General features: G+C 62.4%; 44 protein-coding genes (1 of these 44 running past the window's edge). 16 read left to right on the top strand and 28 right to left on the bottom strand.

All coding sequences use genetic code 11. From position 1 onward, the window contains the following. Positions 1–288, bottom strand: the start of a protein-coding gene (locus NKI19_RS29615) for a peroxiredoxin-like family protein (protein WP_352566902.1). 393 nt of this gene lie to the left of the window's left edge; the window shows 288 of its 681 coding nt (coding positions 1–288); its start codon is at positions 286–288; its stop codon lies off the left edge, out of view. A 19-nt stretch (positions 289–307) separates the two neighbouring features. After that, the gene (locus tag NKI19_RS29610; RefSeq protein WP_352491711.1) at positions 308–3,607 is read right to left on the bottom strand and encodes an ATP-binding protein; all 3,300 of its coding nucleotides are present in this window, start codon (positions 3,605–3,607) and stop codon (positions 308–310) included. A 278-nt stretch (positions 3,608–3,885) separates the two neighbouring features. Here NKI19_RS29610 and NKI19_RS29605 point away from each other — a divergent pair, with 278 nt between their 5' ends. Next, complete coding sequence (locus NKI19_RS29605; protein WP_352566864.1) at positions 3,886–4,980, top strand: branched-chain amino acid ABC transporter substrate-binding protein; 1,095 nt, start codon at positions 3,886–3,888, stop codon at positions 4,978–4,980. An 81-nt stretch (positions 4,981–5,061) separates the two neighbouring features. Next, on the top strand, positions 5,062–7,530 hold the full coding sequence (locus NKI19_RS29600) for an adenylate/guanylate cyclase domain-containing protein (RefSeq protein WP_352491743.1): 2,469 nt from the start codon (positions 5,062–5,064) through the stop codon (positions 7,528–7,530). A 545-nt stretch (positions 7,531–8,075) separates the two neighbouring features. Here NKI19_RS29600 and NKI19_RS29595 read toward each other — a convergent pair. The 3 genes from NKI19_RS29595 to NKI19_RS29585 all read right to left on the bottom strand — a co-directional run bounded on the left by NKI19_RS29595 (position 8,076) and on the right by NKI19_RS29585 (position 11,092). Next, a complete protein-coding gene (locus tag NKI19_RS29595) occupies positions 8,076–9,461 on the bottom strand; it encodes a hypothetical protein (protein WP_352491713.1) in 1,386 nt (461 codons plus the stop codon). A 208-nt stretch (positions 9,462–9,669) separates the two neighbouring features. Continuing rightward, positions 9,670–10,194 carry a GNAT family N-acetyltransferase gene (locus tag NKI19_RS29590; RefSeq protein ID WP_352491714.1) on the bottom strand — a complete coding sequence of 175 codons (525 nt, stop codon included), beginning with the start codon at positions 10,192–10,194 and terminating at the stop codon, positions 9,670–9,672. Between the two features lie 73 nt (positions 10,195–10,267). Next, complete coding sequence (locus tag NKI19_RS29585; RefSeq protein ID WP_352566866.1) at positions 10,268–11,092, bottom strand: hypothetical protein; 825 nt, start codon at positions 11,090–11,092, stop codon at positions 10,268–10,270. A gap of 204 nt (positions 11,093–11,296) precedes the next feature. Here NKI19_RS29585 and NKI19_RS29580 point away from each other — a divergent pair, with 204 nt between their 5' ends. Next, positions 11,297–12,712, top strand: a complete 1,416-nt coding sequence (locus NKI19_RS29580) for an adenylate/guanylate cyclase domain-containing protein (protein ID WP_352491716.1) — start codon at positions 11,297–11,299, stop codon at positions 12,710–12,712. A 37-nt stretch (positions 12,713–12,749) separates the two neighbouring features. Here the strand turns inward: NKI19_RS29580 and NKI19_RS29575 are convergent, their stop codons facing one another. The 8 genes from NKI19_RS29575 to NKI19_RS29540 form a co-directional block, all read right to left on the bottom strand. Then, positions 12,750–13,229: a class I SAM-dependent methyltransferase gene (locus NKI19_RS29575; protein WP_352491717.1), complete on the bottom strand. Its 480-nt coding sequence runs from the start codon at positions 13,227–13,229 to the stop codon at positions 12,750–12,752. A 208-nt stretch (positions 13,230–13,437) separates the two neighbouring features. Beyond that, positions 13,438–14,619: an ABC transporter permease gene (locus tag NKI19_RS29570; protein WP_352491718.1), complete on the bottom strand. Its 1,182-nt coding sequence runs from the start codon at positions 14,617–14,619 to the stop codon at positions 13,438–13,440. After that, positions 14,616–15,614: an ABC transporter permease gene (locus NKI19_RS29565; protein ID WP_352491719.1), complete on the bottom strand. Its 999-nt coding sequence runs from the start codon at positions 15,612–15,614 to the stop codon at positions 14,616–14,618. The genes NKI19_RS29570 and NKI19_RS29565 overlap by 4 nt, the downstream gene beginning before the upstream one ends. Before the next feature lie 2 nt (positions 15,615–15,616). After that, positions 15,617–17,515, bottom strand: coding sequence for an ABC transporter substrate-binding protein (locus tag NKI19_RS29560; protein WP_352491720.1), 1,899 nt, complete (start codon positions 17,513–17,515; stop codon positions 15,617–15,619). Further along, positions 17,512–19,407, bottom strand: a complete 1,896-nt coding sequence (locus NKI19_RS29555) for an ABC transporter ATP-binding protein (RefSeq protein ID WP_352491721.1) — start codon at positions 19,405–19,407, stop codon at positions 17,512–17,514. Before NKI19_RS29555 ends, NKI19_RS29560 begins: the two co-directional genes overlap by 4 nt. A gap of 149 nt (positions 19,408–19,556) precedes the next feature. Further along, positions 19,557–20,897: an adenylate/guanylate cyclase domain-containing protein gene (locus NKI19_RS29550; RefSeq protein WP_352491722.1), complete on the bottom strand. Its 1,341-nt coding sequence runs from the start codon at positions 20,895–20,897 to the stop codon at positions 19,557–19,559. A 51-nt stretch (positions 20,898–20,948) separates the two neighbouring features. Beyond that, the gene (locus NKI19_RS29545; protein ID WP_352491723.1) at positions 20,949–22,292 is read right to left on the bottom strand and encodes a nucleotide sugar dehydrogenase; all 1,344 of its coding nucleotides are present in this window, start codon (positions 22,290–22,292) and stop codon (positions 20,949–20,951) included. 105 nt (positions 22,293–22,397) lie between these two features. Further along, positions 22,398–23,576, bottom strand: coding sequence for a DUF3095 domain-containing protein (locus NKI19_RS29540; RefSeq protein ID WP_352491724.1), 1,179 nt, complete (start codon positions 23,574–23,576; stop codon positions 22,398–22,400). A 74-nt stretch (positions 23,577–23,650) separates the two neighbouring features. Between NKI19_RS29540 and NKI19_RS29535 the strand changes: the two genes are divergently transcribed. Together NKI19_RS29535 and NKI19_RS29530 are read left to right on the top strand one after the other, a co-directional pair. After that, on the top strand, positions 23,651–24,739 hold the full coding sequence (locus NKI19_RS29535) for a glycosyltransferase family 4 protein (RefSeq protein WP_352491725.1): 1,089 nt from the start codon (positions 23,651–23,653) through the stop codon (positions 24,737–24,739). Next, positions 24,736–25,512 (top strand): polysaccharide deacetylase family protein, encoded by a 777-nt coding sequence (locus NKI19_RS29530; protein ID WP_352566868.1) that lies wholly within the window; start codon positions 24,736–24,738, stop codon positions 25,510–25,512. The genes NKI19_RS29535 and NKI19_RS29530 overlap by 4 nt, the downstream gene beginning before the upstream one ends. A 70-nt stretch (positions 25,513–25,582) precedes the next feature. Here the strand turns inward: NKI19_RS29530 and NKI19_RS29525 are convergent, their stop codons facing one another. From NKI19_RS29525 to NKI19_RS29510, 4 genes are all read right to left on the bottom strand, one after another. Continuing rightward, the gene (locus tag NKI19_RS29525) at positions 25,583–26,437 is read right to left on the bottom strand and encodes an MBL fold metallo-hydrolase (protein WP_352566870.1); all 855 of its coding nucleotides are present in this window, start codon (positions 26,435–26,437) and stop codon (positions 25,583–25,585) included. Positions 26,438–26,542: 105 nt separating this feature from the next. After that, a complete protein-coding gene (locus tag NKI19_RS29520) occupies positions 26,543–26,992 on the bottom strand; it encodes a cyclic nucleotide-binding domain-containing protein (protein WP_023675957.1) in 450 nt (149 codons plus the stop codon). 157 nt (positions 26,993–27,149) lie between these two features. Beyond that, complete coding sequence (locus NKI19_RS29515; RefSeq protein WP_352566872.1) at positions 27,150–29,864, bottom strand: ABC transporter transmembrane domain-containing protein; 2,715 nt, start codon at positions 29,862–29,864, stop codon at positions 27,150–27,152. Positions 29,865–29,881: 17 nt separating this feature from the next. After that, positions 29,882–30,202 (bottom strand): hypothetical protein, encoded by a 321-nt coding sequence (locus tag NKI19_RS29510; RefSeq protein ID WP_352566874.1) that lies wholly within the window; start codon positions 30,200–30,202, stop codon positions 29,882–29,884. A gap of 130 nt (positions 30,203–30,332) precedes the next feature. On the opposite strand from NKI19_RS29510, the gene NKI19_RS29505 reads away from it, so the two are divergent. Next, positions 30,333–31,001 carry a class I SAM-dependent methyltransferase gene (locus NKI19_RS29505; RefSeq protein WP_352566904.1) on the top strand — a complete coding sequence of 223 codons (669 nt, stop codon included), beginning with the start codon at positions 30,333–30,335 and terminating at the stop codon, positions 30,999–31,001. 226 nt (positions 31,002–31,227) lie between these two features. On the opposite strand, the gene NKI19_RS29500 is transcribed toward NKI19_RS29505, so the two are convergent. From NKI19_RS29500 to NKI19_RS29490, 3 genes are read right to left on the bottom strand one after another with little or no spacing between them, the layout of a single operon-like run. Further along, on the bottom strand, positions 31,228–32,424 hold the full coding sequence (locus NKI19_RS29500) for a glycosyltransferase family protein (protein ID WP_352566876.1): 1,197 nt from the start codon (positions 32,422–32,424) through the stop codon (positions 31,228–31,230). Then, the gene (locus NKI19_RS29495) at positions 32,421–33,665 is read right to left on the bottom strand and encodes a glycosyltransferase (RefSeq protein ID WP_352566877.1); all 1,245 of its coding nucleotides are present in this window, start codon (positions 33,663–33,665) and stop codon (positions 32,421–32,423) included. Before NKI19_RS29495 ends, NKI19_RS29500 begins: the two co-directional genes overlap by 4 nt. A 1-nt stretch (position 33,666) precedes the next feature. Then, positions 33,667–34,881 (bottom strand): glycosyltransferase family protein, encoded by a 1,215-nt coding sequence (locus NKI19_RS29490; protein ID WP_292654357.1) that lies wholly within the window; start codon positions 34,879–34,881, stop codon positions 33,667–33,669. A gap of 939 nt (positions 34,882–35,820) precedes the next feature. Here NKI19_RS29490 and NKI19_RS29485 point away from each other — a divergent pair. After that, positions 35,821–36,159: a hypothetical protein gene (locus NKI19_RS29485; protein WP_352566879.1), complete on the top strand. Its 339-nt coding sequence runs from the start codon at positions 35,821–35,823 to the stop codon at positions 36,157–36,159. 214 nt (positions 36,160–36,373) lie between these two features. Continuing rightward, positions 36,374–37,612: a M24 family metallopeptidase gene (locus NKI19_RS29480; RefSeq protein WP_352566881.1), complete on the top strand. Its 1,239-nt coding sequence runs from the start codon at positions 36,374–36,376 to the stop codon at positions 37,610–37,612. Positions 37,613–37,615: 3 nt separating this feature from the next. Here the strand turns inward: NKI19_RS29480 and NKI19_RS29475 are convergent, their stop codons facing one another. Continuing rightward, a complete protein-coding gene (locus tag NKI19_RS29475; protein ID WP_352566883.1) occupies positions 37,616–38,488 on the bottom strand; it encodes a helix-turn-helix domain-containing protein in 873 nt (290 codons plus the stop codon). A gap of 106 nt (positions 38,489–38,594) precedes the next feature. Between NKI19_RS29475 and NKI19_RS29470 the strand changes: the two genes are divergently transcribed. The 6 genes from NKI19_RS29470 to NKI19_RS29445 all read left to right on the top strand — a co-directional run bounded on the left by NKI19_RS29470 (position 38,595) and on the right by NKI19_RS29445 (position 46,915). Beyond that, positions 38,595–39,866: an extracellular solute-binding protein gene (locus NKI19_RS29470; protein ID WP_023675947.1), complete on the top strand. Its 1,272-nt coding sequence runs from the start codon at positions 38,595–38,597 to the stop codon at positions 39,864–39,866. 206 nt (positions 39,867–40,072) lie between these two features. After that, the gene (locus NKI19_RS29465; protein WP_023720572.1) at positions 40,073–40,933 is read left to right on the top strand and encodes a carbohydrate ABC transporter permease; all 861 of its coding nucleotides are present in this window, start codon (positions 40,073–40,075) and stop codon (positions 40,931–40,933) included. Beyond that, a complete protein-coding gene (locus tag NKI19_RS29460) occupies positions 40,930–41,796 on the top strand; it encodes a carbohydrate ABC transporter permease (protein WP_352566885.1) in 867 nt (288 codons plus the stop codon). The genes NKI19_RS29465 and NKI19_RS29460 overlap by 4 nt, the downstream gene beginning before the upstream one ends. A gap of 8 nt (positions 41,797–41,804) precedes the next feature. Further along, complete coding sequence (locus NKI19_RS29455) at positions 41,805–42,902, top strand: ABC transporter ATP-binding protein (RefSeq protein ID WP_352566886.1); 1,098 nt, start codon at positions 41,805–41,807, stop codon at positions 42,900–42,902. Between the two features lie 56 nt (positions 42,903–42,958). Next, positions 42,959–44,992, top strand: a complete 2,034-nt coding sequence (locus NKI19_RS29450) for an aldo/keto reductase (RefSeq protein WP_352566888.1) — start codon at positions 42,959–42,961, stop codon at positions 44,990–44,992. A 141-nt stretch (positions 44,993–45,133) separates the two neighbouring features. Then, the gene (locus tag NKI19_RS29445) at positions 45,134–46,915 is read left to right on the top strand and encodes an NAD(P)-binding domain-containing protein (RefSeq protein ID WP_352566889.1); all 1,782 of its coding nucleotides are present in this window, start codon (positions 45,134–45,136) and stop codon (positions 46,913–46,915) included. Between the two features lie 171 nt (positions 46,916–47,086). Here the strand turns inward: NKI19_RS29445 and NKI19_RS29440 are convergent, their stop codons facing one another. The 3 genes from NKI19_RS29440 to NKI19_RS29430 form a co-directional block, all read right to left on the bottom strand. Further along, positions 47,087–48,322: an amidohydrolase/deacetylase family metallohydrolase gene (locus tag NKI19_RS29440; protein ID WP_352566891.1), complete on the bottom strand. Its 1,236-nt coding sequence runs from the start codon at positions 48,320–48,322 to the stop codon at positions 47,087–47,089. Positions 48,323–48,344: 22 nt separating this feature from the next. Beyond that, positions 48,345–48,710 carry a RidA family protein gene (locus NKI19_RS29435; protein WP_352466543.1) on the bottom strand — a complete coding sequence of 122 codons (366 nt, stop codon included), beginning with the start codon at positions 48,708–48,710 and terminating at the stop codon, positions 48,345–48,347. Positions 48,711–48,903: 193 nt separating this feature from the next. Continuing rightward, on the bottom strand, positions 48,904–49,332 hold the full coding sequence (locus NKI19_RS29430) for an Lrp/AsnC family transcriptional regulator (RefSeq protein ID WP_352566893.1): 429 nt from the start codon (positions 49,330–49,332) through the stop codon (positions 48,904–48,906). A 123-nt stretch (positions 49,333–49,455) separates the two neighbouring features. On the opposite strand from NKI19_RS29430, the gene NKI19_RS29425 reads away from it, so the two are divergent. Further along, positions 49,456–50,559, top strand: a complete 1,104-nt coding sequence (locus NKI19_RS29425; protein WP_352491261.1) for a saccharopine dehydrogenase family protein — start codon at positions 49,456–49,458, stop codon at positions 50,557–50,559. 179 nt (positions 50,560–50,738) lie between these two features. Here the strand turns inward: NKI19_RS29425 and lpdA are convergent, their stop codons facing one another. The 4 genes from lpdA to NKI19_RS29405 all read right to left on the bottom strand — a co-directional run bounded on the left by lpdA (position 50,739) and on the right by NKI19_RS29405 (position 56,039). After that, entirely contained in the window at positions 50,739–52,133 is a 1,395-nt protein-coding gene (gene lpdA / locus NKI19_RS29420; protein ID WP_352491260.1) for a dihydrolipoyl dehydrogenase, read from the bottom strand. Positions 52,134–52,388: 255 nt separating this feature from the next. Then, on the bottom strand, positions 52,389–53,780 hold the full coding sequence (locus tag NKI19_RS29415; protein WP_352566895.1) for a dihydrolipoamide acetyltransferase family protein: 1,392 nt from the start codon (positions 53,778–53,780) through the stop codon (positions 52,389–52,391). 10 nt (positions 53,781–53,790) lie between these two features. Further along, positions 53,791–54,804 (bottom strand): alpha-ketoacid dehydrogenase subunit beta, encoded by a 1,014-nt coding sequence (locus tag NKI19_RS29410; RefSeq protein ID WP_352566896.1) that lies wholly within the window; start codon positions 54,802–54,804, stop codon positions 53,791–53,793. 2 nt (positions 54,805–54,806) lie between these two features. Continuing rightward, positions 54,807–56,039: a 3-methyl-2-oxobutanoate dehydrogenase (2-methylpropanoyl-transferring) subunit alpha gene (locus tag NKI19_RS29405; RefSeq protein ID WP_352566898.1), complete on the bottom strand. Its 1,233-nt coding sequence runs from the start codon at positions 56,037–56,039 to the stop codon at positions 54,807–54,809. A gap of 473 nt (positions 56,040–56,512) precedes the next feature. Between NKI19_RS29405 and holA the strand changes: the two genes are divergently transcribed. Further along, positions 56,513–57,559 (top strand): DNA polymerase III subunit delta, encoded by a 1,047-nt coding sequence (holA, locus tag NKI19_RS29400; protein ID WP_352566900.1) that lies wholly within the window; start codon positions 56,513–56,515, stop codon positions 57,557–57,559. Positions 57,560–57,671: the final 112 nt, after the last annotated feature.

Genomic DNA, 57,671 nt, shown 5'->3' with positions numbered 1-57,671 from the left:
CGGCATCGGGTGGTAGCGGAAATAGAGACGCGCCCGGTCGATCGGCGTGTTGACCACCGTCAGGCTCTCCACGCCCTTTTCGCGCAGCTCAGGATCAAGCCGCGCCTGGGCGGCGATATGGCGCCGGCAAAACGCACAATGCAGACCTCGAAACAGGCCGACCAGCACCGGTTTTTGGCCGCGAAAGTCGTCAAGCGCGATCTTGCCTTCCTGGGTAATGGCGTCGAGTACCACGTTTGGCGCACGGTCGCCCGGTTGAAGCGGCAGCAAGTCACTACGCGCGGACATTTCCAACCTCCAACCCCGGCTAGTCGAGAAAAGGCAGCACCACAAGCGCTTCCGGGTCGAGCCCGTGCTGGGCGCATACACCCTGCGCCAGGGAAAAGTAGCGTTCGGCCTCGGCCAGATTGTCGAGGTCGAGATTAAGCGTTGCAAGGCCATCATAGCACGGAAACAGCAGTTGGGGTTCGCTCGTTTCGCGGGCTACGTCCAGTGCTTCGTGGAACAACCCGACCGCCAGGTCCGGACGGCCGTTGCACTGGTGGATCTGCCCAAGCACGATCAACGGCACCGGCAGGTGCTCGCGCTGGTCGAGCGCCCGGTCGATCTCGATGGCCTTCTCGGCAGCAGGTACGCCCTCCGTTGGACAGCGATCCGTGAAAGTACAACAAGCGACCGCCAGATTGGCGAGGAGGCGCGCCTGGAAACCCAAATCGCCAATACGGCGCGCCACTTCAAGACCGCGCCGACAGACCTCCATCGCCTGTGCCGGATCGATGGTCGTGTAAAGCACGCCGAGATTGGTGTAGCCGCGGCAGGCCGCGCCCAGCAGACCGGCGGCTTCGGCCAATTCAATGCTGCGCTCAACCTGACGCACGGCCTCACGGTTTCGCCCAAGGCGAGCCAGCGCGACAGCCTTGGTATTGAGTGCCTCGGCGGTCACAAGAGTGGCATCACGCCCTACCTCGGAGACATGCTCCGTCGTTAGAGTGCGTACGCAATCCAGCGCCGCGTCTGCCCATTTTGCCGCGAGAGCGTGATCTCCGCTGCGGAACGCCTGTCGGCCACGTTCTTGCCACAGATGCGCCTGCTCGATCGGGGCATCCGCTCCATCGAGGAGCGCTGCCGCCTCAGCATAGCGGGGTTCTGCCTTGTCCCGCTTGCCGACGTCCCAGAGCAGCCGACCGATCTTACGCAAAACTCGCGCCGAGGCGACGCGATTGGCCGACTCGCGGTATGCCTGCAACACCGTCTCGTAGTGGTGGTGCGCGATCTCGCGGCGGCCTGCCGGGCCGCTCAAATCGGCAATGCGCTCTGCAATTGCCAGTTTGAGCGGTGTTTGCCCGATCGCATCCAATGCAGTCAATGCTCGCTCGTAGAAACGAAGGGCGTCGTCGTTGGCGTATATCATGCGAGCGCGATCGCCTGCCGCCTGCAGGTAATGCGCGCCCTTCTCCCGCTCGGCGCTCTGTGCGAAATGATGACCAAGTACGGTCAAATCCTCGAGCCGTTCCGGCTTGTCGCCGCACAGTTGCTCCAAGGCAGCACCGATCCGTCCGTGGATTTCGGTCCGGCGTTGCAGGAGCAGATTCTGGTAGATCACGTCCTGCAGCAATGTTTGCGTAAAGCGGTAGCTTTGCGACGAGACCGAGCCTGATCCGGCAACTTCCTCGATGATTTCCGCATCGCAAAGCAGCTCGCAGCCGGCTTCAAGCCGGTCGGGGTCGGCTGTCACGGTTTTCAAAAGTGTGGCATCGAAGCGCGGGCCGATTACCGCGGCCTCCTGGGCCAACCGGCGCACCTCTTGGGGCAGCCGGTCGACGCGAGCAAGCAACATTGCCTGGATAGTGGCGGGGATGCCGGTTGCGACTTCGCCTGCCACAGTCCGCCATCGCTGGCCGTCGCGCATCAGTACACCGCGATCGATAAGGCCGCGAACGATCTCCTCTACAAAAAGGGGGTTGCCGCCCGCGCGCTCGAGGATCTGGTCGAGAAGCCCTCCTGCGGAGTTTACCCAGCTCTCGCCGAAAAGCGCCGCCAGCAGGCTGCGTCCGTCATCATTGTTGAGCGGCGGAAGCCTGAGCGCTGTGTGACTGACCCGACTTGAGTCGAGCTGGTCGTTGTCCGGCGCCGGACGATGCGTGACCAGCAACATCAACCGCGTGCGTTCCAACCTGTCCATCACGAAACGCAGTGCCTCGAGCGACACGGCGTCGGCCCAGTGCAGGTCTTCGACGACAATCAACAGCGGCGACAACGCAAGCCGCCGTTCGATGATTGTGCGGACTGCGTAGAGAATTTGCCGCCGCAGCTGCTCAGGCTCGACGTGCTGCAAGGTGGCATCGGGGTCGCCAAGGCCGAGCACATGGTAGAGCAAGGGCATCAGCCGCTTCGCCTCCTCGCCCTGCAGACCGAGATCGGCAAGCAAGCCTGCGAGCTTCCCCCGCATCTCGTCCCCATTGTCGTTTTGCATCATCCCGGCAGCGCTGCGCACCACTGCGCCCAAGGCGCCAAATGATTGTTCGCCCAGCGGTGAGCACGTGGCCTGTCGCACGGCGACGTCGCGAAAACGCTCCTCGTCGCCGACGCGGGCGACGAACTCCTTCACCAGCCGCGATTTCCCGATACCGGCTTCTCCGACCAGGCGGACAAGTTGGGCCGAGCCGCTGCACGCCTGGTCAAGGCTTGCCAGCATTCTATTGAGCTCCGCACCACGACCTATCAGCGGCGCACTGAGGCCGAGCGCCTCGAGCCCGCGCGCTGCACGCGGCGTCGCAAGCGGTGCGTCCAGTCGATGGACGAGCACGCTGCCAGCCTTGCCGCGAAACACGACATCGCCCAGCGACTCGTAAGAGAAGGCATGCCGGGTCAGCTTGTGAGTGAGCTCGCCTACCAGCACCTCACCCGGTGCGGCCAGCGATTGCAGGCGTTGCGCCGTATTCACTGTGTCGCCGGTCACCGAATAGGATCTGGCGGTGCCGATGCCCAATCCGCCAGTAACGACCGGACCGGTGTTTATGCCGATGTGGAGTAACAGAGGCGAGCCGGAGTGGGGAGTGCTTTCGCCGAGCCGCGCCGTCCGGGCGATCATGTCGAGAGCGGCGCGAAGCGCACGTTCCGGATCGTCCTCATGCGCGACCGGCGCACCGAACAAAGCCAGCAGTGCATCGCCGATGAATTTGTCGACGAAACCACCAAAGTTTCGCACGGCCGACGTCAATTCCTTGAACAGTTTGTTCTGCAGCGCTTGCATGACCTCGGGGTCGAGCTGCTCGCTGAGTGTCGTGAAGCCGCAAAGGTCGGCGAACAGCACCGTTACCGTCCGGCGATCGGCGTCAGAGACGGGATGCAGCCCTTCTTCGCTTTCGATGTTCGGAAGCAGCGACGGAGTTCGAGAAGGCGGCACAATGGTCCGGCTTGGTGTCGGAGCAGGCCGTTCGACGGCCTTTGCGGACGCACCGACGCTTGCCCCACATTTCGGACAGAACTCGAAATCAGGTGCGCAGGGGTAGCCGCAACTGGCGCATGGCACGGGCTGGCGCCTGCCACACCTCGGACAGAAGGCGTAACCGCCCTCAATCTCGAAACCGCAGCCCGAGCAGTCCATCGAACAAGACCTCACTACTGGCCGTGACGGCATGATCTCGCCCGCACTTCACGGCCAGGCTATTCATAAGGATGCACCGATAGCCGTCGACCAGCAAGTGGCAGCGCAACTGGGCATCGAACGATCCGTGCGGATCCTGTGGCAGAGCGCTGCGGGCAGGCATTGTTGAAGGCGCAATAGTTGTCGGATCCGCGAACGACGCCGAGATAGTCGCGCTTGCCGAAGGGGCTGTCGGCTCTGGCGGGATTGGCGTAAGCTACAGTTAAGGGGGTGCGCACATGCACCGCATCATCGCCATAGCGATCTTAGTTCTCGCGGCCGCGTTCAACTCCGCGCGGGCGGAGGTGCTGATCGGCGTCTCGGCTGCGATGACGGGACGGCTCGCCTGGATCGGCGAGCAGGGACAGCGCGGCGCGGAGATGGCGGTGGCCGACGTCAACACGGCGGGCGGCGTGCTCGGCCAGAAGGTGAGGCTCATCTCGGTCGACGACTTCTGTGATCCCGAGCAAGCTGTGGCGGCCGCCAAGAAGCTGGTGGCTGACGGAGTCGTGCTCGTCGTCGGGCATTATTGCTCCGGGGCCTCGATCCCCGCATCAAAAGTGTACGAGGAGGCGGGCGTCGTTGAGATATCCCCAGGCTCGACCAATCCGCAGCTGACCGGACAGGGCCGTGCCAATGTCTTTCGCACCATTGGCCGCGACGACGCGCAAGGTTTCGTCGCCGGCAACTACCTTGCCGATCGCTGGGGCAACAAGAAGATTGCGATCCTCCACGACAACTCGACCTATGGGAAGGGTCTCGCCGACGAGACCCGGAAGCAGCTGAACAAGCGGGGCGTGATTGAGGCCGTTTACGACGCATACATTCCCGGGAAGGACGACTATTCGGCTGAGGTCGCTGCATTGCAGACCGCCGGCGTCTCCGCCTTATATGTGGGTGGGTATCATGCCGAAGTTGCGCTGATTGCTCGCGCTGCACACGACAGTGGCTACACGATTCAGCTCATATCCGGAGATGCTTTGGCGACCGAGGAATTTGCCCTGATCGCCGGCCCCGCGGCGGAGGGGACCCTCTTCACGTTCCCGGCGGACCCCAGGCGAGGCCCCGAAGCGGCTGCGGTCGTTGAGCAGTTCCGTGCGGAGAACTTCGAACCCGCGGGCTACACGCTGTTGAGCTACTGCGCGGTCCAGGTCTGGGCCCAGGCAGTCTCGAAGGCAGGTTCGCTGGAGCCGAAGGCCGTCATTGCGGCACTGCACGAACAGGAATTCGACACCGTCATCGGCCGGGTCGATTTCGACGACAAGGGCGACCTCACGAAGCAGAGCTGGGTTTGGTACGTCTGGCGCGGCGGAGAATACGTGCCGGTTGAATAGGGTTCGTTGATGGCCGGCGTGCCGGCTGGGACGTCTAGTCTGATGCAGACCAGTGTGGCCCGACTGTTCCGACCCGCCGAGATGCTTGAACGCCTCGGCATACGCGGCCGGCTGTTGCTCGCCTTTTTCGGGATCAGCGCCCTTGCGGTGCTGGCAACCGCTGCGGCGCTTTATGCCTTCCTCCAGGTCGGCGACGTCGTCGACCGAATTACCACGGATCGAGTGCCCTCGGCGCTCGCCTCCCTCCAGCTGTCGCGCCAGGCCGAACGGGTCGCTGCTGCCGCGCCATCCGTGCTGGCAGCGACAAGCAGGGCTCAGCACAGCGAGGTCTCGGCTGCCGTCGCGCTCGAGATGTCCCGCCTCGAGGCCCTGCGCACGGACCTCCGGGATACCACGTTGGGCACAGTGCCTTTGGCCGAGATCGAGGAAGCCGCGATTGTTCTGAGGCGCAACCTGAAGGAGCTCGACTCTCTTGTTGTCGCCCGGCTCGACGTGGTCACCCGCAAGGAGGCGCTCCTGAACCGCCTCGCCGCGACGACGACCGGAAGCCAGCGCCTTATCGCCACCGGCATCCTAGTGATGGATTCCAGGCTCCCGCAATGGCGGGCGGTCGCGGCCGACACGTCGCTGTCGCCCGATCGACGCGCAGCGGCGATGGCCGACCTGGTCCAGGCGATTGCGGCCTACATCCCCCAGCAGAAGGCGCAGCTGGAGATCTCGGCGGTCAACGACGCGCTGGTGAAGGTCGCGAACGCGCCGACGCCGGGCGACCTGGCGTTGATCCTTTTTCCGCTACGCCGTTCGCTCACTGCTCTTGAAAAGGTTTCCACGGAGATCGACGAAAAGCTGCGGACCCGCTTCCGGCAGCGTGTCGACGAATTCAAGGGTTTGACCGACGGCGAGGACAGCATCCCCAAGGCGCGGGAGGACGAGTTTGCTGTCCTGGCACAGGGTGAAAGGCTTCTGGCCGAGAACAATCGACTGTCGCGCAATCTCACCGCTGGCGTCGATCGCCTGGTCGCCACGGCAGACCAGGAGATCGCTGCGTCGGGCCGCGAAGCCGCGCTCGTCCAGCGCTACGGCACCGCGGTTGTGCTCGGCTCCGCCTTCCTCAGCCTCCTGAGTTCGGTTCTGGTTGTCTGGCTCTATGTCGGCCGCAGCCTCCTCGCCCGACTGGGGGCCGTGAGCCAGGGCATGCTCGCAATTGCGGGGGGCAACCTTCGTGCGCCGCTGCCAGCGGCGGGCCGCGACGAAATCGGGCGCATGGCCGAAGCGCTGAGACTCTTCCGGGATACTGCTGTCGAGGTCGAGGAAAAGAACCTGCGCGACGTTGCGGAAGCTCGTCAGCGGCTCATCGATGCCATCGAAAGCATCTCCGAAGGATTCGCTCTGTACGACGGGGACGACCGGCTCGTCCTCAGCAACAGCCGCTACCGCGAATTGCTCTACACCGGTCTGGAGACCGAACTGACGCCCGGCACGACATTCGAGCAAATCATTCGCCGATCCGCTGAGCGCGGCTACATCAGGGACGCCGAGGGGCGGGTCGAGGAGTGGGTCGCCGAGCGCCTCGCGCGGCACCGCAAGCCTGGCGAACCTTGGGTGCAGCGGCGAGGCGACGGGCGGTGGGTCATGATCAGCGAGCGGCGGATCAGCGCCGGCGGCACGGTCGCCGTCTATTCGGACATCACTGAGTTGAAGCAAAGGGAGGAGAACCTCGCCGAGAAATCCGTGGTTCTGGAGGCGCTTTCCAGCAAGCTGGCGAAGTATCTGGCGCCCCAAGTGTATCGCTCGATATTCACCGGCCGCCAGGAGGTCAGGATCGCCAGCCAGCGGAAGAAACTGACAATATGCTTCTCCGATATCGCCGGCTTTACCGAGACCACTGACAAAATGGAATCCGAGGATCTCACCCAACTCCTCAATCACTATCTGACGGAAATGTCGAAAATTGCTTCGGATCACGGCGCGACGATCGACAAATATGTCGGCGACGCGATCCTGATGTTTTTCGGCGATCCCGAGACTCGCGGCGTCAAGGAGGACGCGCTGGCTTGCGCGCAGATGGCACTTGCAATGCAAAAGCGGATTAGCGAGCTTGCCGAAGTCTGGCGGGACATGGGGATCGAAACACCGCTGCGCTGTCGCATCGGCATCCATACCGACTACTGCACCGTCGGTAACTTCGGCAGCGAGGACAGGATGGACTACACGATAATCGGCGGCGCCGTGAATCTCGCCTCGCGTCTGGAGCAGGAGGCGCCGCCGGGGGCCATCCTCATTTCCTACGAGACGTTTGCGCAAGTGAAGGATTCAATCGACTGTGAGGAGCTGGGGCACGTCCAGGTCAAGGGGATCGCCTATCCCGTCGCCACCTACCGCGTCATTGATCTGAAGGCCAATCTGGCGGCCGCTCGTCGTGCCGTTCGAACCGAGCTGCCGCACTTCAGGCTGGAACTTGAACCGGAGCTGATGTCCCCTGGCGAGCGTGGCGATGCCGCCACTGCACTTCGAGACGCGCTGGATCGGCTTTGTCGCAAGCCCGGGTAGTAGGGCTTGGTCCACAACGACCCCTCCCAATGGATGCAAGGAGTGGGATGCGGACGTCGCTCATTGGCGCTATCGATGCGGAGGCCGTAGAACGGTCGCGGTCAGTCTTCGAACTCGGACGGAACGTCCGCATCGGAGCCGAGACTTAACATTCACGGCATCACTGAAGGTCCGGATATGGCGCGAGTTGCCCGTTCCGGGCGCCGCCTTAAACGGCAAAGTTTGACCCAGAGCGGGCGCGCGGCGTGACAGTGTCGTACGTCCGAAAGCGTGATAGAGCTGTCGTTGCCGATTTCGAACTCGTGGTGGACGGGTTCCGCAAGGCCGGTGTCGTGCAATGACAGGTGAGGCCAAGTCAAGTCAGGTCAGGCCTTGAACTGCAGACAGCTCCCAGGCAAGCCAGATTGTCGAGGCGGAAGCCGTCGTCGAAATCCCAAAACGCATCAGCGTCAAGGAAGCGGCCCGACCAGACGCCAGAGGCTCGCCGATAGTCGCTTGCGGTTGCGCACCAGAAAATCAACCTGAAATAAGGCTTGAAGTGAGGCTCAGGTCGGCTTGATCTCTGCCCGGCCGATCTTGCGCCATCTGGCGTTTTCGCGAACCAGTTTCAGGTCGTCGGTCGTCTCGGCAAATGTCCGCAAACGGTATTGCCGGAGCAGGTCCGGGAAGAGCGCCCCTTCCGGCAGGCCGGCAAGCTGCTCGCGGACCGAGATCTTTTCATCGATGACCCGCATGCCCCAGGCATTTTCCCGAACCTGCAGCTCCGCGGCCAGATCGCGCTCTTCCGGCGCGTTTTCGTCCAGCACGGCCAGAAGGATTGAGTGGAAAAGCGCTACATAGCCAATCTGTCTCAGGCCGCCCACGACCCGCACGCGCGGCAATATGGCAAGGACGAGGAATGTCAGGAACAAGTTCGGCAGCAGCACGCCGTCCAGCAGCGCCTGCCTGAGATACGGCCGCTCGAAGGGGATGGAAAGACCTTGCGGCCTGCCAGGCTCGATCAGGTGCCCGTTCTCGAGAACGAGCTTGCGCACGCGCTCCTCGCGGATGCCCCAGAAATAGTCCGTGGCATTGGGCAGGAATCTGCCAAATGGGCTCGATGCGGCCTCTTGCAAGGCATGTTCGAGACGCTGGCGTCTTGCGGGCTCAGTGAGCAGCCTGGAAAGAAGGCTGCCGTCATATTCTAGATGCCGCGCCATGGCAGCCGCGGCGAGCCGATCATCGATGAAAACCGGCAGGGCCATGCCGGCACGATCCCAATTGGTGACCAGATCCTCGTTGAGGGCTGTCAGCGCATCGGCGGCGGTTCCAAACACCTTGTCCTGGCTGGCAAGCAGTGTGCCCAGCCAGCGGCTGGCATCCGTTTCGTCGCCCACCGCTTCGAGCGCGCGCTTGTTGAGGGAGACGGGACCGGCCACGCAGGCGCTTTTGCGGCACAGTTTGTGGCGCCCCATGCCAAACAGGTTGACCTTGTCGTCGCCGACATCGAGCCATCCGGGCCCCTCCCGGCCAACTGTCTCCATGGTCATTGTCGTTCCCATGAAGCCGACGAAGGCCGACAGCCCGTTTTCGACCGCGCCGAGCCAGGCAAGCAGGAGGGCATCGAAGGTGACCCGGTCCATCAGAAGCAGGCAGTGCAGGCCGGACTGAATCACCGGTCTGTGCTCGAACTCGTCGAGGGCTTTGCCGATCTCCTCAGGCTGCATAATCCTACCGAGGCGCTGATGCAGGACCTCGCGCAGGATCGAGCGGGCAGCGATCGCCGGGCCCGATGCAGGCCTTGCCACCGGCCGCCACAGATGGCGGGCGTAGTCGGAAACCGGTGCATTCCAGTTCTGCTCGATGTCGCGCACGACCTCCGGGCAGAGCAGCGACAGCACAGCCAGAATTTCCGCCGGAGGCGTAGGGCTTGGGTCAAAGACGGCGGTCATTGGTCCCGTCTAGCCGCTTGCGGTGCAAACGCCAAGGGAGAGACCAGACTTGCTGGATGCGGCCGGCCCACACACAGATTGTCAATTCGATCAAGATGGTGTGAGACGAAATGACCATGCCCTACGCAGTTCTCCATGAGCAATCACCTGTTCGCTGACCCGGCACGAATTGTCAGATTGGCTGAACAGCTAAGGCAAACAGCGGATCTTAGAACCGCAGCCGGGCCATGCTCAGGAGGTCGTGGTACTGCCCCTCGGTAAAGCCGGCCTTCACATGCCGGCCTTCGACCTCAAAGCCGTGGCTCTTGTAGAGACGGAGGGCCGCTTCGTTGTCGGCATAGACGGTCAATTCGACCCGCTTCAGGGCGCGCCAGTTGTCGGCTACGTCAAGCAGCGCGCCAAGTATGGCAGAGCCGATACCTTTGCCGACAAAGGCATCGTCAAGGCCAATATTGATCTCGCCGATGTGCGAACGGCGCGGCGAACCCTGCACGACCAGGCTGCCATGGCCGACGACCTTGCCGTCCAGCTCGGCAACGATCCAGGTGGTTTCCGGGCCGGACTTGGCGATGCGCCGCGCCACCTGCTCTACCATCTCGAAAGGCATCCTGAGCGTGCCCCAGCGGAAGCCCGGCATGTTGAAGATAGCGCAAAGCGCCTCCGCATCGCTTGGCCGGACGGACCGGAGCAGCGGCTGGATTTTCTCGGAGGGTGGCGAGGTCGTGCTGGTCATGGCGTTCCCGGCGAAGGCAATCGGCCCGGTACGATGCACCGGACGTCACCTGAAAATCCAGCCGTCTGTGCACCTATGATGCCGATTGCGAGCTAAAATACCGGGAGGCGGCGTAGAGTTTGGAGACGCCGCTGATGCCGATCCAGCCGAAAAGCGCGAGCCAGCACAATGTCGCGGTCGCCATCCAGTCGATCCGGTGCAGTGCAGCGTCGGGGATGACGATGCCGAGGATGGCAAGCAGGCCAACCAGAAACTGCGCCAACCCGAGCACCAGCAGTTCCTCGCGCGGCGCGCTTCTCCAGACGAGATATGTACCGCCCGCACCGGCGAGGAAAATGGCGCTGTAGACCTGAGCGTGGAAGGCATCGATCGGCCATGGCCAGATGCCGCTGAATGTCACGGGAAACAGCAAGAGGCCGACGCCATAGAGCCCAAGAATCGCGGATTCCGCCGGCATGTAGCCGCGCCATGCGGGACTTAAGGTCACGCCCTTTGCAGAAGGACGGGCCCGGGCCCGCCACAAGAACAGACCGGATACCGCGACCGAAGCAAGATAGACCAAAAACCACAGCCAGGGCGCTTTGCGCTCGAAGTCGAAGTAGCCGAGATTGATGAACGAAGCCACTGACACGACGACGGTGAAGATGAAGGCCATGACGAGCACGAGCCTGCCGGGCGACCAGCGATTCCAGACCAGCAGTGCCGCCATCACGACCATTTCGGCGGTGTAGAAGCCACCGAGGAAGCGCGCATTGAACGGCGTGACGGCCCAAGGCCAACCCGGTTTGACCAGAACAGGCACGAAAAACAGGCCGGCGCCTGCGATCAGGACGATGATGACCACCGCAGAGAAAAGGCGCAGGGCCGCGGGAAATGGCGGATTGTCGGATGTCGGCATGGGAGAAAATCCCAAAGATGAAGGCTCCATGGACCATCATAGTGCTGCTTGCAGCCGGTTAAAATCCGCCGAATGGAAATTGAACGGTCATCGGGCTTATCCATTCGAATGGCCGTACGGTCCGTTTCGCAGTAAGATAGAGCACTCGGACCAAAGACCGGTCCGGTCAAAACCCCTCGGGGTGCATTTTCCGGAGCCTGCACGATGAACGAAGCTCAGGATCTGTTCTCACTTCTGCGACAATCGGCCGATGTCGATCCGCAGGCGATCGACGCGATCAAGCAAACCATCGCAGAAGGTGAGGACCGCGAACTTTGCCGCATCAATGCGCCAGCCTTCGCCAGCAAGCATGGCCTCGACGAGGAGCGCGCAATAAGCGCCTTTCTCCATGCGGCGCGGGTGGGCATCTTCGACATTTCCTGGAATGTTCTGTGCCCCGGCTGTGGCGGCGTGCTCGACACCAACGCCACGCTGAAAACCCTCCAAAAGGACGAATACACCTGCGCGCTGTGCTCCGAGGGCTATTCGCCGACCCTCGACGAGATGGTCGAGGTGACATTCACCGTAAGTCCCCGCGTGCGCAGGATTGCCGCCCACAATCCGCACGAACTGCCGGTGGCGGAATATTTCCGCCAGATCTACTGGGCGTCCGGCGTCGATCTGCCGGAAGAGGATTTCGCGAAAAAGCTGGAAGCGTTCTCGCTGGAGGATATCGAGCTTGCGCCCGGTGAAAAGGCGGTTCTGCTCATACAGCTTCCGTCCGAATTCATCATCGTCTTCGAGCCGGTCACCCACTCAGCGCAGTTCATCGACGGGAAAGGTGAACCAACAAAGGAGCGCCGGAGCCTCTCTTTGATCTTCGACCGCGACCATATCCAGAGTCAGACGCTGGAGATGCAACCCGGCCCGTTGCGCATTTCGCTGGAAAACCGGACCGATACCCGCGTGCTGCCGACGGTCTTCATAGCCGGCCAGGCATTGCATGATTTCCTGGGTAAACGCCGGCCCTTCCTGACCGCCAAGCGCCTGCTCACCAACCAGACGTTCCGCGATCTCTATCGCACGGATACACTCGACATCAACCAGCGCCTGAAGATCACCAGCCTCACGTTCCTGTTCACCGACCTGCGCGGATCGACCGAACTTTACGAGCGGGTGGGCGACCTTTCAGCCTTCGATCTCGTGCGCGAGCATTTCCAGGTTCTGCACGAGATCGTCACGGCGGAGGCAGGCGCGGTGGTGAAGACGATCGGTGATGCAGTGATGGCGACCTTCGCGACGCCTGATCGTGCGATTGCTGCGGCCCTCAGGATGCGCGATGCCATGCGTACGCTCAACGACAAGAGCGGGCGCGAGGATCTGCTGCTCAAGATCGGAGTCCATGCCGGCCCCTGCATCGCCGTGTCTATGAATGAGCGACAGGACTATTTCGGCCAGACGGTCAACATTGCTTCGCGGGTCCAGAACCTTGCCAACGCACAGGCGATCTTCGCCACTCGAGCGGTGGTCGATGACAATCTCACCGCCGATCTGTTGCACAGGAACGCGCTGACGCCCGTGCCCCACGAGGTCTCGCTGCGCGGCATTGAGCGGGAGATAGCAGTATATACGATCCCCTGAAGACTTGGCCCCTGACGACTCAGGTCGTCCCGGCCCCTCACACGCGCCTATAGATAAAATAGCGATCGGCGGGCACCGAGGGCGGCGGCGGGAGGCGTTGCAACTGCGGGTGATCGAGCGGCGTGCCGCTGACCGCGATGCCGCCGACGCGAAGCAGGCGCGCGGTCAGATCGGGAAGCCAGGTAGACGTCACTGCATCGCGATCTTCATAGCCGGTGCCGATGTCGGCATGAACAAGAGCGGCGTCGATGCCAATGAACCTGCTCGCCGTCTCGCGTATTTCGCCGAGCACGAGGTTTTCAGCTTCGGGAATTGAGCTGGCGTGTGCGGCAAGTGCGCGGTCGAACGCTACGATCCGGCGTCCGGGCAGGCGCTCGCGCAGATGGTGGAACGTCCGGCCATTGCCGAGGCCGAGCTCGAGCACGGGCCCCTCCATCTTCGCCACCTCGGCGCAGACATGATCGAGTATGTCGCGCTGTGCGGTCATCCTCCGGATGAAACTGTCGAGGCGACTCATGTGCGATTGTATGTCCTGAACCAGTCCACGAAATCAACTGCCCCGACCAGAGCGTTTCGCGGCTGAAACCCGAGGCCGACATCTTAAACCCCGATCGAGTCTTGCCGCGTGTAGAGGCGAACGATGAACGCTGCAACAAGCGAACAGGCCGCCGACAAGGACCATACCGGGTGGAGTCGGTGGCACGGCGCGCGGCGGCATAGCGATGTCACTTGTAGGGGTCCGCGGCGTCCCGCAACCCATCGCCGAGGAAGTTGAACGCCAAGATGACGAGAACGACGGGGAGCATCGGCAAAAGCAGCCATGGATAGAACGCGATCACGCTGACGCTGCGCGCCTCGGTGAGCAGGATGCCCCAGCTGGTTATCGGTGCCCTCAGGCCGAGGCCGAGGAAGCTCAGTGCCGTCTCGCCCAGGATCATGCCGGGTATGGAGATCGTCGCCGTCGCGATCAGATGCGACATGAAGCCGGGAATGAGATGCCGCCGGATAATGCGGCTGCTTCTGGCGCCCATCAATTGCGCGGCCAGGACGTAATCCTCCTCGCGCAAGGCTAGAAGCTTCGAACGCACGGCCCGCGCCAGTCCGGTCCAGTCGAGCAGCCCGAGGATGACGGTGATGCCGAAATAGATCAGGATCGGACTCCAGGTTATCGGCATGATCGCCGCCAGAGCCAGCCATAGCGGAATGCTGGGGATCGATTGCAGAACTTCGATTATCCGTTGGACGATCAGGTCGAAGATACCGCCGTGATAGCCGGCCAGTCCGCCGATGACAATGCCGAGCAGGAAGCTGAAACTGATGCCGACGAGGCCGATTGTCAGTGAAATGCGTGCGCCATAGATGATGCGCGAGAGCACATCGCGCCCCAGCCTGTCAGTGCCGGCCAGAAAGAGCTGGCCGTTTTCGGCGGGGCAGACAAAATGCCTGTCACCTTCGATCAGGCCCCAGAACCGATACTTGTCGCCCTTGCAGAAGAAACGGATGCGCTGAACATCATCCTGTTTCTCGATGTAGTTCCGCTTGAGCGTGTCCATGTCCAGTGTCATCTGGCGGCCATAGACGAACGGCCCGACGAACTGGCCGTCGTGGAACAGGTGCACCCGCTGCGGCGGCGAATAGATGTAGTCCATGTTGCGTGTGTGCAGATCGTAGGGCGCCAGGAACTCGCAGATCAGTATCCCGAAATAAAGCGCTGCCAGGAATATGCCGGATATAAGGGCAAGCCGGTGCCGACGGAATTTCCACCACATCAGCCGCAACTGCGACGCCTGAAAGACCTTCTCCTGCTCCGGCGTCATCGCCTCGACGGACTGCAGGTCAAAGGGCTCGATGGAAACGTAGTGTTGCAGTGGGGCACCCGGAGCGGGCAGCGGCGATGGCGTGTTCATTTGGTGCTGCCGCCTTGCAAACGAATTCGCGGATCAAGTAACGCCAGCGCCAGGTCGGAAATCAGGACGCCGATGACCGTCAGGAAGGCGAGGAACATCAGGAACGACCCCGCCAGATACATGTCCTGGCTTTGCAGCGCCTTGATCAGCATCGGCCCGGTCGTTTCCAAAGACAGCACGATCGCCGTGATTTCGGCGCCGGAGATGATGGCCGGCAGGATAGAGCCGATATCCGAAATGAAGAAATTGAGCGCCATGCGCAGCGGATATTTGACCAGCGCCTTGAAGGGATGAAGGCCTTTGGCGCGCGCGGTCACGACATATTGCTTATGTAGCTCATCGAGCAGATTGGCGCGCAGCCGTCGGATCATGCTTGCCGTGCCCCCGGTGCCGATGATCAAGACCGGGATCCAGAGATGGGCGAGGATCGACTTCGCCTTGGCCCAGCTCATCGGCTCGCCGAGATATTGCTGATCCATGAGATGGCCGATGGACGTGCCGAACCAGATGTTGGCGAAATACATCAGGATCAGCGCCAGCATGAAGTTCGGAATGGCAAGGCCGAGAAGGCCGAAGAAAGTCAGGCCGTAGTCGCCCCAGCTGTATTGATGCGTGGCTGAGTACATGCCGATCGGAAAGGCGATGAGCCAGGTGAAGATGATCGTGACGAAGGAAACCAGCACCGTCAGCCACATTCGGTCCCCGACGACATCGCGAACCGGCAGCTCATATTCGAAGGAATAGCCGAAATCGCCGTGCAGCATCCCGCCGACCCAGTAGAAGTAGCGAATGACCGGTGGCTTGTCGAAACCATATTCCTTGCGCATCATCTCGATGCGATCGGAATCCACCGCTTCGCCCTGGGCCCGAAGCTCGGCAACATAGCTGTCGAAATAGTCGCCTGGGGGAAGTTCGATGATCGTGAACACCAGTGCCGATATGACCAGCAGCGTTGGAACCATCACGGCGATGCGCCAGACAAAATATCGAAGCACGCTCAGGACTCTCCAAGCCAGAATGTATCCGGCATATAGACACCGAAATAGGCGGTCGGGTCGTAGCCGTAGAGCGCCTTGTCAGGCAAATTGCGCAGCCGTGAGGACGCCAGAATCGGCTGATGCGTTCCGTTCACCGTGCCGATCGAAAACACCTGATCGGTATAGATCGACAGCATTGAATTCCAGATCTCGGCGCGCTCCGTGGCTTCGGTCGATGCGTTCCAGCGCTTGAGTAAAGCCATCAATTCGACCACGGGCGGAAGATCGGGCGCTTCGCCGACCTTGCCACGAGACAAGTAGTGAGCACCCCAGAGCGGCCATTGCAGCTGGTCGTCGACGGTGGGGGCCAATTGGTACGGGTTCATGTCGGCGGTCGGTACGCCATTGTCGATGCCCGACCACATCGACATCATGATCTGGCCGCCAAGCGCGCGGCTGCGGAAGATGTCACGCTGCGAAGTCCGGATGAACAGGGCGATGCCGATCTTGCGCCAGTGATCGGTGATGAGTTCGAGCGCGTCGGTTTCCAGCGTGCTTTCGCCGGCCGTTTCCACTACGAGCTGCGCCGAGCGTCCGTCGGGAAGTATCCGCAGGCCGTCATCGTCGCGCGCCTGAAGCCCGACCTCGTCGAGCAGGGCATTGGCCTGGTCGGGATCATGGACGACCCAGGCTCTGGCGAATTCCGGCCGGTAGAGTGGGCTCTCCGGCAGGACCGTATCGGCACTTTCCTGCGCCAATCCGTAGAACACAGCCAAATTGATCTCGCGCCTGTCCACAGCGAGCGAAAGTGCGCGGCGCACGCGCACGTCACGAAAAAGGCCACGCCACACCTGGTCGGCACAATTCAGATTGGGCAGCAGCGCCAGCCGCGAACCCTGCGTGCGTTTCCAGAGATGCATCTTCACCGGGTAGCGCTTCTCCGCATCCTTCAGGAAGGAGTAATCGCTGAAGTCAATTCCCATGCCTTGCAGGTCGCTCTCGCCCGCACCGGTCTTGGCGGAAATGATCGCCGACGAGCTGACATTCATGACAATCCGGTCGACATAGGGCAGTTGCCGGCCATTCTCGTCTATTCGATGAAAGAACGGGTTCCGCTCGAAGACGAACTGCTCAGCCGGCGGCTTGGTCCGGTTCTGCCAGGGATCGAGCGTCGGCAGTTCCGGGTTCTCCGGGCGATACTGCCGCGACATGCGGATGTGCAAGAGCGTCCATTTCTGGGCCCGGTTCTCCTTCATTAGGCCGGCGAGCCGGAATGGATCCTGGTATTTCTTGTGGAACTGCTTGAGATAGGCGGCCGGCAGAACAAGCGATAGGGGCGAAGCAGCGGCGAGCTTGGGCAGGAAGTCGGGATTGGGCGCATCCCAACTATAGCGGACCGTCAACGGATCGACGATCTCGAAGCGTGGCGGCTTGCCGTCCGCCATCAGGGCCGGGGCGAGCCCGCCTTGCGAAAGCTCATCGTTCAGCCAGACATCTTCCCAGCAATAGCGAAAATCCTCCGACGTCAGCAGGCTGCCGTCAGACCATTTATGTCCTTCTCGTATCTTGAAAGTGAAGACACGATCATCCGCCACATCGAAACTTTCGAGAATGTCGGCTTGCAAGTTAAGCTTTTCGTCGTAGCCGACCAGGCGAGCGTACCCGTAGATCGTCATCATCCGGATATCTTTCTGGCTGCCGATGATCGTGCGCAGCGTGCCGCCATACTGGCCGGGCTGTCGGCCCATCGCAGCGAGATTCAACGCGCGCGGGCGCTTGGGCAGGCGTTCGGCGAGCGCCGGCAGCGCCCTGGCCGTCAGCTGCGGCTGAAGAAATTCCGGCTCCAGATCGCCGGCGCGCAACGTGCCCGGCAGAAATGCCGAAGCCATGAGTCCAAGGACGGTGCGCCGGCTGATCAATGGCGTAGCTCGCTGACATCGGCCGAACGTCGGGCCAGCACGAGGTGGCCGCCGCCAAGATCGAGCGGCGACAGCATATCCTCGTCGCCCTCGTCGCGGAATTGCGGTCCCCATGCGCTGGTGTCGGAAGCGCCGCTGAGCTTCAGCGTCTTGAAATCCATCGGCCTGTCGAGATCGGGGAAAGGTACTGCGGCGACCAGTGAGCGCGTGTAGGGGTGGATAGGTTTCCTAAGCAGAATTTCGCGCGGCGCGAGCTCGACGATACGCCCGCCGCACATCACCGCGATGCGGTCTGCCATGTAGTCCACCACCGCCAGATTGTGGGAAATGAACAGGTAGGTCAGGCCCAGTTCCTTCTGCAGGTCCTTAAGAAGATTCAGGATCTGCGCCTGGACAGAGACGTCGAGTGCCGAAACCGGCTCGTCGCAGATCAGGAGTTCAGGCCCCAGCGCCAACGCGCGCGCGATGCCGATACGCTGACGCTGCCCGCCGGAGAAACTGTGCGGATAACGCTTTATGAAGCGCGGGTCGAGCCCGATTGCCTCCATCAGGCTCTTGACCGTGGCGAGTCGGGACGCGGCATTGCCACGTCGATGGATTTCCAGCGGCTCGCTCAAAATGTTCTCCACCGTCATGCGAGGTGAAAGCGACGAAACCGGATCCTGGAAGACCATCTGGATTTTCGCGCGCAGCATGCGCAGGGCGTCTCCCTCGGCTTCCAAGACGTCGATCGCACCATCGCGGCCGTTGAAGATCACGGACCCGCCGCTAGGGGTGACAGCCCGCATGAGGATCTTGCTGACGGTGGTTTTGCCGGATCCGCTTTCGCCGACAAGACCCAGGCACTCACCCCGCCTGATATCGAAGCTCACGCCGTCCACGGCGCGAACAGAGGTTTGATGATCTCCGCCAAACCATCCGGACTTGCGGATCGTGAAGGTCTTTGTCAGATCGCTGACCGATAGCAGGAGGTCGTTCGGCCCCTTCGATGCCGGCGCCGTCTGCTTGCCGAGCAGGTTCCCGACATTCACCGGCACCTCGCGGAGCGCCTTTAGCCTTTCGCCGGGCTTCAGGTCGAAATGCGGAACGGCTGCCATCAGGCCCTTCAGGTAAGGGTGGCCCGGCCGGCGGAATATCGCCTCCACAGGTCCCGCTTCCATGATCTCGCCATGGTACATGACCACCACCTCGTCGGCGACATTGGCGACTACGCCAAGGTCGTGCGTGATCAGCAGCATCGCCATGTTCAGCTTCGTCTGAAGCTCGCGCAGCAATTGCAGGATTTGCGCCTGGATGGTGACGTCCAACGCCGTCGTCGGCTCGTCGGCGATCAACAGGGCGGGCCGGCAGATAAGTGCCATGGCGATCATGGCGCGTTGACGCAATCCTCCCGAAAGTTCAAAGGGATACATGTCATAAGCGCGCTTGGGGTTGGGAAAGCCGACAAGTCCGAGCATTTCCTCGGTGCGCGCCTTGCACTCCACCCGAGCCATGGGCGTATGAATCTGCAGGGATTCGCTGACCTGATTGCCGATCGTATGCAGCGGCGACAGTGATGTCATCGGCTCCTGAAATATCTTGCCGATGCGGCTGCCTCTCAACGCCCGGATTTCGGATCCGTCACGCGGCATCTGCAGGATATCCTGCGTCGTGCCGGGCTTTTCAGGATCGGAAAACAGGATACGACCGCGAACATGGGCTGTGTTCGGCAAAATGCCCATCACCGCCTGGCTGAGAACCGATTTTCCGGAACCGGACTCGCCCACAAGCGCGGTAACCTTGCCGGGCAGGACGCGAAGATTTGCACGCCTGACGGCATGCAACGGTCCCCCTATAACGGCAAAAGAGATGCCAACATCCTCGATCCGCAGCAGATCAACGCCCAAATTCATTCTCACACCAGCCCCCACTCTGGCACGTCCAGAAGGCGAGACTAACGCATTGCCAGCCTAGAGCAACTTGGATTCGAACAGTCGCCAGTTCCCTGACGGAACCGGCGACCGGACTGCATACCAAACGCGTTCGGATCAGATCGTGGCGGTTACTGGAGCTTCCTCGGGTCGCCCGCGGACGGCCGCGCGGCATTGCGATGAAGCAGCATGACCTGCTCGGCGTCGGATATTCGGTCGTAAATCGGCTCCAGCGCACCGTCTTCGTCGAGTGCGAGAGCACCCGACAAATCGGGTGAAAGCACCGTTAGCTTCTGCCTGATGCCCGCCAGTTCCTCCATGCCGAGCGCCAGCCAGTTGTTGGCGCCGCAATAGCTGGCGAAGTCTTTGCTGGCAAGAACGCTGTGCGGATATTTCTTGGTCAGGGTCTGGAGGCGCTGGACCTCATTTACAGCCGAGCCGAAGACAGAGAATGTGAGCCGGTCGGTAAGCCCGACATTGCCGAACATCACATTGCCGACATGCAGGCCGATACCATAGTTTATGTCGCTCAATCCCTGCTGCTTTCTGCGCAGATTGAGATCCATCATGCGCGCGGTGGCCTTGTGCGCTGCTGCAAGAGCAGCCTGGCAGGCGATCTCGGACTGCGAACGGTGCCTTGCGCAAGGGTAGACGGCAATGAAGCCATCACCTATGAAACTCATGATCTGCCCGCCCTTGCGATTGAAAGGTGCAGCAGCGGCGTCGAAAAACTGGTTCAGCGTATCGATATAGACTTCGCGGCCGGCGGTTTCGGCAAGTCTTGACGACCCGCGCATATCACCCATCACCAGTGCCGCCCGGATTGTATCACCCTCGCCGCGCTTGATCTGGCCGTCGAGCACGCGCCTGCCGGCGTCGCCGCCGAGATAAGTGGTCATCATATTGTCGGCAAGCTTGGTGAGCACCGCCATCTTGGTTGCGATAGCGAGATGGTTCTGGAGGCGCAGCAGCGCCGAAATCATGCTGTCGCTGAAGCCTGCAGCACTGTCGGTGGACCAAGACCCGATCATGCCCTGACTGGTGTTGCCGCTGAAGGGATGGACGAAAGCCATGTAATCGGTGACGCCCATACGCTTGAGGTCGTCGAAAATAGGAAATTCCGACGGCACCGACGGGTCGAGCCGGCGCCGCAGATGGTCGAGCTTGTGGCTGAGCAGATGGTAGTATGGGCTGGTCAGGAATCTGTCAGAATGAACGCCGTTCTCCTTGCGGAAACCTTCCACTTCCAGGCCCTGGCCGCGGAGCCAGGTGAAGCCGAGCGCGTCATAAAGCGGATGAAGCATCGAAAAGCTCAAATGCACCCGCTTCAACGGCAGGCCGGCAGCAGCCAGCCGTTCACAAAAGCCCCTTACCAATGTTTCCAGGTCGTCGCCCGCCAACGCCGATTGGGTCAGCCAATCGGCAACCTTATCCATGAGAATGGCAGAAATTTCTGCTTGCGCTGTGCTCATGCTCTCTCGAAATCTCCTTGATCCGCCACAAATTCGCCGGCTCGAACGCCGTCAGGCCTTCACCACCGTCTCTCGGGCTAGCCCGAGGCGGCCAAAAACATTGCGCGTGTCGACGATCAGTCGAGCGTGATCCGCGATCGCCTGATAGTTGATCGCGTCGTGGTCGGTTGCAACGACGACAGCGTCGAAATCCTTCAAGGCCACCTCGGTCAATTCGACCGAGCGACGCCCCTTGATCGCCATATGCTCTCGTGTGGCCGGGATTTCGGTAACATGCGGATCGTGGAATTCTGCCTTGCCGCCCCATTCCTCGATGAGTTCAATGAGCCGCAATGAGGGGCTTTCGCGGATGTCGGGCACATTCTTCTTATAGGCGAGCCCGATGATGAGAATGCGCGAGCGGCTGAGCGCCTTGCCGCAGCGCCGGTCCAGCGCCTTCGCCAGTTCATCGACCACATGACGCGGCATAGCCGTGTTGATCTCTGCCGCCAGCTCGATGAAGCGGGTCGGCAGTTCGTATTCGCGCGCCTTCCACGTGAGGTAGAAGGGATCGATCGGAACGCAGTGCCCGCCAAGTCCAGGGCCAGGATAGAAAGGCATGTAGCCGAAGGGCTTGGTCTTTGCCGCCTCGATCACCTCCCAGATGTCGATTCCCATCGCACCGAGCACGACCTTCAACTCGTTGACGAGGGCTATGTTGACCGAGCGGAAGATGTTTTCCGTCAGCTTGACCGCCTCGGCGGTCGCCGTGGTGGAAACCGGAACGACGGTCTTGACCACGCCGTGGTAGAAAGCCTGCACGAGCGTCGCCGCTTCAATGCCGTCACCGGCCACGACCTTGGGGATCGTCGCGACTTCAAAGCTGCGGTTGCCGGGATCCTCGCGTTCGGGCGAGAAGCCGAGGAAGAAGTCTATCCTCGACTGCAAGCCGGTTTTTTCCAGGATGGGCTTGATCACGTCGTCGGTGGTGCCGGGATAGGTGGTCGATTCCAGCACGATCAGCTGACCGAGACGCAGATGCTTCGCGATGGTGCCTGCCGTGTTCCTGACAAAGGAGAGATCCGGCTCGCGGTGTTTCGTCAGTGGTGTCGGAACGCATATGATGATGACATCGCAGACGGCCAGTTCGGCAAAATCCGCAGTGGCTCGGAACCGTCCGCTTGCCACCTGGCCGGCAAGGGCTGTCGACGTCACCGCCTCGATGTAGGATTGGCCGTTGTTCAGGCTCTCGACCTTCTGGCCTTCGATATCGAAACCGGAAACGGGGAAGCCGGCGCGTGCGATCGCAACCGCCAGCGGCAGCCCGACATAGCCCAGTCCGATCACGCCGACTTGCGCGGTACGCGTCGAAATCCGGTTCAGAAGACGGTCATATGTCGATCGTGAGGCGTCCAACAATCTGCTTCCCGTCAATTCGGACAGGCCGTCCGCTTCCATGGTGAGGCTCACCGGCCCCAAGAGCCCCGAGGCATATTGCGGAAAATCGATGTCCGCAAGCCGTCAGACCGGCACCTTCGCCTTCAGGCTTGCAGCAGCCATCGCATAGCCGCCGGCGGCGCCATCGATGAAATGAACGTGATCGCGCTGCAGCGGCGATGCGACGAGGCATGTCATCAAGGCCGATTTCTGGCGGTGCAGGCCATAGTTGCAGATGCCCGCCTCTTCCGCCTGTTTCAGCCGGTTCTCGATCCGTTGCAACACATCCGCGTCAACGTCGATGGTCATCTTCAAGCCATCGTCGAACTTCCGGAAATCCGAATTGCTGGCCACTTCGCGTTTGTAGATCTTCGGATCGAATCTGCCGATCGTCCAGCCAAATCTATCCGCAACAGCCGTAAGCGTCATCAGGAACACTATCCACAGCTTCGACAGCCACCGCCGTCCTGCCGGCGCCGTGGCCCGCGCCTCGATATCGAGGCCGGCGGGCAGCAAACTGTAGTCCGGCCCGTTCACCGGCACCGGGTGGCCATCGCGTTCCTGCCTGCCGGCAAGGGCGATGATGTCGGAAACCAGAGACTGAAAACCGCGCAAATCGCGCGACGCCCCCGGTATGGCTATGATCGAGACGATTTCGCCGTGCCGGGCTTCGATCGGGTTCCAGCGGCACGAGAGGCCGGTCAGGTCCGGCCGCGCGCCGGCCGGCGCAGGATCGATGCGGTAGCGCCCCGCTTTCATCTCGGCTTCCGCCCAACTGCCACCACCTCCGGCGAACATGGCGTAGAAGACCGCATCGGAGGCCTGGAACCTCGCCACGCGAACGTCGAGGCCTTGCGCTCTTATATCCTTTATCGGCACGATTGCGGCACGCAAGGTCAGATCCAGTTCGTCCGCCACCCATCTCTGGACAGCCGCCAACGCGTTGCGGGTGATCTCCAGCGCCGAGCCGGGAAACGCCACGAGCGCGCCGTCGCCGCCGAAGACAAAGGGAAGATCTTGCCTACCCAGCGCATTGAGCAACGCCGAAATGACGCTGGCGCCGGCCATATTGACGGTTTTATAGCGCCCCGCCTCGATCGCCCTGGTCGAGCCGACGATGTCGGCGGTGGCCAGCGCCCAGCTATCGGGGAGAGGCTGATAGTTATCGATATCGGCAACGCTTTCGAACTTTGCGAAGACCGGCAAAGAAGCGACAAACGGGTCGGACGCGGCAGCTGTTTCCATGAGCATCAGATAGCACATTCCAGTGCGTGAAGGTGAAGTCGATCATGCTTCGAAATTGACTTGCGCAGGCTTTCCGATGATAGGGTCCGGCGATGCGAATTGCTTTCTACGCGCCGCTGAAGTCGCCCAATCATCCCGTTGCCTCGGGCGACCGCCAGATGGCACGGATGCTGGTCAAGGCGCTGGAGCATGGAGGGCATAGCGTCGAACTGGCATCCGAATTGCGCTTCTATCTACGTGAACCGGATTCGAAAAGTTTCAATGTGCTCAAGATCGAGGCCCGGGAGGAAGCCGCGCGGCTGGCAAGGCTTTGGGATCGTCACGGCAAGCCCGATCTGTGGTTCACCTATCATCCCTATTACAAGGCGCCCGACCTGATCGGGCCTGAGCTGGCGTTGGCCTTTGCTATCCCCTATGTGACAGCGGAAGCCTCCTATTCGAAGCGGCGCAACACCGGTTTGTGGGCCGATACGCAAGCGTTGGTGGCGCGAGCCGTCGAACAGGCAGCGCTGAACATCTGCTTCACGCAAAGGGATCATCAGGGACTGGCAGATGCGATACCCGACGCCGCTTTCGGCATGCTTTCGCCTTTCATCGACACATCGGTATTCCGGGAAACGCCGACACGGGGTTGTCCGACGCGCCTCGTTACCGTCGCCATGATGCGCCCGGGCGACAAAGTCGAAAGCTATCGCATGCTGGCGCAAGCGCTCGGTTCGATCGCTCACCTGCCCTGGACCATGTCGGTCGTCGGGGACGGACCTGCCCGCGAAGAGGTCAGAGCGCAATTCGCCGGCTTGCCCGCCGACCGTATCGAATGGCTTGGCGCGATTGAGCCAGCCGCCGTGCCGGATGTCCTTTACAGTGGGGGAATTTACGTCTGGCCGGGTTTCGGCGAGGCCTATGGCGTTGCCTATCTTGAAGCACAGGCCGCCGGCCTTCCGGTTGTGGCTCAGGACATCGCCGGCGTGCCGGAGGTCGTGCGGGATGGCCAGGCCGGGTTTCTCACCCCGCCGGGCGATGTGGCGGCGTTCGCTTCTGCCATTGAAAGGCTTCTGGCCCGCAACGACGAAAGATCCACCATGGCCGCAGAAGCCAGACGTTTCATTCTCGAAGAACGTTCTCTCGGTGCTGCGGCGGCGCGTTTGGCCGAATTCCTTGCGAAGATTCCGGTCTCATGACATTCGGTCAGATCTGGCAACCCTTGGTGGAGGAACTGGCGAGCCGGCAACGGGCGGACCGTAAGGCAGAGTTCTGGCTGCGCGACGACGACGCCGTGGATCCGACGCCTGCGCTTGATCGGCTGCTCGACCTCACCGGTGAATTCGCGGTTCCGGTGACCCTGGCCGTCATTCCCGCCCTGACCGACGAGAGGCTTGTCGTTCGGCTCGACGAGGCGCCGCATGCCACGGTCGCCATCCATGGCTGGGCGCACCGAAATCATGCGCCCGAGGGCCAGAAAAAGCAGGAGCTCGGTGCGCATCGCCCACGCGAGGCGGTGCTCGATGATCTGGCTCGCGGGCTGTCGCGCGTAACCGGCCTGCACGGCGCACGTGCCGTTCCGATGCTGGTGCCACCCTGGAACAGGATCGACGCCGGCTTGGTATCCGACCTTGGATCGATAGGATTTTCGGCATTGTCGGTCTATGGGCCGCCAAGGCCGGCTTCACTTGCGGTCATCAACAGCAATGTCGACATCATGGATTGGCATGGCACGCGCGGCTGCTGCGATCATGGCCTATTGGTTCAGGCTATCATCGCGCAATTGCAGCATGCATTCGATGGCGGCGAACCGGTCGGCCTGCTCACCCACCATCTCGTACATGATGAATCGGCATGGCTTTTCCTCGAACGGCTGTTCACCGTCACCGCACAGACTGAAGCCTGCGCATGGCTTCCGATCAGGACATTGATCGGGCGCAGCGCGGGTAGAGCAATTCCAGGAAAAGTGTGAACGGTTTTCCCGGGAAAAGCGCGTAGCGCTTTCCCTTGGGAATTGCGTCAGAGAGATAGAGGAAAATAGCTCAGCGCTTTTTGCGCAATGAGACTGGAAGTTTGAGCGTCTGGCCATCCCGCGCGGCAAAAGCGCCGGCAAACCTGTCCTTGGCCAGTTTCTGGATCTTGTCCAGTTCCTTGTCGGTGCGTGTCGGATCGTGGTGAAACAGGGCAAGCCCGCGCGCACCCGCCGCCTCACAGAGCTTGACGCCCTGTTGCCATGTCGAGTGCCCGTAACCGCGGCGGCGTTCCATTTCCTCTTCGGTGTAGGTGCAATCGTAAATGACGAGGTCGGCATCTTCGATCAGGCCGAGCACCGCCTGATCGAGTTTGTCCGGCTCGTGCTCAGTGTCTGTGATCACCGCCACGACGCGGCCGCCCCATTCGACCCGGTAGCCTATGCAGCCGCCCGGATGGATGAGACTGCCGGTTCGGACCACCACCCCTTCGCGCGGCCGAAGCACGTCTCCGGTTACGAAATCGCGATAGTCAAGGCTTGCCTTGCAGGCCTCCAGTTTCACCGGAAACCACGGCGGCCGCATGAACTCATCGACCATCTGCCGGGTCGTCATGTGTCCTGCAAGATGCCCGGACCAAAGCGTAACCTTGGCGCCCCGGTCATAGATCGGCGCAAAAGACGGCAGCCCGATGATGTGATCGTAATGGCAATGGGTGAAAAGCAGGTCGAAATCGGTCACGCCCAACGCCTGAAGCGCCGCGCCGGCAGGCCGTAGGCCAGAGCCTGCGTCGAACAGAAGCGTATGCTTACCGCATCGCATCTCGACGCAGATTGAGTTGCCGCCATAGCGAGAGAATTCTGGCCCTGATACCGAAATGCTGCCGCGGACACCCCAAAACCTGACCAGGAAAACGTTGTCGTCCATGCTACCCCTTCGCCCATCATATCCAAACAACTGCTGCTAGGCGAGACAGGCTTTCTCCGGGTGATCTTCTCAGCGAGAGGACAGTGCCGTCACGACGGCGAGGCGTCATTTGGCGCTTCGTGCGTCGATCAGATCCGCCGTCGTATGGCTTAGGCGATCGGCAAGAACCCGCAATATCTCGATGGTCATTTCCGGGAACTCCCTCATAAGCCTCAGGAAATGATCCTTGCGGATTCTCAGGGCTTCCAGCGGACTTGCCGCTCTGACGGTGGCAGTGCGGGAGCTGTTGCACAATATGGCGATCTCGCCGACGATCGAATTTGGCTCCAGTTCGGCAACTTTTATCGGCCCGCTGTCGGAATCGACAAGAATATCCGCCCTGCCTGAAAGGATGACATAGGCGGCGTCTCCCTCGTCGCCCTGCCGGAAAAGGATCTGGCCGGCGCTGTAGCTGACACGATCGGATGTGAACGCAAGCAGCTTGAGCTTTGTCGGCTCGATGGCAGAGAACAAGGGAACGCGTTGCAGCATTCCAACTTCATCCTTGAGCAGCATTGTCGCAAACCTTCCAAAATTCGCGTTTGCCAGACTAGAGCAACGGACGCCCAGATGGAATCAATTCTCTTTCCGGGATGGCGAGACAAACCACGCGAAAGGCCGCGAGCCCGATGTCGTGCACCGGCAGAATGATCCCATCTGCATGTCCGTTGCTCTATGACAACAGTTCCTTGAAGATACCGTTCCCTGCCAAAAGTGTCTCGTGTGTTCCGTCTTCCGCCAATTGACCCGAGTCGAAGACGATAACGCGATCGAACATCATCGCCATTGCCGGATTCGTCACGACCCACACAATTGCCGGCGAATGGCCGTCGCGCCTGGCTTCCTCGAGCACATTTCGAAGCACCTTATCCTGCATGCGCTGGTCGAGCGCCGACAGCGGCCGGTTGAGAATGAGAAAATCGGGACGCTTGAGCAAGGCCCGGGCAACATCGAGCTTCTGTCGCTGTCCACCGGTGAGCCGCCTGCCGCCGGAGCCGACGTTGAAGTCCAGGCCGACATCCAGAAGTTCGCTATAAAGCCCCAGTTCGTCAAGAATGTCATAGACGATGGAGCGTATGCGGTCCGGCGCGTCGGGATGATTGTTGCCCACACGCCCGAACAGGACATTATCCATGACGGTGGCCGCGGCAATGTATTTGGCAGGATCATACCGTTCGACCGCATTGTGCAGCTCGGGCGGCAGGTCTTCATAGAACCGGTTGCGTGCAGCGACGATCTTGCTCATCAGCTCGTCGCTCAGCAGGCCGAAGCGGTGCCGGGGCTCGATATAGGCAAAGCTCAAGGTGACGATCATGGCGCGATCGTTCTCCGAAACCGCCTCGTAGGGACGGTTCTTGAGCCGTTGCAGCAAGGTTTCGTAGGCGGGTATCTCCTCCGCGCTCATGAAGGCGAGCTGCTGGAAGAACTGGTGATCGGGCGGCAGGTCGGCAAACAGCTCGATCGCCTGTTTGGCGATCTCCAAGCCCATTTCGTAGAGCGTGCGGTCGAGGCCGGCTTGCCTCAGCACGGAAGCAAAATAGGGATTGGCCGCCAGGGCCCTGTCGGCCAGTTCGGGGCCGGCGGCAGCGCCGAAGAGCAGGTTTTGGCCGATCGTTGCTTCCTTATTGTAGGCGCCCGGTTCGAAAGGAACCACCAGTCCGCTCAGCCCCTCTTGTTCCAGCCGGGTCCGCAGCGCCGCACGCAGCTCGACGATCCGCCTGGCAAGCTCCGTGTGACGCGTGAGGTCGGCCGATGAGCGCAAGCCAAGATCCAGAATGTCGCGCGACAGAACAACCGCGTCGAGCACCCGGCGCACGGCTTCAAAGAGGTCGTGCGGGCCGGTAGCGCCAGCCGAAGCATAGTTGATCCAGTCGCTGTGGATATCAAGATCCGGATTGCCCGACCGGCGCGCCTCGTGGATGTTCCAGCGGTGCTGGTCTGCCGCAGCACCGTCGTAAGGCACCGATGTCAGCGGCGCATGCTTCAACCCGTAGAGCAGGTTGTCGCGGAGGCTTGCCTGGAACAGGAAAACATCCGACGAGGCATACGACATGCGCCGGCCGGTTACTGCTTCGGGGAGTTCAAGCAGGTCGTCGCTGCCCGAAGCGACCCTTCCGCTGTCCGGCCAGTTCAGCCGCGCGAAGGCTTCTGCAAGCGCCTCCGCTCCACCTGTTGCGGTACTGACCAGCGCCACCGTCTCACCCGGCTTGACCTGGAGGGAGATGCGGTTGAGAAGCATTGCACCGCCATCGTCTGCTATGGACAGATTGATCGCAGAGAGCGGCTTGGTCATCGGATCGGGATCGTCGATCGTCAATGCCCCGATTTTCGGCGCGATGAGACCTTCGACGGTGAACTGTTCAACGACCTGTTGATATTTGACCTGGACATCCTGCCGATCCTGATCCCAGTCGATCAGTTCCTTCATCGGTCCGGGCAGGTCCTTGTAGGCGCCGATCACGGCCACGAGCTGGCCGACGTCCAGCCGCCCCAGGATGACCAGATACCCGCCGATCATGTAGAACAGAAAGGGCGTGAGCTGCGCGAGAAAATTGTTGAGGAACTTCACCATGAATTTCCATTGGTAAAGATCGAAGCGGATCTTGAAGATGAGCCCGAGCCGGGCAGCTATGTCGGCGCGCTCGTAGTTTGATGTATCGTGGACGTGAACCGCGCCGATGCCGTCGACGATTTCGCCAACCCGGCCCGAAAGCGCGCGCGCCGTCAACTGCCGTTGGCGCCCGAGCACGATCAGCCGCCGCCGCATTCGCGGGATGAGCACGATCTGGATCGCCACGATCACGACCGCTATCATTCCGAGCCAGACGTTCTGGATCATGATGAACAGCATGGCCGTCAGCGCCTGGCCGCCGAGCAGTACCGGCTGCAGGAAGGCGTCGCCGATGAAGCCGCCCAGCGGCTCCACCTCGTCCTTCACCATGGTCGCCACTTCGGCGGATTTGACTCGCTTGAAGTAAACCGGCGGAAAACGCAGCACGCGGTCGACCAGATCGAAGCGGATACGCCGCAGCATGCGTTCGCCGAGGCGGCCCTTGTAGGTGTTGATGTAGAATTTGAACAGGCCGTTGATGACGACTAGCAAGAGGAACACAAGGCTCAGGGCAAACAAGGTCTCCTTGCGGTCGAGCTGAAAACCGGAGAAGAACTGGACCTCTCCAATGAACGGCAGGTTATAGTGTAGCCTCATGAATGGCTGGGTTGCGCCCGGTTGCTCGAAGCCCCTGCCTTGGATCGGGCCGTTGACGATCAGCTTCGGCAGGTCGAAGGACATGAAATACGGGATCATCGAAAGCACGACGATCATCAATATCCAGAGCTGCTGCTTCTTGGTGTGCGTCCAGATATAGCGGGCTAGGCTGGCTTCCATATGCGACTGTGGACCCTTCAGTTGGAAGGACGCAGGATGTAAAAGCACCTGCTGGCGAATGGCGTATCGGCAATTTCTTCGTCGCCAACGACAGGCTCGAAGCTGCTGTGCACGGACATGGTCCTGCGGTCAACGATGCAGGGAACCTGCGAGGCGGCGCGATCCAGTTCCGGCGCATGGTCGATGGCAACGACATGGGCATTGTTGATCGGCGAAGAAAGCAGCTGGCCAAGCGGTCCGCGGCTTTCGTAAGGCTTTGGCGAACAGCCGAACAGCACGAGGCCGCAGCTGCGCGGCTGGTGCTGGCGGATGGACGCCGATGATCCGGACAGATGCAACAGGCTCTCTCCGGCACCGGGCAATAGCCAAGCGGCTTGCAGCATGATCACGTCCGCGGAATCAAACAATCTTGCGGGAGGCAAGATTGCGTTGTGTCGCCCAAAATCCCAACATACAAGACGAATTATGATGGATGTCACGCAACCACGCAATGCCATGGACTGGCACGAGCAAGCCTTGGACCTCACGCGGGGAATTGCTGCTTATGTCAACTGCCCTCTCGTGGCAGGCCTGGCGCGCGTCGTCGCCAAGCATCCGAAGGCCGATATCGCCAACGCCTTCAACCACAAGCAGGTCGCCTGCAAGATGTGGGCGCTCGACCGACTGTTCGAAAGCTGCGGCGGCCGGTTCGGGCGCATATGGGTTCTGGGTGGATGGTACGGCGTATTGCCGGCAATGCTTTTCAACGACGCCCGCTTCGACATCGCGGCGGTCGATAGCATCGACATCGATCCCGAAGTCGGGCCGGTCGCCCGGACCCTCAACCGGGAAGCCGGCGACCGGTTCCGGGCACTGACGGCAGATATGTACGCACTCGACTATGCGGCCGGGCGGCCCGACCTGATGGTCAATACGAGCTGCGAACACATAGCCGATCTGCGCGCCTGGCTTGCTCTGCTTCCGCCGCGCACGAATGTACTGCTGCAATCGAACGATTATTTCAGCGAGCCGACGCACATCAACTGCGTGGCTTCGCTTGCAGCCTTCGAGGAAATGGCGGCGCTACGGGAGGTGCGGTTCTCCGGCGAACTGCCGACAAAAAATTATACGCGCTTCATGCTGATTGGAACTGTCTAATGCATTTCGCCCAAAAGCGCGTAGCGGTTTTGGGACAACGACACGCATAAAAACAGGACTTGAAGCGCGTCGCGCGAATCTCACCCGACGCGACGCGCGTTAGAGCAATTCCAGGAACAGTGTGAAACGGTTTTCCCGGGAAAAAGCGCGTAGCGCTTTCCCTTGGGAATTGCGTCAAAACAAAGAGATAGAGCGGTTCGGCGTTTCCGTGAACCGATGAACCGCTCTAGGATCTATCGTCTGTTTGATCATGAACTTTTCCGAAACCGGGCCCCACATTTAGGGACCATGTTCGATACCGCTCGCGCAGGATTTGCGCGGAGCGACGCGCGCCTTCCAGATCGAGACGATGCGCGGATGGCGTCGGTCCCACAAGCGCCTGTTCGATCGCTTGCGCCAAACCTTCAGGCGTTAGGTCCTTTTCCATCAGCACCTTTGCAAGACCGAGTTCTTCGAGCATCAGGGCGCGAACCGTCTGTTCGGTTTCCCCGCCGGCTGCAAATGGAACGAGCAGGGAGCGACAACCCGCGCGCAGGACATCGCAGACCGTGTTGTAACCCGCCTGCGAGACTGACAGGCGGGCGCCGGTTAGCAGGCTGGCGAAATCCTCGCGAAACCGGAAGATGGACAGGCCCGGCGTGGCATCGCGTGCGATCGCGTCAAACTCGTCTTTCGGCAGGTTTGGGCCAGTGATCAAACACCATTTCCAGGCCTTGTTGGCATTCCGCGCCGCTGCGATGGTGGAGCTGACAAGGCTCTTTCCGGCAGCCCCGCCGCCAACCGACACCAGAACGTCGAAGCGCTCGGAGGCCGCGGGCGATGGCGGCGCGGCAACGAGCCCCGTGTAGGTGATCTCGGCCCTGATCGCCCCAGCCAGTGGAAATGTCCTGTCGATGGTTGCGAAAGCCGGATCGCCGTGGACCATAACAAGATCGAAATGCCTGTTGATGAGATCGACCGTTTCCTCGTTTCGGCCCGGCTTGACGCGCTCCTGGAGGATATCACGGACGGACGTCGCCAGCAGCGGTCTGGGCGACGTCGCGTCGATGGCCTCGATCAGCGGCAAGAGTTCGAAACGCATCTGCCGGCGTCCAAATGGAAACGCCTCGACAATGACGATATCAGGCCTGCAATGCCGGAATGCCTGCAGCAGCATCTCTGAACGCCATTTCTTGAAATCATCGTCGATCGGGTTGCCTTGCAGGTCGACAAGTCCCGAAAATCCTTCATCACCGGAGGTGACAGGTGGCAGGGTTACAGATTTTACTCCCAATCCCGGAAACCCGGCGATCGGCGCTCCGCCGGTCACGACGGTTACGTCAAACCCGTCATCGACCAGAGCCGCTGCAATGCGGCTGGCGCGCGCGAGATGGCCGATGCCGAGCAGGTGCTGGACATAGAAGAAAGCGCGCAGCCGCTTCATTCGGCGGCCCGCCACTCCCGCTCGAACAGTTCCTTGAGCTGTCCAATGCTTGCCATATGATCGAAATTGCCGCGCACGCGCCGCTCCGCGGCGTCGCCGAGGCGGTCGCGGAGCACGGGATCACGGATCAGGCGCTCCAGCGCCTGTGCCAGGGCAATCGGGTTTTCCGTCGGAACCAGCAACCCGGTTTCATCCGGCGATAAAAGCTCCGGCACGCCGGAAATATCGGTCGACACGCAGGCAAGCCGCTGGCTAGCCGCCTCCACCAGAACGTTCGGCAGACCGTCCCGGTCGCCATTTGCGGTGATCCTGCAAGCCAGGGCGAAGATGTCGGCGCGGCGGTAGTGCTCAAGCACTTCCTCCTGCGCAAGCGCGCCTTTCCAAGAGACTCGACCATCCAGGCCGAGCTTTTGCGCCAGCGCCTTGAACCGTTCCAGTTCCTCGCCGCCGCCGATATGCTCGAAACGCCACGCCAGATCACCGGGCAACAGCGCAAGGGCCTGCAGCAACGTATCATAACCTTTCTTTTCAACGGCGCGCCCGACACTCAGAACGACAACCGGTTCGTCCGGCGCCGAGCCGTCATGCTGCTTTCGCGCCTCGCCGAAACTGCCGAAGCGATCAAGGTCGAGCCCATGATAGCTCAGATGCACAGACGAGTTGCCGTTAGCGAGTTTTTTCAGACGGTCGAAGCCGGTTTTCGTGCAAGTGACCGTCCAGCGCGCCGAGGAAAGCTTGCCGGCCAGATCCCAGTCCGCCGAAGTCCAGATGTCCTTGGCATGGGCCGAGCAGGTCCAGGGCAGGCCACGAAGCTGGCTGGCATAGCGCGTCACCGATGCCGGCGTGTGCGCGAAATGTGCATGCAGCCAGTCCGCGCCTTCCGGCCATTCGGCCGCCAGCACGAGCGCTTGCCCGAAGCGGCGCGCGCGATTGCGCGTAAAGTCGCGGGGCATATCGGCAGCCAGCGATCCGAGCGCGCGCCAGAAGCCCGGACGCAGCAGATAGGCAAACAGCGAGCGAAGCACGCGCAGCGGCTCTTCATGCAGATATTCCGGTAGATAATGGACGGGCGCTTTGATCTCGTCATGCACGGGGTGGCGTTTTTCGTCGGTCGGCCGCCTGAGCGCGACGAGTATCAGGTCGAACCCCGCACGCTCAAGACCGAGCAGTTCCTGCGCGATGAAGGTTTCGGACAGCCGCGGATAACCCTTCAGAACCACGACGATCTTGCGATGTTGCAACTCAGGTCATTCCTTCAATGACCGAAAGGTGATGGCCGGCCCGCCGGTCGAGCAGTTCCGCGACGATTTCGGAAATATGAGGCAGCCCCTCCAGCGTCAGATGCGGATTGCTCTGCGATGGGCGGGGCCGGTCCGGCAGCACCTTCAGTGCATCGGCAAACCGCCGGGAATCCTCGGCTTCTTCCGGCAAAAGCATCTCGATGAGGCCGAGTTCGGCTGCGCGCCGTGCGCGGATCAGTTGTTCCCGGCGGGGCTCGACGCGCGGCACGATCAGCGCCGGCTTGTCGAAAGACAGTATCTCGCAATAGGTGTTGTAGCCGCCCATCGCCACTACCGCCTTGGCGCCGGCAATCAGGTCTTCCATGCGGTTGTCGAACTCGATGATCTTGATGTAGGGGATCTTGGACCCCTTCCTGAGCAGCTTGTTGCGCTTGCGCGCCGGCATGTAAGGCCCAAGCACGATCAGGGCTCTATGCTGCAATTGCGGATCCTGCTGATAGGCATCGATGACGTCGTGGATCAGATCGGCGCCGTCACCGCCGCCACCGGTGGTAACGAGGATATAGTCGCCCTCGGGCCGGTGGCCGGGCAACTCGTTCCGCTGCAGGCTCCGTTGCAGGAAACCGACGAACCTCATCTTTGCCCTGACAGCCGGGGGTACATCCAGGCCGGTCAACGGATCGTAGAAATCCGGCGGACCATAGGCCCAGACCTTGTCGTAGAAGACGCCTATCTTGCGCATCACGTCTCTGCGTGCCCACTCTGCTTCGAGCAGATGCGGCGCATCCATCACCTCGCGCAGGCCAAGCACCAGCGTGGTGCCCCGCGTCTTGAGGTAGGACAGCGTGTCCTCAATCTCACCGCGCAGGCCGAGCGGTTCCTTGTCGACGATGAAGATATCCGGCCGGAAGGTCTCAGCTGTATGGCGGATGATCGACTGGCGCATCCTTAGCGTCTCATGCAGATCGATGTCCTTTTCCAGCGAGGTGTATTCGCCGTTACGCAGCTTGATGACGCTGGGGATCTTCACGAAGTCGACACGGGCGCGGTAGTCGAAGGCGCCAGCGATAGTCGCACCCGAAATGATAAGCACCTGAAGTCCGCGGAAATCCTCGACCAGCGAATGCGCGATAGTCCGGCAGCGCTGCAAATGGCCGAGCCCGAACGTGTCGTGGCTGTACATGAGAATTCGAGCGTTTTCTGCGTGCTGGGTCATTGTTGAACGTCTCTTAGAATTCTCGCCTTGAGGACCGTAGCGACCCGCGGGATTCGAAACCATCCTCGCGGGTCTACCGACCTGTTCTGAAACATGAGGGCGCAATTTTCAATTCGTATTACAAAGAGGGTCCATATGCTGAAATCAGGAAGCTACGTCTGCTCAGCGGCTTGCTTGCCACGTAGGTCCAGAAGAACCTGCACCATTTCACTGGTATTGACCATCTCGGATTCTCGGCGGCCTTGGCCGCTACGATCAACGTGGAAGCTCCAGAATGGAATAAGGTATGGGTTGGGTACTTCATTTCGAGCATCTCAGCCAAGCTCCTAAACCATGATGTGCCTTGGCGTGGGAAGCCGGAGCGTTGACGGAGTAGGGGACACGTTCGAACCACCTAGATCTCGACTCTCAGACCAGAATCTGGGGGTCAGGAAGTTCGAATTTTTCGGGCAAGCCATTCATCCAATTGAACTCACTAGCTTTTTGGACGCCATGGGCGACGTGGTGCCGGTTTAATTTTCGGAATTCAGCCGATTTTTCGGGCGGTGTTGAATGGTCGGCGGTTCCTGGCGCCAAGATCGCAGAGCGGCACCTCAAAAGCGCGCCTGCGCTCCCAACTTCACGAAATGAGGAATGTTCCTCAATCGCCTTGAATGATCTCAGCGAGGGCTCCTCGATCCTAACCTCATGTCAGTCGACGCACGCTGCGCCGTAGCGGCAGCGGATAATTCTACCGGCAGCAAAAATCCCGCCGCTGCGGTCGTGCGAAGTACGCTGACGATAAAATTCAGGACTTTTGCGTGTCAATTTTGGACCAAGGTCCGTCTTGTAGAATACTGTATTTGAACAAAGCTAGGTAAGCCGACTTTCGGATTCGGAAGTCCTGACGTTTTTCATCTGGAACCCATCCTGGCGGGAGGGCGACTCGAAGGAGGAATTATGAAAACGCGCACCTGTCTATTCGCGACTGTAGCCGCTCTTGCCCTTGTCGCGTCGCCGGTGCTCGCTGCTCCCGGCGGCAATGGCAATGGCAACGGCAATGGCGGCAGCAACGGCAACGGCGGAAACTCGGCCGGGGCCGGCTCGCAGGGACACGGAGCCGCCACTTCCGCCGCGGCCAAGGACAAGTCGACGACAGGAGTTGCTCATGCAATGGCGGTCGTTGCGACGACACCGGCCTCACCACGGGCTACGCTGGCCTTGCAGGCAGCGCTGGATAGGAAGGCCGCGAAAGACGCAGCAGACACTGCCGACGACACCTCCGACGAAACGGAATAGGGTTCGAAACAGACAACTTGTTGCGCTGAAAGCCGTGGTTCGCCGCGGCTTTTTCTTTTCCTCTCCTGGCGTTCGAACTCTCTAGGGCTTTTGATTTTAAGTCGGCAGGTGAACGGCACCTCCAGAAAAAAGCTGCTCCACAGCGGCACTGAAGCTACGCTGAGGCCAGTGCCGCCGCATCGGCGTCGGATTCGATTGCATGCGAGGAGATCCCATGACCGGCTTTGTCGACCGCGAGCGCGCAACTGACCTGATGCAGCGCGCCGGCATCGAGGCGCTGGTGCTTTGCGAGCCCGAGGCGTTCCAATATGCCACCGGCGCCTGGATCGGCCCGGCCGGCCTGTTCCGGCGGGCCGGCGCCGGTTTCGTCGTTATTCCCAAGCGAGGCGACCTGCCGATCGGCGTCGTGGTGGCGGATTTCCAGGCTGCCCAGCTCCGGGCGGCGATGGCCGGCGCCGTGGTGCGCACGCATCCGATCTGGATCGAATCGGCGTCGCTCGAGCCGGCGACGGCCGATCGGCCCGTGGCGCAGCGCATCGAGGCCGGCCTGGTTGGCCGCGAGCCCGGTTTTTCACGTCCGGCGACCTTCGAGCTTGCCCGCTCCGTCCGCGAGCTGAAAACGATCCTCGCAGAATTCGGGCTGGAGCGTGCGACGCTCGGCATCGAACTGGATTTTGTCTCGGCCAGCGATTTTGCCGCGATGCAGGCGATGTTGCCGGGCACTGCACTGGTCAACTGCTCGCCGGTTCTCGACAGGCTGCGGGCAATCAAATCGCAGAGCGAAATCGACCTTCTGCAGCAGGGCATCGTCCTGTCGGAAGCCGGCCTATCGCGGCTGCAGCGCCATGCGGCGACCGGCATGCGTCAGTCTGAGCTGGTCGCGCTTTACCGGCAAGGCGTCGCCGATGCAGCCTCCGGGTCGTCGCAGCAAATCTCGACGGCGGAATACGTCACGCTGGGCGCTCGCCCAAAAAGCGCCGATGCGGTCGCCGCCGCAGGCGATCCGCTGAAGGCCGACATGGTCTGCAGCGTGAACGGCTATGCCTCGGACATGTCGCGGAATTTCACCTTCGGGCCACCGTCGCCCGAACAGGCCGAATTACATGCGATAGCCGAACGCGCCTTCGCCGACGGGCTTGCCGCGCTTATGCCCGGAAAGCCGCTCGCCGCCGTGCATCGCGCCGCCAGCGAAAGCCTGGCGCGCCAGGGCCTGCGTTCCTATCGCCGCGGCCATTTCGGCCACAGCGTCGGCCATTCCGTATTTTCGGAGCAATGGCCGTTCATCTCGGCCGACAGCGATGTCGTGATCGAAGCCGGCATGGTGCTGGCATTCGAGATCCCGCTCTACATCGACGGTCTCGCCAGCTTCAATCTCGAGGACCAGTTCCTGATCACCGCCAACGGGCCATCGCCGATGAACCGCTTGCCGAGGGGTTTAGGGACCATCGGCTGACCGTCACCTCACTCCCGGCACGCCCTTGCGGAAATCCGACGGCGACATGCCGGCAAGCTTGCGGAATGACTTGTTGAAGGCGCTGAGCGAACCGAAGCCCGATTCCATGGCGACGCGCAGCACATTGGCATCCTGATGCATCAGCAGCGCCTGCGCGTAGCTGAGGCGCAGCAGATTCACATATTCGTTGAGCGTCATGCCGGTCGATTTCTTGAAGATGCTCATGGCGTATTTGGGATGGATGTCGGCCGCCGCGGCAATGTCGACGCAATCGATCTCGTAGAGGAAATTCTCGGCGATGAAGTCGCACATGCGCCCGACATTGCGCAGCGATTGCTGATCGAACGGACTGCCTATCTCCTGTTCGACCGGGGTTTCGGGCACCAGCCGGTAAGGCTCGAACCGCACCCGCTCCAGCCGCAGCAAAAGCTCGTTGACGGCATGCTCGGCCTTGACCGGGTCGCCGGAGCGGGCATAGCGGTTCCAGCGCTCGAAATTGTGGTCGTCCGACCGGTCGGTGGCGTCGGTCACCAGCGTCGCGCCGGTCATCAGCCTGTTGCGGACGTCGGCGGGCAAATGCAGCCGGAAGAAATGCACCAGCGGCAGATGCGCGCCGGCGTAGATGGCATCGTCGGAGGCTTCGTCCATCTGGTGCGGCAGGCCGCCCCAGAACAGGCACATGTCGCCCGCAGAGAGCGAAAGCCCGTGCCCGTCCATGCGGTAATGCACGGCACCGCGCACGATGAAATTCACCTCGACCTGGGCGTGCCAATGCGGCTTGAGCATCACCAGGGGCTGGGTGTGGAACATCTGCAGCAGCAGCGGCAGGCCCTCCACGCTGCTGGCGCCGGGCTGGTAAAACGGCCTTTCCGGCATCTTACTTTCCGCTCATTTCTTATTCCCTTTGTCGCGGACAAGACGTCCCCGAGGCCTAGTCTAGCCACGCTCGCAAACAGAGAGCAACTGAAATGGGAGGATTTCAATGCGCATAAAATTGACCTGCGCCGCGCTCGCGCTTGCCTTGGGCTCCAGCCCGGCCTTTGCGCAGTCCGGTGAAATCACGATCTGGAGCTGGAATATCGCCGCTTCGTCGCTGAAGGCCACCATAGCGGGCTTCAACAAGCAGTATCCCGATATCAAGGTGACCGTCGAGGACCTCGGCAACCAGCCGACCTATGACAAGTCGATCGCCGGCTGCGCCGCCGGCGGCGAGGGGCTGCCGGACATCGTGACGATCGAGAACGGCGAAGCCGAAAACTACTGGAGCCAGTTCCCGGATTGCTTCGTCGACCTGCACACGCTCGGCTACACCGCGGAAGACCAGGCAAAATTCCCCGATTTCAAGCGCACCGAGCTCGAGGTTGACGACAAGGCCTATGCGATGCCCTGGGATTCCGGCCCGGTGGCGATGTTCTACCGCCGCGACTTCTACGAGAAGGCCGGCGTCGATCCGTCCTCGATCAAGACCTGGGACGATTTCATCGCCGCCGCCAAGAAGATCCAGGCCGCCAATCCCGGCGTGACCATGACCAACGCCGATTTCAACGGCGATTCCGAATTTTTCCGCATGATTTCCAACGAGCAGGGCTGCGCCTACTTCTCCGCCGACGGTCAATCGATCACCGTCAACCAGCCCAAATGCGTCGATGCCATGACCAAGATCAAGGAAATGAAGGACGCCGGCATCATTTCCTCTGCCGACTGGAGCACCAAGATCACCAACAACACCGCAGGCAAGGTCGCCACGCAGATGTATGGCGGCTGGTATGAAGGCACCGTGCGCACCGAATCGCCCGATGGGGCAGGCAAATGGGGCGTCTATTTGATGCCGAGCCTGACCGCCGACGGTCCGCGCGCCGCCAATCTCGGCGGCTCCTCGCTCGCCATCACCTCGGTGTCGAAGAACAAGGAAGCCGCCTACGCCTATCTGAAATACACGCTTGCGACGAATGAAGGCCAGATCACCATGCTGAAAGGCTTCGGCCTGGTGCCGTCGCTGATCTCGGCCCTCAACGACCCCTATGTCTCCGAAGGCCTGCCCTATTGGGGCGGCCAGGCCGTGTGGAAGGACATCCTCGGCACCTTGCCCAAGGTCGTCCCCAGCCGCGGAACGCCGTTCCAGAGCGACGCCGAGATCATCATCCGCGCGGTGCAGACCAAATATCTGGCCGGCGGCTATCCCGACGCCAAGGCAGCGCTCGATGATGCGGCAAGCCAGATCGCCGCGGCGACCGGCCTGCCGGTCAAGTCGTGATCTAGACGAGACGGCTCCGGTGCGCGGCTCCCCTTCTCCCCTTGTGGGAGAAGGTGTCGCCGAAGGCGACGGATGAGGGGTGCTCCAGCTTGGCGCCGGCGGCACTCCGGCCATCACCCCTCAACCGTCTCGGCGCTACGCGCTGATCCACCTTCTCCCACAAGGGGAGAAGGCAAGAGACTTGAAAAGCAGAAAGGAGGAAAACGATGCGCTACCAGAACGCCACGGCGTATCGCTTTCTCGCGCCCTATCTGCTGATCTTTTCGATCTTCTGGCTGTGGCCGATCATCGATTCCTTCCTGATCTCGTTCCAGGCAACGCGCACCGTGCCGTGGCGTTTCGCCCCGACCTTCAACTGGGGCCGGCTGATCGGCGATCCGGCCTTCTTCAATGCCTTGAAGAACACACTGCTGATCCTTGTCATCCAGGTGCCGGTGATGATTTCGCTGGCGATTGTGATGGCGGTGCTTTTGAATTCGCCGCTGCTCAAGGCGCGTGGCCTTTTCCGCTTTGCCTTCTTCGCGCCGGTCGTGGTCGGCGAAGTCGCCTATTCGGCGGTTTTCCGGCTGATGTTCAATCTCGACTACGGCATCATCAACAAGCTGTTGAACAGCATCGGCCTGCCCAGTGTCGACTGGTTTACCAACGTCACCCCGGCGATGGCGGTGATCATGATGGCGGTGACGTGGCGCTGGGCCGGCTACAACGCCATCATCCTGCTCGCCGGCCTGCAGTCGATTCCCGAGGATGTTTACGAGGCGGCGACCCTGGACCGGGTCAGCAAGGTCAAACAGTTCTTCTACATCACGCTGCCGCTACTCAAGCCGATCATCGTGTTCTGCGCCGTGCTGTCGATCATCGGCACCATGCAGCTGTTCACCGAGCCCTTCCTGATCACCGAGCGCGGCGGGCCGGGCGGCGGCACCGAAACGCTCGGGCTGCTGCTTTACCGCCAAGGCTTCCGGTCGCTCAATTTCGGCTACGCTTCGGCCATCGCCTACACCATGGCCGGGCTGGCGATCGCCATTTCGCTGGTGCAGATATGGCTGACGAGGGAACCGAAATGACCTCGCGCTCCCGAATCGGCCATTCACGGGTCAGCCGTTCCCAGGCCAGATTGGGCCGCAGCATCGCGCTGCATCTGTTCCTGACGCCGCTGGCGCTGGTCTGGCTGTTTCCGCTGTGGATGATGGTGGTCTTTTCCACGATGCCCGACAACGGCATCTTCAGCCCCGACATCGAGCTTTTGCCGCACGGCAATTTCCTCGACAATGTCGGCAATCTGCAGCGCGGCACCAATTTCATCGGCGCCATCGGCATCTCCGTCTCGGTGGCGGTAACCTATACCTTCCTGTCGGTGATGCTGACCTCGATGGCCGGTTGGGCGCTGGCGCGTTACAACTTCTTCGGCAAAGGCATGGTCGTCGCCATCATCTTCGGCACCATCACGCTGCCCTATGCGGTCGTGCTGATCCCGCAATTCATCATGGTGGCGCGGGACTTCAAGCTCGCCAACACCTGGGTGGCGCTGATCGTGCCGCCGCTGTTCAACTCGCTGGGCGTGCTGTTCATGCGGCAGAGTTTTTCGATGATGCCGCACGAGCTGTTCGACGCCGCCAAGGTCGAGGGCGTCAAGGAATGGCGGATATTCCTGTTCGTCGCACTGCCTCTGGCGCGGCCGATGCTGGCGGCGCTCGCCATCATCCTGTTCCTTGCCTCCTGGAACAATTATCTCTGGCCGCTGCTGATCAATTCCAAGCCGGGCGCAATGACGGCGCCGGTGGCGCTCGGCACGCTGATCGGTCTCACCAAGGTGTCCTGGGGCGGCATCATGGCGGGCGCGGTGATGCTGACGGCGCCAATGCTCGTCGTGTTCGTACTTCTGCAGCGCCATTTCGTCGCCGGCATCGCCGCCGGCGCCATCAAGTAAGGATCAGCATGGCGGCAGTCACACTCAAAAACGTCATCAAGCGCTTCGGCGTCTTCGAGATCGTCCACGGCGCCAATATCGATATCGATGACGGGGAATTCGTCGTCTTCGTCGGCCCTTCCGGCTGCGGCAAGTCCACGCTGCTCCGGATGATCGCCGGGCTCGAGGACATCAGCGACGGCGAGATCGCCATTGGCGGCAAAGTGGTGAACGACGTCGAGGCGGCCGATCGCGGCATCGCCATGGTGTTCCAGTCCTACGCGCTCTATCCGCACATGACGGTCGAGCAAAATCTGAGCTTCGGCCTGAGAATGACCGGCAACCCCAAGGCAGATACCGAGCGGCGGGTGAAGCGGGCCTCCGAAATCCTGCGCATCGCCGAGCTGATGAAGCGGCGGCCGCGGCAATTGTCGGGCGGCCAGCGCCAGCGCGTCGCCATCGGCCGTGCCATCGTGCGCGAACCGCAGGTGTTCCTGTTCGACGAACCGCTCAGCAATCTCGACGCCGAGCTCAGGGTGCAGATGCGCGTCGAGATATCGCGCCTTCACAAGGAGCTTGGCGTTACCATGGTCTATGTGACGCACGACCAGACCGAGGCGATGACGCTGGCCGACAGGATCGTCGTGCTCAACGCCGGCAATATCGAACAGATCGGCGCGCCGCTCGATCTCTACGACGACCCGGCCAACCGCTTCGTTGCCGGCTTCGTCGGTTCGCCGAAGATGAATTTCCTGGCGGCGAAAATGGTCGGCGCCGACAACGGCGCTGCGGTCGTCGAACTCGTCAATCATCGCGGCGCGCGACTTCGGAAGTCGCTTTCGGATGCCCCGCCTACGATAGGCGGTGATGTCGTGCTTGGCGTGCGGCCGGAGCATTTCTTCGACGCCGGCCAGGGCGATTGCGACCTTACCCTCAAGGCCGACGTCGCCGAGCACTTGGGGTCGGTGAGCTATGTCTATGCCAATTCCGGGACCGGGGGCGGACGCGAGGAACTCATCATCGAGCGCGAGGCATCGCGGCATCGCGCGAACGGCGACGACCTTGTCGTGTCGATCAAGGCCGACCGCTCGCTTCTCTTCGACGCCACCGGCGCACGCATTCGCTAACCCATCTTTCTTTTGTCCGATCGCGATTGCTCGCGGCCACCCCACGGAGATTTGACATGTCGTCCAAACCAGAAAAAGTTCGCTGGGGCATTCTCGGGCCCGGCAACATCGCCAAGGCCTTTGCCGGCGGCGTCGCCCATTCGCGCACCGGCACATTGGTCGCCCTAGGGGCGCGCAATCCCGGCAAGGCCGGACTTACCGAGGCTTTCCCCGGCGCCCGCATCCTCGACGGCTACGAGGCTTTGCTTGGCGAGCCGGACGTCGATGCGATCTATATTTCGACGCCGCATCCGAGCCATGCCGAATGGGCGATCAAGGCGGCCGAGGCCGGAAAGCATGTGCTTTGCGAAAAGCCGCTTGGCCTGACCGCCTTCGAGGCCGACGCCATGATCCATGCCGCGCGCAAGGCTGGCACCTTTCTCGGCGAAGCCTTCATGTACCGGCTGCATCCGCAGACGGCCAGGCTGGTCGAGCTGGTCAGGTCCGGCGCGATCGGCGACATCAAGATGATCAAATCCAGCTTCGGCTTCGCCATGCCGGGCTTCATGCCGGAGCACCGTCTCTACGCCAAGGATCTCGCCGGCGGCGGCATTCTCGATGTCGGCGGCTATCCCGTCTCGATGGCGCGGCTGATTGCCGGCGCCGCGGCGGGAAAGCCCATCGCCGAGCCGGACAAAGTGGTCGGCGCTGCGCATCTCGGCCAATCCGGCGTCGACGAATGGGCGTCGGCGCTGTTGCATTTTCCGGGCGGCATCGTCGCGGAAGTCTCCTGCAGCATCTCGCTCGCGCAGGACAATGTCTTGCGCGTTCTCGGCAGCAAGGGCCGCATCGAGGTGGCGGATTTCTGGTTTGCCGGCGGCAAGCAAGGCGGTACCGGCGAAATCCGCATCATCCGTCCGGGTGACACCGAGGTAGTCGAGGTCAAGGAGGACGGCTGGCTTTACGCATTCGAGGTCGACGCCGCCGGCGAGGCCATTCTCGGCGGGAAGCAGGAGTTCGCCTGGCCCGGCATGGGCTGGGCCGACAGTCTCGGCAATCTGCGCGTGCTCGATAAATGGCGAGCCGCAATCGGGCTCGAATATGACATCGAGAAACCGGCAAGGCGCGTCAACACGATCTCCGGGCGGAAGCTGCGCTCCGGCGGTACAGCCATCCCCAAGCGCAGCATTCCGGGCCTGCCGCGGCCGGCCTCGTGCCTGGCGCTCGGCTTCGAGGATTTCCGCACCTTTTCGTCCGGCGCCATCCTGCTCGATGCTTATTTCGAGGCCGGCGGCAATCTGTTCGACACCGCCTTCGTCTACGGTTCCGGCTATACCGAGACGCTGCTCGGCCAATGGCTGAAAAACCGCGGCGTGCGCGAGCAGTCGGTGGTCATCGGCAAGGGCGCGCACTCGCCGCTCTGCTATCCCGACGTCATCGGCAAGCAGCTCACCCAGTCGCTCGAACGGCTGCAGACCGACCATATCGACGTCTATTTCATGCATCGCGACAATCCGGATGTGCCGGTCGACGAATTCGTCGACGCGATGGACCGTGAGGTCAAGGCCGGCCGCATTCGCGGTCCGTTCGGCGGCTCGAACTGGACGATGGAACGCATGGACGAGGCGATCGCCTACGCCGAGCGCACCGGCAAGCAGAAGCCCGGCGCGCTTTCCAACAATTTCTCATTGGCCGAGATGCTGGAGCCGATCTGGGCAGGCTGCGTCACTTCCTCCAGCGACGCGTGGAAGGCCTGGCTGACCGCCCGGCAGATGCCGAACTTCGCCTGGTCGAGCCAGGGTCGCGGCTTCTTCACCGATCGCGCCGGCCGCGACCGGCGCGACAATGAGGAGTTGGTCCGGGTCTGGTATTCGGAGAGGAATTTCGGCCGTCGCGACCGTGCTATCGAGCTCGCCAAGCGGCTGGGCAAAAGCCCGATCCACGTCGCGCTCGCCTATGTCCTGGCGCAGCCCTTCCCGTCCGTCCCGCTGATCGGGCCGCGCTCGCTCGACGAATTGGAAGACAGCCTCCAGGCACTCGACATCTCGCTTTCGCCGGACGATCTTGCATGGCTGGATAGCGGTTCGGATCAGGCCCGCGCGCGGGCCTGATCGCAGCGGCAGTCGCTTCAGCCTTACGCTGCGCCCCTAGGCTTGCGGACTGTTTGCGCTGCCCTCGCCCTCTCCCGCAAAGAACCGGGAAAGGGTAAGAATGAGGGCAGCGCAAACGTCACTGGAAGTTAGGGAAGACAGATGCTCGACATCGCACCATCGAAACAGGCTGCCACCTGGCTCGGTTTCTTTGCGCGGGCGCTCGAAGCGGGCGACGTCGACACCGCAACCAGCCTGTTCGTCGAGGACTGCTACTGGCGCGATCTTTTGACGTTCACCTGGAACATCAAGACGATGGAGGGGGCGGCCGCGATCCGCGACATGCTGACGGCGACGCTGGCCACGACAAGGCCTGCTCAGTGGCAGCTCAGCGGCGAAGCGACTGCGGACGAAGGCACCATCGAAGCCTGGTTTTCTTTCGAGACGTCATCGGCGTGGGGCCAAGGCGTCATGCGCCTCAGGGATGGCAGGTGCCGGACGCTGTTCACGGCGATGAGCGATCTCAAGGGGTTTGAGGAGCGCAAGGGGCCGGCGCGGCCTCTTGGCGTCCGCCACAAGGCCGATCCGGACCGCGAGACTTGGGCAGAGGCGAGGGCGCGCGAGGCGCGTGAACTCGGCGTCGGCCAGCAGCCTTACTGCCTGGTCATCGGCGGCGGCCAGGGCGGCATCATGCTGGGGGCACGGCTCAGGCAATTGGGCGTGCCGGCCATCGTCATCGAGAAGAACGCCCAGGCCGGCGATTCCTGGCGCAATCGCTATCGCTCGCTCGTGCTGCACGACCCGGTCTGGTACGATCACCTGCCCTACATCCCGTTTCCCGAGAACTGGCCGGTGTTCACGCCCAAGGACAAGATGGGCGACTGGCTGGAAATGTATACGCGCGTCATGGAGCTGAATTACTGGAGCTCCACGAGATGCGTCAGCGCCAGCTATGACGAGGCCGAAAAAATCTGGACGGTCGAGGTCGATCGCGCCGGCGAGCGCATCACGCTGAAGCCGAGGCACATCGTCTTTGCGACCGGCGCCTATGGCCCGCCGAGGCAAATCAACCTGCCGGGCGCCGAGGCGTTCCAGGGCGAGATCCTGCATTCCAGCCAGTATTCCAGCGGCGAGAAATTCCGTGGCAGACGCGTCGCCGTCATCGGAGCGGCAAGTTCGGGGCACGATGTCAGCGTCGATCTCTGGGAGAGCGGCGCCGAGGTGACGATGGTCCAGCGCTCGCCGACGACGGTGGTCAAGTCGGACACGCTGATGGAGATCGGTTTCGAGATCTTTTCGGAAAAGGCGCTGGCCCGCGGCATTACCACGGAGAAGGCCGACATGATCGTCGCCTCGACGCCGTTCGCGCTGCTGCCACAGGGCCAGCGGGCGCTTTACGACATCATCAAGGCGCGCGACGCGGCTTTCTACGACCGCTTGCGCAGCGCCGGCTTCGCCATCGATTTCGGCGACGACGAGACCGGGCTCCTGATGAAGGCCTACCGCACCGGCTCGGGCTTCTACATCGACGTCGGCGCCTGCGACCTGATCATCGACGGCGAGATCGGCATCCGCAGCGGCGTCGGGATCAAGTCGCTGACGCCGACAGGCATCCTCTTCGACGACGGCACCGAACTGGCGGCCGACGCAATCATCGCCTGCACCGGCTATCTCTCGATGAACGAAACCGTGGCGGCGATCGTCTCGCGCGAAGTCGCCGACAAGGTCGGGCCGTGCTGGGGGATTGGCTCGGGCGTGAAAGGCGACCCGGGTCCGTGGCAAGGCGAATTGCGCAACATGTGGAAGCCGACGGCGCAGCAGGCGTTGTGGTTCCACGGCGGCAATCTGGCCCTGTCGCGCTTCTATTCGAAGTACGTCGCGCTGCAGATCAAGGCGAGGATGGAAGGCATTCCGACGCCGGTCTATGGAGCGCCGGTGCGGTAGCGGCGCCTTCTTCCCTTCTCCCCTTGTGGGAGAAGGTGGATTGGCGCGCAGCGCCAAGACGGATGAGGGGTGCTGGCCGGAGTGCCGTCGGTGCCAAGCTGGAACACCCCTCATCCGTCGCCTTCGGCGACACCTTCTCCCACAAGGGGAGAAGGGGGAGCCACATTGACCTCAATCGTGCCCACGTCCGAAATGCCGGCTCGCCACCTCGACATGCGTGTCGTGCGCATGCGCTTCGAAGCGCTCGGTTTCGCCAAGATCGTCCACCGCCTCGTTCGGCCACCAACTGCCGCCGACCACGATGCCGTCCGAGACCAGCCTTTGCTCGGCGACCAGCGAGGCGCCGACCGAATCGACAAAGGTGAAGCGTCCCGGACGCAGCCGCAGCACCGCGATGTCGCCGACCGCACCAACTGCAAGCCTGCCCAAATCGGGCCTGGCGATCGCTTCGGCCGGCCGCTGTGTCGCGGCGCGCAGCACCTCGACCAGCGGCATGCCGAGCGCCAGCAGCTTCGACATGCAGACCAGGATGTCGAAGGCCGGCCCGTCGACGCAGTAGAGATGCACGTCGCTGCTGATCACGTCCGGCGCCAGCCCTTCGCTCAGCATCGCCTTGGCCACTTCGAAATCGAACGAGCCCATGCCGTGGCCGATATCGAAGATGACGCCGCGCTCGCGCGCCAGCCGCATATCCGGCCGCACCGCCCCCGAGGCGAAGACCGGCGCGTTGGGAAACGGCCGGAAGCAGTGGGTGAGGATGTCGCCCTTGCGTAGCCGCGGCAGCACTTCCGAGCGGCCGGGCGGCGGCTCGTCTATATGCGCCATCAGCGGCAGGCCGGCCTTGTCGGCGGCTTCGAGCGCGAGATCGACCGGCGCGATGCCGCTGCTGCCGCCGGCGTGACGACCGGAGCGGACCTTGACGCCGACAACCACGTCCGCGTGCTCGCGCGCCGCCGCCATCGTTTCGCGCGGTTCGCAGAGCCTCAGGTCGCTGCACTCGCCAACCGCCACGGTCTGCGAGAAGCCGAAAATGCCGGCAAAGGAAATGTTCACATAGGCCAGGATGCGGACCTTCGAGCGCTCGATGACGTGGCGGCGAAAGCCGAGGAAATTGCCGGCGCCGGCACTTCCGGCATCGATGAAGGTGGTGGTGCCACTCTTTGCGGCGAGCCGGTCGGCATCGACGCCGAGCGAGGTGCCGCCCCAATAGACATGGCTGTGCAGGTCGATCAGGCCCGGCGCGACGATGGAGCCCGTGGCGTCGATGACGCGGGCGGCACGTTCGAAGGGGATTTCGGCGTCGATCGCGGCGATACGACTGTCGGCAATCGCCAGATCGCGTTGTGCGTCGAGGCCGGACGCCGGATCGATGAGGCGGCCGCCTTTTATCAGCAGATCGAATTGCATCGCGCCTGTCTCCGCTTGCCCGTCAGGCCGGCCTGTAGGCAACTGCCTCGACCTCGATCTTGATGTCGATCATCAGCCGCGACTCCACTGTCGTGCGCGCCGGCGGGTCTTTCGGGAAATGCCGGGCATAGACGGTGTTGAAAATGCCGAAATCGCGCGCGTCCTCCAGCCAGACCGTCGTCTTGACCACGTCGTCGAGCGTACAGCCGGCCAGCGCCAGTGCCCCCTTGACGTTCGACAGCACCTGCTCGGTCTGTTCGGCGATGCCGCCCTTGACCACCAGCCCGTCGCTGCCGACCGGCACCTGGCCTGAGACATAGACGAAATCGCCGGCTCTGACCGCCGGAGACAACGGTACATGGGATTTTCCAAAACACTGCTTTGGCAAGAAGGCCTCCTGTCTAGGTTCTTTGGGTGAACGCGCGATGCTGCGAGAGATAGGGGGCGGCTGCACGCCATCGATCCACGTTTTGAAAGCCTATATCGCTTTGCTGCGGTAACGCCAGAACGATCACCGCCCTTGGTGATCCTTCGCGCCCCCTTCTGCCCTGCCAGCGTCCGGACCCGCGACACCAGCCGGCTCAGCGGTCGATCCGCGTCGACAGGATGATCGACGACGACGTGCGCTCGACCCCGTCCATGGCGCCGATCTGGTCGAGAAGCGTGTCGAGATCCCTTATCGACGGCGCCTCGACGATGACGATCATGTCGAAATTGCCGCTGACCGAGTGCAGCGTGCGAACCGGTGCCAGCGCCTGCAGGCTGCGCACCACCTTGTCGGCAAGCTTGGGGGTGACGGTGAGCAAGACATGCGCCCTGACCAGCCCCTGTTCGTAATCCGGCGACAGCCTGACGCCGTAGCCGGTGATGATGCCGCGCTGTTCCAGCCGCTCGATCCGGCTCTGCACCGTCGTTCGCGAGACGCCGAGCCGCCGCGCCAGTTCGGCCGTCGAGGCGCGCGCATTGGTGCGCAGCAGGGAAAGCAGAGCCTGGTCGGCATCGCTGAGCATTTCGACGAACCTTAGCGGCACATTGCGCAAAGAGACGCTGCGTTTCGTACAATCTCACGCTTCTTTTCGACAGGCAAGCTGCGATTCTAGCCGTCCATTTAACATTGGCGCGAGGGACCGGTCATGAAGGAAATCATTGTCGTCGGCGCCGGCAAGATCGGCTCGACCATTGCCGAGATGCTGGCTTTCACGGGCGACTACCGTGTCACGCTCGTCGACCGCTCGGCGGCGCAGCTCGGCGCGGCCGAACTGCCTGAAACGGTCCAGACGCTGGAACTCGACATCGAAGCCGCCGGCACCCTCGAAGCGGCCTTGGCCGGCAAGTTCGCGGTGCTCAGCGCCGCGCCCTTCCATCTGACGACGCGCATCGCCGAGGCGGCGGCCAGCGCCGGCGTCCACTATCTCGACCTGACCGAGGACGTCGTCAGCACCAGGCGGGTCAAGGAACTGGCGCGCTCCGGCAGCAGCGCCTTCATCCCGCAATGCGGCCTGGCGCCGGGTTTCATCTCGATCGTCGCCAACGATCTCGCCAGCCGCTTCGACACGCTGGAAAGCGTGCGCATGCGGGTCGGCGCGCTGCCGCAATACCCGTCGAACGCGCTGAACTACAATCTGACCTGGAGCACCGACGGCGTCATCAACGAATATTGCGAGCCTTGCGAGGCGATCGTCGAAGGCGAGCTGGTCGAGGTGCCGCCGCTCGAGGAGCGCGAGGAGTTCTCGCTCGACGGCGTCACCTACGAGGCGTTCAACACCTCGGGCGGGCTGGGCACGCTGGCCGAAACGCTGAAAGGCAAGGTGCGCACGCTGAACTACCGCACCATCCGCTATCCCGGCCATGCCGCGATCATGAAGGCGCTGCTCAACGATCTTGGCCTGCGCCACCGCCGCGACGTGCTGAAGGACATTTTCGAAAGCGCCCTGCCGGCGACGCTGCAGGACGTGGTTATCGTCTTCGTCACCGTCAGCGGCCGCAAGAACGGCCGCCTGCTGCAGGAGACCTACGCCAACAAGATCTACGCCAGGCGCGACGGCGAAACGGTGCGCAGCGCCATCCAGGTCACCACAGCGTCCGCCATCTGCGCCGTGCTCGACATGCTCGCCGACGGCACCTTGCCGGCAAGAGGTTTCATCAAGCAGGAGGACATCGCGCTCGACGTGTTTCTGGCCAACCGCTTCGGCCGCGCCTATGCGCAGCACGAGATGGTTAGCCGGCTTGCGGGGTGAGTACCTCTTCCCTTCTCCCCTTGTGGGAGAAGGTGGATCGGCGCGCAGCGCCGAGACGGTTGAGGGGTGTTGGACGGAGTGTTGTCGGCGTCAAGCTGGAGCACCCCTCATCCGACCGAGCTTCGCTCGGCCACCTTCTCCCACAAGGGGAGAAGGGAGAGCGCGAGGCCTGCCTGCCCTCAGACATGCAGCGCATGCCCCAGCGCCTTCAGCGCCGCTTCCTGAAAACCCTCGCCCTGTGTCGGATGGGCATGGATCGTTCCCGCGATATCCTCCAGCGTCGTGCCCATCTCCAGCGCCAGCCCAAAGGCCGTCGACAGTTCCGACACGCCCTGGCCGACGGCCTGGATGCCGAGCACAAGATGGTTGTCGGCGCGGGCAACGACCCGGACGAATCCGTCCTCGCCCAACTTCGTCATCGCCCGGCCATTGGCGGTGAAGGGAAACAGTCCGACCTTGATTTCGCCACGGGCCTTGGCCTCCTCCGGCGACAGGCCCGCGGTGACCAGCTCCGGATCGGTGAAACAGACAGCCGGGATCGCTCGTCTGTCCCAGCTGCGCTTGTGGCCGGCGACGATCTCGGCGACCATTTCACCCTGCGCCATCGCCCGGTGCGCCAGCATCGGCTCGCCGGTGACGTCGCCAATGGCGAAGATACCGCGCATCGAGCTGCGGCACTGGTCGTCGATGCGGATGAAGGGTCCGGCCATGTCGAGGTCGATCTGCTCCAACCCCCAGCCTTCGGTCACCGGCTTGCGACCGACCGTGACCAGGACCTTGTCGGCAGCGATCTTGCCGTTCTTGCCGCCATTCGTCTCGACCAGCAGCGCGTCGCGCTTGGTGGACAGCCCCTTGGCCTTGGCGTTCACGAGCACCTCGATGCCGAGTTCGGCCAGCCGCTTCACCACCGGCCGGGTCAGTTCCGCATCATATTGCGCCAGCACGCGCGGCAACGCCTCGACCACGGTCACCTTGGCGCCCAGCTTGGCAAAGGCGATGCCGAGTTCCAGCCCGATATAGCCGCCGCCGACCACCGCCAGCCTTTTCGGCACTTCGCTCAGTGCCAATGCTTCTGTCGAAGAGATCACCGGCCCGCCGAACGGCAGCGATGGCAGCTCGACCGGCGCCGAGCCGGTTGCGATCACCACTGTTTCGGCGCGGATCACCTGCATGCCGATCTCGGTCTCGACGGCAACGGTCTTGCCGTCGCGAAATGTCGCCCAGCCATGCACTGTCTTCACGCCCGCCTTCTTCAGCAGGCCGGCAACACCGTTGTTCAGCCGGCTAACGATGCCGTCCTTCCAGGCAATGGTCGCTGCGAGATCAAGCGATGGTGCGGCGATCGCAATGCCGAGCGCGCTTTTGCCGCCGGCCATGTGCGAGAGCTTCTCGAACTCTTCGGCCGCATGGATCAGCGCCTTGGACGGGATGCAGCCGACATTGAGGCACGTGCCGCCGGGCTTGCCGGCCTCGACGATCACCGTGTCGATGCCAAGCTGCCCGGCGCGGATGGCGCAGACATAGCCGCCCGGACCGGCACCGATGACCAGCAGCTTGCAGGAGATTTCCTTCATGTCAGCTGCATCCTTTGGGCGATGGCCGCAGCGCGGCTCCCCCTTCTCCCCTTGTGGGAGAAGGTGTCGCCGAAGGCGACGGATGAGGGGTGTTCCAGCGGAGTGAGACGTTGGCGTTCCCTGGAACACCCCTCATCCGTCTCGGCGCTATCGCGCCGATCCACCTTCTCCCACAAGGGGAGAAGGGGAAGGCCGCATCCCAACGCCGGCATCTTCCGACGACTCTCCTCGTGCTTCGCGATCAACCGCATCTCCTCAATCCACAAAAATCAGCGCCGGCGTCTCCAGCAGCGCCTTGATCCGCTGGATGAACACCGCCGCGTCCCAGCCGTCAACGACGCGGTGGTCGAAGCTGGAGGACAGGTTCATCATCTTGCGCGGGATGAACTGGTTGCCGTCCCATACCGGCCGCACCATCATCTTGTTGACGCCGACGATCGCCACTTCCGGATGATTGATCACCGGCGTCGTCGCCACGCCGCCCATGGCGCCGAGCGAGGTGATGGTGATGGTCGATCCCGAGAGCTCGTCGCGCGTCGCCGTGCCGGATTTTGCCGCCTCGGCCAGCCTGACAACCTCGGCGGCGCAGTCCCAGATATCGCGCGCCTCGGCGTGTCTTACCACCGGCACCATCAGCCCCGAAGGCGTCTGCGCGGCGATGCCGATATGGATGCCGCCATGCTGGTGGACGATGCCGGCTTCGTCGTCGAACAGCGCGTTGACATTGGGCTGGTCGGCAATTGCCTTGACCATCGCCCGCATCAGGAACGGCAGCAGCGTCAGCTTCGGCCGGTCCGCGCCCGGCCGCTTCTCCTTGTTGAGCGCGGCGCGTAGATCCTCGAGCGCGGTGACGTCGATCTCCTCGACATAAGTGATATGCGGGATGCGCGACTTGGCCAGCGTCATCTTCTCGGCGATCTTTCGCCTGAGCCCGACTATCTTGATGTCCTCGACCGCCTCGTTGCGGGCGAGGCCAGGGGCCTTCGCGAGCTGCGGTCCGCGTGCCAGGAAGGCGTCGATGTCCTCGTGCCGGATGCGGCCGGCCGGGCCGGTTCCCGGAACCTGCCGAACGTCGATGCCGGCCTCTTTCGCCCTGAGGCGGACGGCCGGCGAGGCCAGCGGCTTTTCGCCCTCGGGGCGCGGCGCGCCGGAGGTCCGCGCAGCACCCCCAACGGCGGCAGTACCCCCACCCCTAACCCCTCCCCACAAGGGGGAGGGGGATTCCGACGCCGTGCTTCCACCCTCATGCGTTGAAACTTTTTTGGATGATGGCGCGGTGGGCTTGGCTTCGACCTTGGGAGCCGAGGCACGTCCCCCTCCCCCTTGTGGGGAGGGGTTAGGGGTGGGGGTACTCTTGGCGCCGGCCTCAACGGCCTGCGCCGCCGCATCCTTCACGTTACCCTCGCCCGCCACCTTCAGCCTGACAATCGGCGAACCGATCGCCACGGTGTCGCCGATCTCGGCACCCAGCCAAAGGATCTCGCCATCGACGGGCGAAGGAATTTCGACCGTCGCCTTGTCGGTCATGACAGCGGCAAGCACGGCATCCTCGCGCACGAGATCGCCGACCTTGACCTGCCATTCGACGAGCTCGGCCTCGGCGACGCCTTCGCCGACATCGGGCAGCTTGATGACATATTCGCCCATCGTTCCCCCTTCAGGCTTCCATCGTTTCGACGAGCGCGCGGCCTAGCCGGGCGGGACCGGGAAAATAGTCCCACTCCTGCGCATGCGGATAGGGCGTGTCCCAGCCGGTGACCCGCGCCACCGGCGCTTCCAGATGGTAGAAGCAGTTCTCCTGAACCAGCGCTGAAAGTTCGGCGCCGAAGCCGGATGTCAGCGTCGCCTCATGCACGACCACGCAGCGCCCGGTCTTGTTGACCGAGGCGACGATCGTCTCGAGATCCAGCGGCAGCAGCGTCCTCAGATCGATAATCTCGGCATCGATGCCGGTCTCCTCGGCTGCCGCCTGGGCGACATAGACCATCGTGCCGTAGGCAAGCACGGTGACTGCCGCACCAGGCCGCCGGATCACCGCCTTGCCGAGCGGCACCGTGTAATGGCCATCGGCGACTTCGCCGAGCTCATGTTTCGACCATGGCGTTACCGGCCGCTCGTGATGACCGTCGAAGGGGCCATTGTAGAGCCGCTTCGGCTCCAGGAAGATCACCGGGTCGGGATCCTCGATCGCCGCGATCAGCAGGCCCTTGGCGTCGTGCGGATTGGACGGAACCACAACCTTCAGGCCGGAGACGTGGGTGAACAGCGCCTCCGGGCTCTGGCTGTGGGTCTGGCCGCCGAAGATACCGCCGCCGGTCGGCATTCTCACGACGATCGGGCAGGTGAAATCACCGTTCGACCGGTAGCGCAGCCGCGCCGCTTCCGAGACGATCTGGTCATAGGCCGGATAAACATAGTCGGCAAACTGCACCTCGACGCAAGGCTTCAGCCCGTAGGCGGCCATGCCGATGGCCGCGCCGACAATGCCGGATTCGCTGATCGGCGCATCGAAGCAGCGGCTCTTGCCGTATTTCGCCTGCAGGCCCTGGGTGCAGCGGAAGACGCCGCCGAAGAAGCCGACATCCTCGCCAAATACGATGACGCGCTCGTCGCGCGCCATCGACACGTCCATAGCGTCGCGGATCGCCTCGATCATGGTCCGCCGCGGCATGGTCAGACCCCTGCCTGTTGGCGCTGGCGCCTGAGATGCGGCGGCATCTCGGCATAGACGCCCTCGAACATGTCGCGCGCCGAGGGCTTGCCGCCGGCATGCAGCGTGCCGTGACGCTCGGCCTCCCGCTGCGCCGAAATCACCGTGTCGAGGATTTCCGCCTCGGCCTGGGCGTGGCGTTCGTCCGACCAGACGCCGCGCTGGATGAGATGGTTCTTCAGCCTGACGATCGGGTCGCCGAGCGGCCAGGCATCGGACTCGGCCTTCGGCCGGTAAGCCGACGGATCGTCGGAGCTCGAATGGGCGCCGACGCGGTAGGTGACGTATTCGACCAGCGTCGGCCCGAGATTGCTGCGCGCCCGTTCCGCCGCCCATTTGGCCACCGCATGGACGGCGAGATAGTCGTTGCCGTCGACGCGCAGCGACGGGATGCCGAAACCGAGGCCGCGGGCGGCAAAAGTGCCGGAGCCGCCGCGGGCGATGCCCTGGAAGGTCGAAATCGCCCACTGGTTGTTGACGACGTTGAGCACGACCGGCGCCTTGTAGGTCGAGGCGAAGACCAGCGCCGAATGGAAATCGGATTCGGCGGTCGAGCCGTCGCCGATCCAGGCGGCGGCGATCTTTGAATCGTTGCTTATCGCCGAGGCCATCGCCCAGCCGACCGCCTGGATGTACTGTGTCGCCAGATTGCCGGAGATCGAGAAGAAGCCGTGCTCCTTCGACGAATACATGATCGGCAATTGCCGCCCTTTCAGCGGATCCGCCTCGTTCGAATAGATCTGGTTCATCATCGTGACCATCGGGTAGCCGTCGGCGATGAGCAGGCCAGCTTGCCGATAAGTCGGAAAGTTCATGTCGCCCCGCGACAGCGCCTTGCGGAAGGCGCAGCTCACCGCCTCTTCGCCGAGATGCTGCATGTAGAAAGAGGTCTTGCCCTGGCGCTGCGCCATCTGCATGCGTGCATCGAAGCTGCGCAGCGTCATCATATGACGCAGCCCCTCCAGCAGCTCCTCGTCCGAAAGCAGCCCTGCCCACGGCCCGACCGCCTCGCCGGCGCGGTTGAGCACGCGGATGATCGAGAAGGCCAGATCGCGGATGTCGCGCGGGTCGACGTCGATCTTCGGGCGCGGCACCGAGCCAGCTTTTGGAATGCTCACATTGGAGAAATCCGGCGTCCCGCCCGGCCGCACTTCCGGTTCCGGAACATGGAAGCGCAGCATTCCGGCATCGGCCATGATCTCGGTCCTCCACTGTTGCCCGGCCAAGATATTTGCACACCGCCAGACCAGTGCCAATTCGTCGGGCGAGGCTTGTCTGCCGCTGGCTACTGCCCGCGGCAGACAAGATGGAGATATGTCGGCGAAATTTCTTGTCGATCTTCCGCGCCGGCGCGCAATTTGGGGAAAGGTCGGGGCTGATCTGGCGCAAGAGCGAAGAATTCCTGTTGGAAAAGATCGCTCGGTCGAGTTCCTTCACGCCCCCCTCTGTCCTGCCGGACATCTCCCCCTCGAGGGGGGAGATTGCGCTCTCATCTCGGCTTTCGCAAATCGCCAATGCAGTAGGAAGAGGGCCGGCGGCGAAGCTGCCAATCTCCCCACTAGAGGGGGAGATGTCCGGCAGGACAGAGGGGGGCGCTGCCCCGCTGGCGTCTCGAAACAATACGCCATCCCTCGTTCACCCGGCGCCCGCGCCATGCTAATCAGCGCCCATGGCACAGAAGAAAGCATACGAGGTCGATGCATGGCTGGCGAAGCCGGATCCGCGCGTCTCGATCGTGCTGCTTTACGGTCCCGATCGCGGGCTGGTTGCCGAGCGGGCAAAGGCCTTTGCCGGCAAGACCGGCCTGCCGCTTGACGATCCGTTCTCGGTGGTCAGGCTGGACGGTTCGGAGGTCGATCGCGACGAGGGCCGGCTGCTCGACGAGGCCCGCACCGTGCCGATGTTTTCCGAGCGGCGCCTGCTTTGGGTGCGCAATGCCGGCGCCCAGAAGGCGCTTGCCGACGACGTCAAGGCGCTGACCGCCGAGCCCGCGCGGGACGCCATCATCCTCATCGAGGCCGGCGACCTGAAGAAGGGCGTCGGCCTGCGCGCCGTGGTGGAGGCGGCGGACAATGCCATGGCATTGCCTTGCTATGCCGATGAAGCCAGGGATATCGATACGGTCATCGACGACGAATTGCGCAAGGCCGGCATGTCGATGACACTGGAGGCCCGGCAGGCGCTGCGCCGCAATCTCGGCGGCGACCGGCTGGCCTCGCGCGGCGAGATCGAAAAGCTTGTGCTTTATGCGCATGGCCAGCCCGAAATCGGCCTCGACGACGTCAAGGCGACGTCTGGCGATGTCTCCGGCCTCTCTTTCGACGCGGCGGTCGACGCCCTGCTCGAAGGCAGGATCGCCGACTTCGACACCGCCTTTACCCGCCATTGCCAGTCTGGCGGCCAGCCCTTCCTGGTGCTTTCATCGGCGATGCGGCAGTTGCAGGCGATTCAGGCGATGCGTGGCCAGATGGACGCCGGCGGCCGCAATGCCGCTTCGGTCGTTGCCGCGGCGCGCCCGCCGGTTTTTTTTTCGCGGCGCAAGCTGGTGGAGAAAGCGCTCGAACGGTGGAGCAGCGAAGCGCTCGGCCGCGCCCTCAACCGCCTGCAGACGGCAGTGCTGCAGACACGCCGGCGGCCGGATCTGTCGGTCGCGCTGGCACGCCAGGCGCTGCTCGGCATTGCCGTGGAGAGCGCAAGGCTGGCGCAGCGCACCTGATCTCCCCTCTGTTTGGACCGGGGACATCGCGAACAGGTGTGCGAGGACATCGCGAACAGTTTGGCGCGTTTTGCGCTGGGGGGTTCGGGATGCCATTCGAGGACACGAGCGC

Source organism: Mesorhizobium sp. M0751 (genome assembly GCF_040320265.1).
Taxonomy (GTDB): domain Bacteria; phylum Pseudomonadota; class Alphaproteobacteria; order Rhizobiales; family Rhizobiaceae; genus Mesorhizobium.
The sequence above is the reverse complement of the archived record's forward strand: the minus strand, read 5'-3'. Positions and strand labels throughout refer to the sequence as shown.

What these genes read in the sequence shown, in the direction of transcription:
- NKI19_RS29610 (WP_352491711.1), bottom strand. Translation starts at nt 3,607, where the DNA reads ATGGACTGCTCGGGCTGCGGTTTCGAGATTGAGGGCGGTTACGCCTTC.
- NKI19_RS29605 (WP_352566864.1), top strand. Translation starts at nt 3,886, where the DNA reads ATGCACCGCATCATCGCCATAGCGATCTTAGTTCTCGCGGCCGCGTTC.
- NKI19_RS29600 (WP_352491743.1), top strand. Translation starts at nt 5,062, where the DNA reads ATGCTTGAACGCCTCGGCATACGCGGCCGGCTGTTGCTCGCCTTTTTC.
- NKI19_RS29595 (WP_352491713.1), bottom strand. Translation starts at nt 9,461, where the DNA reads ATGACCGCCGTCTTTGACCCAAGCCCTACGCCTCCGGCGGAAATTCTG.
- NKI19_RS29590 (WP_352491714.1), bottom strand. Translation starts at nt 10,194, where the DNA reads ATGACCAGCACGACCTCGCCACCCTCCGAGAAAATCCAGCCGCTGCTC.
- NKI19_RS29585 (WP_352566866.1), bottom strand. Translation starts at nt 11,092, where the DNA reads ATGCCGACATCCGACAATCCGCCATTTCCCGCGGCCCTGCGCCTTTTC.
- NKI19_RS29580 (WP_352491716.1), top strand. Translation starts at nt 11,297, where the DNA reads ATGAACGAAGCTCAGGATCTGTTCTCACTTCTGCGACAATCGGCCGAT.
- NKI19_RS29575 (WP_352491717.1), bottom strand. Translation starts at nt 13,229, where the DNA reads ATGAGTCGCCTCGACAGTTTCATCCGGAGGATGACCGCACAGCGCGAC.
- NKI19_RS29570 (WP_352491718.1), bottom strand. Translation starts at nt 14,619, where the DNA reads ATGAACACGCCATCGCCGCTGCCCGCTCCGGGTGCCCCACTGCAACAC.
- NKI19_RS29555 (WP_352491721.1), bottom strand. Translation starts at nt 19,407, where the DNA reads ATGAATTTGGGCGTTGATCTGCTGCGGATCGAGGATGTTGGCATCTCT.
- NKI19_RS29550 (WP_352491722.1), bottom strand. Translation starts at nt 20,897, where the DNA reads ATGAGCACAGCGCAAGCAGAAATTTCTGCCATTCTCATGGATAAGGTT.
- NKI19_RS29540 (WP_352491724.1), bottom strand. Translation starts at nt 23,576, where the DNA reads ATGTGCTATCTGATGCTCATGGAAACAGCTGCCGCGTCCGACCCGTTT.
- NKI19_RS29535 (WP_352491725.1), top strand. Translation starts at nt 23,651, where the DNA reads ATGCGAATTGCTTTCTACGCGCCGCTGAAGTCGCCCAATCATCCCGTT.
- NKI19_RS29530 (WP_352566868.1), top strand. Translation starts at nt 24,736, where the DNA reads ATGACATTCGGTCAGATCTGGCAACCCTTGGTGGAGGAACTGGCGAGC.
- NKI19_RS29525 (WP_352566870.1), bottom strand. Translation starts at nt 26,437, where the DNA reads ATGGACGACAACGTTTTCCTGGTCAGGTTTTGGGGTGTCCGCGGCAGC.
- NKI19_RS29520 (WP_023675957.1), bottom strand. Translation starts at nt 26,992, where the DNA reads ATGCTGCTCAAGGATGAAGTTGGAATGCTGCAACGCGTTCCCTTGTTC.
- NKI19_RS29515 (WP_352566872.1), bottom strand. Translation starts at nt 29,864, where the DNA reads ATGGAAGCCAGCCTAGCCCGCTATATCTGGACGCACACCAAGAAGCAG.
- NKI19_RS29505 (WP_352566904.1), top strand. Translation starts at nt 30,333, where the DNA reads ATGGATGTCACGCAACCACGCAATGCCATGGACTGGCACGAGCAAGCC.
- NKI19_RS29500 (WP_352566876.1), bottom strand. Translation starts at nt 32,424, where the DNA reads ATGAAGCGGCTGCGCGCTTTCTTCTATGTCCAGCACCTGCTCGGCATC.
- NKI19_RS29490 (WP_292654357.1), bottom strand. Translation starts at nt 34,881, where the DNA reads ATGACCCAGCACGCAGAAAACGCTCGAATTCTCATGTACAGCCACGAC.
- NKI19_RS29485 (WP_352566879.1), top strand. Translation starts at nt 35,821, where the DNA reads ATGAAAACGCGCACCTGTCTATTCGCGACTGTAGCCGCTCTTGCCCTT.
- NKI19_RS29480 (WP_352566881.1), top strand. Translation starts at nt 36,374, where the DNA reads ATGACCGGCTTTGTCGACCGCGAGCGCGCAACTGACCTGATGCAGCGC.
- NKI19_RS29475 (WP_352566883.1), bottom strand. Translation starts at nt 38,488, where the DNA reads ATGCCGGAAAGGCCGTTTTACCAGCCCGGCGCCAGCAGCGTGGAGGGC.
- NKI19_RS29470 (WP_023675947.1), top strand. Translation starts at nt 38,595, where the DNA reads ATGCGCATAAAATTGACCTGCGCCGCGCTCGCGCTTGCCTTGGGCTCC.
- NKI19_RS29465 (WP_023720572.1), top strand. Translation starts at nt 40,073, where the DNA reads ATGCGCTACCAGAACGCCACGGCGTATCGCTTTCTCGCGCCCTATCTG.
- NKI19_RS29460 (WP_352566885.1), top strand. Translation starts at nt 40,930, where the DNA reads ATGACCTCGCGCTCCCGAATCGGCCATTCACGGGTCAGCCGTTCCCAG.
- NKI19_RS29455 (WP_352566886.1), top strand. Translation starts at nt 41,805, where the DNA reads ATGGCGGCAGTCACACTCAAAAACGTCATCAAGCGCTTCGGCGTCTTC.
- NKI19_RS29450 (WP_352566888.1), top strand. Translation starts at nt 42,959, where the DNA reads ATGTCGTCCAAACCAGAAAAAGTTCGCTGGGGCATTCTCGGGCCCGGC.
- NKI19_RS29445 (WP_352566889.1), top strand. Translation starts at nt 45,134, where the DNA reads ATGCTCGACATCGCACCATCGAAACAGGCTGCCACCTGGCTCGGTTTC.
- NKI19_RS29440 (WP_352566891.1), bottom strand. Translation starts at nt 48,322, where the DNA reads ATGCAATTCGATCTGCTGATAAAAGGCGGCCGCCTCATCGATCCGGCG.
- NKI19_RS29430 (WP_352566893.1), bottom strand. Translation starts at nt 49,332, where the DNA reads ATGCTCAGCGATGCCGACCAGGCTCTGCTTTCCCTGCTGCGCACCAAT.
- NKI19_RS29425 (WP_352491261.1), top strand. Translation starts at nt 49,456, where the DNA reads ATGAAGGAAATCATTGTCGTCGGCGCCGGCAAGATCGGCTCGACCATT.
- lpdA (WP_352491260.1), bottom strand. Translation starts at nt 52,133, where the DNA reads ATGAAGGAAATCTCCTGCAAGCTGCTGGTCATCGGTGCCGGTCCGGGC.
- NKI19_RS29415 (WP_352566895.1), bottom strand. Translation starts at nt 53,780, where the DNA reads ATGGGCGAATATGTCATCAAGCTGCCCGATGTCGGCGAAGGCGTCGCC.
- NKI19_RS29410 (WP_352566896.1), bottom strand. Translation starts at nt 54,804, where the DNA reads ATGCCGCGGCGGACCATGATCGAGGCGATCCGCGACGCTATGGACGTG.
- NKI19_RS29405 (WP_352566898.1), bottom strand. Translation starts at nt 56,039, where the DNA reads ATGGCCGATGCCGGAATGCTGCGCTTCCATGTTCCGGAACCGGAAGTG.
- holA (WP_352566900.1), top strand. Translation starts at nt 56,513, where the DNA reads ATGGCACAGAAGAAAGCATACGAGGTCGATGCATGGCTGGCGAAGCCG.